Origin of the sequence: Butyrivibrio sp. WCD2001 (genome assembly GCF_000424485.1) — a bacterium.
In the GTDB taxonomy this organism is placed as follows: domain Bacteria; phylum Bacillota; class Clostridia; order Lachnospirales; family Lachnospiraceae; genus Butyrivibrio.
In genome coordinates this window covers 346,028-403,698 of the sequence record NZ_AUJZ01000001.1, presented here as the reverse complement: position 1 = coordinate 403,698, position 57,671 = coordinate 346,028, and the positions used below count along the sequence as shown (strand labels likewise).

48 protein-coding genes, 1 tRNA gene and 1 pseudogene (2 of these 50 running past the window's edge) are annotated in these 57,671 nt (G+C 39.3%); 49 read left to right on the top strand and 1 reads right to left on the bottom strand.

The features are described from left to right. On the top strand, positions 1-699 hold the 3' portion of the coding sequence (locus G630_RS20295; protein WP_081667754.1) for a mechanosensitive ion channel family protein. 210 nt of this gene lie to the left of the window's left edge; only the last 699 of its 909 coding nucleotides appear in the window; its start codon lies off the left edge, out of view; the stop codon is at positions 697-699. Between the two features lie 47 nt (positions 700-746). Here G630_RS20295 and G630_RS0101780 read toward each other — a convergent pair. Next, positions 747-819, bottom strand: a tRNA-Thr gene (locus tag G630_RS0101780). A gap of 145 nt (positions 820-964) precedes the next feature. On the opposite strand from G630_RS0101780, the gene argH reads away from it, so the two are divergent. The 48 genes and pseudogenes from argH to G630_RS0101540 all read left to right on the top strand — a co-directional run. Then, positions 965-2,380, top strand: coding sequence for an argininosuccinate lyase (gene argH, locus G630_RS0101775; protein ID WP_026497544.1), 1,416 nt, complete (start codon positions 965-967; stop codon positions 2,378-2,380). A gap of 47 nt (positions 2,381-2,427) precedes the next feature. After that, positions 2,428-3,513, top strand: a complete 1,086-nt coding sequence (gene asd / locus G630_RS0101770) for an aspartate-semialdehyde dehydrogenase (RefSeq protein WP_026497543.1) — start codon at positions 2,428-2,430, stop codon at positions 3,511-3,513. 40 nt (positions 3,514-3,553) lie between these two features. Continuing rightward, entirely contained in the window at positions 3,554-4,933 is a 1,380-nt protein-coding gene (locus tag G630_RS0101765; RefSeq protein WP_026497542.1) for an ATP-binding protein, read from the top strand. Continuing rightward, a complete protein-coding gene (locus tag G630_RS0101760) occupies positions 4,926-6,986 on the top strand; it encodes a DNA topoisomerase (RefSeq protein ID WP_026497541.1) in 2,061 nt (686 codons plus the stop codon). The genes G630_RS0101765 and G630_RS0101760 overlap by 8 nt, the downstream gene beginning before the upstream one ends. Before the next feature lie 66 nt (positions 6,987-7,052). Next, positions 7,053-7,730 (top strand): UDP-N-acetylglucosamine pyrophosphorylase, encoded by a 678-nt coding sequence (locus tag G630_RS0101755; protein ID WP_026497540.1) that lies wholly within the window; start codon positions 7,053-7,055, stop codon positions 7,728-7,730. A 72-nt stretch (positions 7,731-7,802) separates the two neighbouring features. Beyond that, positions 7,803-8,006 (top strand): DUF6465 family protein, encoded by a 204-nt coding sequence (locus tag G630_RS20290; RefSeq protein WP_049944826.1) that lies wholly within the window; start codon positions 7,803-7,805, stop codon positions 8,004-8,006. A gap of 76 nt (positions 8,007-8,082) precedes the next feature. Then, a complete protein-coding gene (locus tag G630_RS0101745) occupies positions 8,083-8,937 on the top strand; it encodes an HAD-IIA family hydrolase (protein ID WP_044958399.1) in 855 nt (284 codons plus the stop codon). 77 nt (positions 8,938-9,014) lie between these two features. Further along, a complete protein-coding gene (locus tag G630_RS0101740) occupies positions 9,015-9,698 on the top strand; it encodes a F0F1 ATP synthase subunit A (protein WP_026497538.1) in 684 nt (227 codons plus the stop codon). Positions 9,699-9,758: 60 nt separating this feature from the next. After that, positions 9,759-9,980: an ATP synthase F0 subunit C gene (atpE, locus tag G630_RS0101735; RefSeq protein ID WP_442855837.1), complete on the top strand. Its 222-nt coding sequence runs from the start codon at positions 9,759-9,761 to the stop codon at positions 9,978-9,980. A gap of 41 nt (positions 9,981-10,021) precedes the next feature. Beyond that, positions 10,022-10,495 carry an ATP synthase F0 subunit B gene (locus G630_RS0101730; protein WP_022759908.1) on the top strand — a complete coding sequence of 158 codons (474 nt, stop codon included), beginning with the start codon at positions 10,022-10,024 and terminating at the stop codon, positions 10,493-10,495. A 39-nt stretch (positions 10,496-10,534) separates the two neighbouring features. Then, positions 10,535-12,334: pseudogene (atpA, locus tag G630_RS20285) on the top strand (F0F1 ATP synthase subunit alpha). An 11-nt stretch (positions 12,335-12,345) separates the two neighbouring features. Beyond that, a complete protein-coding gene (gene atpG, locus G630_RS0101720) occupies positions 12,346-13,290 on the top strand; it encodes an ATP synthase F1 subunit gamma (protein ID WP_026497537.1) in 945 nt (314 codons plus the stop codon). A gap of 15 nt (positions 13,291-13,305) precedes the next feature. Further along, positions 13,306-14,712, top strand: coding sequence for a F0F1 ATP synthase subunit beta (gene atpD, locus G630_RS0101715; protein WP_026497536.1), 1,407 nt, complete (start codon positions 13,306-13,308; stop codon positions 14,710-14,712). 19 nt (positions 14,713-14,731) lie between these two features. After that, positions 14,732-15,157, top strand: coding sequence for an ATP synthase F1 subunit epsilon (gene atpC / locus G630_RS0101710; RefSeq protein ID WP_022759912.1), 426 nt, complete (start codon positions 14,732-14,734; stop codon positions 15,155-15,157). 12 nt (positions 15,158-15,169) lie between these two features. Beyond that, a complete protein-coding gene (locus G630_RS0101705; RefSeq protein ID WP_026497535.1) occupies positions 15,170-16,270 on the top strand; it encodes an acyltransferase family protein in 1,101 nt (366 codons plus the stop codon). Positions 16,271-16,311: 41 nt separating this feature from the next. After that, positions 16,312-18,849, top strand: coding sequence for a homocysteine S-methyltransferase family protein (locus G630_RS0101700; RefSeq protein WP_026497534.1), 2,538 nt, complete (start codon positions 16,312-16,314; stop codon positions 18,847-18,849). 65 nt (positions 18,850-18,914) lie between these two features. Continuing rightward, positions 18,915-20,549 carry a biosynthetic-type acetolactate synthase large subunit gene (gene ilvB, locus G630_RS0101695; RefSeq protein WP_022759915.1) on the top strand — a complete coding sequence of 545 codons (1,635 nt, stop codon included), beginning with the start codon at positions 18,915-18,917 and terminating at the stop codon, positions 20,547-20,549. Between the two features lie 161 nt (positions 20,550-20,710). Next, positions 20,711-21,199, top strand: coding sequence for an acetolactate synthase small subunit (gene ilvN / locus G630_RS0101690; protein ID WP_022759916.1), 489 nt, complete (start codon positions 20,711-20,713; stop codon positions 21,197-21,199). A gap of 189 nt (positions 21,200-21,388) precedes the next feature. Next, positions 21,389-21,904 (top strand): acetolactate synthase small subunit, encoded by a 516-nt coding sequence (ilvN, locus tag G630_RS0101685; protein ID WP_022759917.1) that lies wholly within the window; start codon positions 21,389-21,391, stop codon positions 21,902-21,904. A gap of 75 nt (positions 21,905-21,979) precedes the next feature. Further along, positions 21,980-23,008, top strand: coding sequence for a ketol-acid reductoisomerase (gene ilvC, locus G630_RS0101680; RefSeq protein ID WP_022759918.1), 1,029 nt, complete (start codon positions 21,980-21,982; stop codon positions 23,006-23,008). A gap of 47 nt (positions 23,009-23,055) precedes the next feature. Continuing rightward, positions 23,056-25,497 (top strand): YfhO family protein, encoded by a 2,442-nt coding sequence (locus G630_RS0101675; protein WP_155831909.1) that lies wholly within the window; start codon positions 23,056-23,058, stop codon positions 25,495-25,497. Between the two features lie 84 nt (positions 25,498-25,581). Continuing rightward, positions 25,582-26,847, top strand: coding sequence for a 3-isopropylmalate dehydratase large subunit (leuC, locus tag G630_RS0101670; protein WP_022759920.1), 1,266 nt, complete (start codon positions 25,582-25,584; stop codon positions 26,845-26,847). A gap of 36 nt (positions 26,848-26,883) precedes the next feature. Then, on the top strand, positions 26,884-27,372 hold the full coding sequence (leuD, locus tag G630_RS0101665) for a 3-isopropylmalate dehydratase small subunit (RefSeq protein WP_022759921.1): 489 nt from the start codon (positions 26,884-26,886) through the stop codon (positions 27,370-27,372). Further along, the gene (locus G630_RS0101660; RefSeq protein ID WP_026497532.1) at positions 27,362-28,357 is read left to right on the top strand and encodes a glycosyltransferase family 2 protein; all 996 of its coding nucleotides are present in this window, start codon (positions 27,362-27,364) and stop codon (positions 28,355-28,357) included. Before leuD ends, G630_RS0101660 begins: the two co-directional genes overlap by 11 nt. Before the next feature lie 27 nt (positions 28,358-28,384). Continuing rightward, entirely contained in the window at positions 28,385-29,203 is an 819-nt protein-coding gene (locus tag G630_RS0101655) for an Mrp/NBP35 family ATP-binding protein (RefSeq protein WP_022759923.1), read from the top strand. A 48-nt stretch (positions 29,204-29,251) separates the two neighbouring features. Further along, entirely contained in the window at positions 29,252-30,664 is a 1,413-nt protein-coding gene (locus tag G630_RS20280) for an AI-2E family transporter (protein WP_022759924.1), read from the top strand. Positions 30,665-30,857: 193 nt separating this feature from the next. Beyond that, entirely contained in the window at positions 30,858-31,889 is a 1,032-nt protein-coding gene (locus tag G630_RS0101645; RefSeq protein ID WP_022759925.1) for a branched-chain amino acid aminotransferase, read from the top strand. Between the two features lie 238 nt (positions 31,890-32,127). Next, on the top strand, positions 32,128-32,511 hold the full coding sequence (locus G630_RS0101640; protein ID WP_049946034.1) for a NusG domain II-containing protein: 384 nt from the start codon (positions 32,128-32,130) through the stop codon (positions 32,509-32,511). Between the two features lie 26 nt (positions 32,512-32,537). Then, positions 32,538-33,026 (top strand): Gx transporter family protein, encoded by a 489-nt coding sequence (locus G630_RS0101635; protein ID WP_022759927.1) that lies wholly within the window; start codon positions 32,538-32,540, stop codon positions 33,024-33,026. Positions 33,027-33,134: 108 nt separating this feature from the next. Beyond that, positions 33,135-36,911, top strand: coding sequence for a response regulator (locus G630_RS20275; RefSeq protein ID WP_044958393.1), 3,777 nt, complete (start codon positions 33,135-33,137; stop codon positions 36,909-36,911). 26 nt (positions 36,912-36,937) lie between these two features. After that, positions 36,938-38,326: a GGDEF domain-containing response regulator gene (locus G630_RS0101625; protein WP_026497530.1), complete on the top strand. Its 1,389-nt coding sequence runs from the start codon at positions 36,938-36,940 to the stop codon at positions 38,324-38,326. A 40-nt stretch (positions 38,327-38,366) separates the two neighbouring features. After that, the gene (gene ruvA, locus G630_RS0101620) at positions 38,367-38,984 is read left to right on the top strand and encodes a Holliday junction branch migration protein RuvA (RefSeq protein WP_026497529.1); all 618 of its coding nucleotides are present in this window, start codon (positions 38,367-38,369) and stop codon (positions 38,982-38,984) included. Between the two features lie 16 nt (positions 38,985-39,000). After that, entirely contained in the window at positions 39,001-40,038 is a 1,038-nt protein-coding gene (gene ruvB / locus G630_RS0101615) for a Holliday junction branch migration DNA helicase RuvB (protein WP_044958392.1), read from the top strand. A gap of 106 nt (positions 40,039-40,144) precedes the next feature. Beyond that, entirely contained in the window at positions 40,145-40,552 is a 408-nt protein-coding gene (gene zapA, locus G630_RS0101610) for a cell division protein ZapA (protein WP_022759932.1), read from the top strand. 50 nt (positions 40,553-40,602) lie between these two features. Continuing rightward, a complete protein-coding gene (locus tag G630_RS0101605) occupies positions 40,603-42,939 on the top strand; it encodes a peptidase U32 family protein (RefSeq protein WP_026497527.1) in 2,337 nt (778 codons plus the stop codon). Positions 42,940-42,957: 18 nt separating this feature from the next. Continuing rightward, a complete protein-coding gene (locus G630_RS0101600; protein WP_026497526.1) occupies positions 42,958-44,313 on the top strand; it encodes an FtsW/RodA/SpoVE family cell cycle protein in 1,356 nt (451 codons plus the stop codon). Beyond that, entirely contained in the window at positions 44,297-45,715 is a 1,419-nt protein-coding gene (locus tag G630_RS0101595; protein ID WP_026497525.1) for a peptidoglycan D,D-transpeptidase FtsI family protein, read from the top strand. Before G630_RS0101600 ends, G630_RS0101595 begins: the two co-directional genes overlap by 17 nt. A gap of 30 nt (positions 45,716-45,745) precedes the next feature. After that, the gene (locus G630_RS0101590; RefSeq protein ID WP_022759936.1) at positions 45,746-46,084 is read left to right on the top strand and encodes a hypothetical protein; all 339 of its coding nucleotides are present in this window, start codon (positions 45,746-45,748) and stop codon (positions 46,082-46,084) included. Next, positions 46,084-47,082 carry a DUF2953 domain-containing protein gene (locus G630_RS0101585; RefSeq protein WP_026497524.1) on the top strand — a complete coding sequence of 333 codons (999 nt, stop codon included), beginning with the start codon at positions 46,084-46,086 and terminating at the stop codon, positions 47,080-47,082. Before G630_RS0101590 ends, G630_RS0101585 begins: the two co-directional genes overlap by 1 nt. A gap of 16 nt (positions 47,083-47,098) precedes the next feature. After that, positions 47,099-47,497, top strand: a complete 399-nt coding sequence (locus G630_RS0101580; RefSeq protein WP_026497523.1) for a GerW family sporulation protein — start codon at positions 47,099-47,101, stop codon at positions 47,495-47,497. A gap of 24 nt (positions 47,498-47,521) precedes the next feature. Then, positions 47,522-48,055, top strand: coding sequence for a hypothetical protein (locus tag G630_RS0101575; protein ID WP_026497522.1), 534 nt, complete (start codon positions 47,522-47,524; stop codon positions 48,053-48,055). Between the two features lie 146 nt (positions 48,056-48,201). Further along, positions 48,202-48,387: a 50S ribosomal protein L28 gene (rpmB, locus tag G630_RS0101570; RefSeq protein ID WP_022759940.1), complete on the top strand. Its 186-nt coding sequence runs from the start codon at positions 48,202-48,204 to the stop codon at positions 48,385-48,387. A 149-nt stretch (positions 48,388-48,536) separates the two neighbouring features. Next, on the top strand, positions 48,537-48,899 hold the full coding sequence (locus G630_RS0101565) for an Asp23/Gls24 family envelope stress response protein (RefSeq protein WP_022759941.1): 363 nt from the start codon (positions 48,537-48,539) through the stop codon (positions 48,897-48,899). Positions 48,900-48,915: 16 nt separating this feature from the next. Beyond that, positions 48,916-50,697, top strand: coding sequence for a DAK2 domain-containing protein (locus G630_RS0101560; RefSeq protein ID WP_155831918.1), 1,782 nt, complete (start codon positions 48,916-48,918; stop codon positions 50,695-50,697). Between the two features lie 4 nt (positions 50,698-50,701). After that, the gene (gene recG / locus G630_RS0101555) at positions 50,702-52,765 is read left to right on the top strand and encodes an ATP-dependent DNA helicase RecG (protein ID WP_022759943.1); all 2,064 of its coding nucleotides are present in this window, start codon (positions 50,702-50,704) and stop codon (positions 52,763-52,765) included. 66 nt (positions 52,766-52,831) lie between these two features. Next, positions 52,832-53,701 carry a DegV family protein gene (locus G630_RS0101550; RefSeq protein ID WP_022759944.1) on the top strand — a complete coding sequence of 290 codons (870 nt, stop codon included), beginning with the start codon at positions 52,832-52,834 and terminating at the stop codon, positions 53,699-53,701. Between the two features lie 37 nt (positions 53,702-53,738). Continuing rightward, positions 53,739-55,661 carry a DNA gyrase/topoisomerase IV subunit B gene (locus tag G630_RS0101545; protein ID WP_022759945.1) on the top strand — a complete coding sequence of 641 codons (1,923 nt, stop codon included), beginning with the start codon at positions 53,739-53,741 and terminating at the stop codon, positions 55,659-55,661. A 64-nt stretch (positions 55,662-55,725) separates the two neighbouring features. Then, positions 55,726-57,671, top strand: the 5' portion of a protein-coding gene (locus tag G630_RS0101540) for a DNA gyrase/topoisomerase IV subunit A (RefSeq protein ID WP_022759946.1). It continues 292 nt past the right edge of the window; 1,946 of the gene's 2,238 nt are visible here — the first part of the coding sequence; its start codon is at positions 55,726-55,728; its stop codon lies off the right edge, out of view.

The window sequence follows — 57,671 nt, the reverse complement described above, 5'->3', positions numbered from 1 at the left end:
TCAAATGTTGTTGATAAATCCTTGAGAAAGACAAAGATAGAGGATGCTACCGCAAAGTTTCTTGCAAAGGTAGTAAAGGTATCGCTCGAAATAGTTCTGCTGTTTTCACTGGCTTCCTATTTCGGCATGGATACAGCGAGCCTTGTTGCTCTGCTTGGTTCGGCTGGCGTTGCTATAGGTCTTGCTATTCAGGGCACTTTGTCCGATTTTGCAAGTGGAATTCTTATTCTGCTGGCAAAACCTTTCAGAGTCGGTGATTACATCGTTGTCGGCGGCACAGGAATTGAGGGCAGTGTTACAGAGATATCACTTATAAACACAAGGATGCTTACAGCAGATTACAGACGTGTTGTGATGCCAAATAAGACATTGGCATCATCTACCATAACCAATAATAACGGTAACACAATGCGTATTCTTGATACTATGGTTGGAATCTCTTACAACGCGGACATTGACAAAGCAAGGGCTGTTGCGATGCGAACAATGGATGCCAATGAGTTTATTTCAGATAAACTCGAAAAGAATGTATTTGTTGATGAACTTGCTGACAGCAGTGTAAACCTTCGTATAAGAGGTTGGGTTAAGCCTACAGATTATCTGAAGGCTAAATGGTCTATGAACGAGGCTATAAAAAAAGCTTTTGATAAAGAAGGGGTAGAGATTCCTTTTCCTCAAATGGATGTACATATGAGATAAAAGAAAAAGAGAACCGGCCTATGCCGATTCTCTTTCTGAATATAAAGAGCTGGAAAAGGGACTTGAACCCTCGACCTACTGATTACGAATCAGTTGCGCTACCGACTGCGCTATTCCAGCAACTTTGTGCCATCAGAAGCACAAATATGATTATAAAGGTGCATGCATTATTTGACAAGAGATTTTTACATCTTGTTTTCACTTTATTACTGTGATATGGTAAAGAGAAAATTGCGATTGTATACATGTATAAAAGGAGAAATTTATGGCTCAGCTTTGGGGAGGAAGATTTGAAGGCGAAATAAATGAACTGGCATGGAAGTTTAATGCATCGATCTATTTTGACAAACGCCTTATAAAGCAGGATATTCAGGGAAGTAAAGCACATGTAACGATGCTTGCTAAGCAGGGAATCATATCAGATGAAGAACGTGATCAAATAGTTAACGGTCTCGATGCTATTTTTACGGATGTAGAAGCCGGAAAACTCGACATTACCGACAAATATGAAGATATACACAGCTTTCTTGAGGCAAATCTTATAGACAGAATCGGTGACGCAGGAAAGAAAATGCATACCGGAAGATCAAGAAACGATCAGGTCGCTCTTGATATGAGATTGTATATAAGAGAAGAAGTAAGAAATACCGCCAATGTCATTTATGACATGCTGGATACTCTTAATGGAATCATGAAGGATAATCTTCATACATATATGCCCGGATTTACACACCTTCAAAAAGCGCAGCCGGTTACACTGGCCCATCATCTAGGAGCATATTTTGAGATGTTTTATCGTGACTCACAGCGCCTTATGGATGTTTTTACGAGGCTGAATTTTTGTCCTTTGGGAAGCGGCGCTCTTGCAGGAACAACTTATCCTTTAGACAGAGAGTTTACCGCGGAGCTTTTAAAGTTTACAGGACCTACCAATAACAGTATGGATTCCGTGTCGGACAGAGATTATCTGATTGAGTTTTTATCTGCGCTTTCTATGATAATGATGCATCTTTCCAGATTTTCAGAGGAAGTTATTATCTGGAACTCAAATGAGTATGGTTTTGTTACTATAGATGATGCTTATTCAACAGGAAGCAGCATCATGCCACAGAAAAAAAATCCTGATATTGCAGAGCTTGTAAGAGGCAAAACCGGAAGAGTATATGGAGCATTAAATTCGCTTCTTGTTACCATGAAAGGCATTCCACTTGCATACGATAAGGACATGCAGGAGGATAAGGAAGTAAGCTTCGATGCTATAGATACCACAAAGAGCTGCCTGATTCTTTTTACGGATATGCTTAGAACCATGAAATTCAATAAAGAGAAGATGGAAAAGAGTGCAATAAGAGGGTTTACCGATGCGACCGATGCTGCCGATTATCTTGTAAATAAGGGTGTACCTTTTAGGGATGCACATGGTATTATAGGAAGAATAGTTTTACATTGTATTGATAAAAATTGCGGAATCTCAGATCTTAAGATAGAAGAACTTAAAGGCTTTGCAATGGAATTTGATGAAGATGTCTATGAAGCAATCAGTCTTAAGACCTGTGTTGAAAAAAGACTTACTGCCGGTGCTCCCGGTCCGGAAGTTATGAAGAAGTCAATTGCCAGAAACGATAAGAGACTTAATGCATATTGGACCAAAGTTAAGAGCTTTGAAACTCTTGACGCCTAATAGTTGTTAGTTATTTTTTTATTTATTTATAAGAGGAGAGTGAAAAAATGAGCGAGAAATTGAAAGTAGCAGTTCTTGGTGCAACAGGTATGGTTGGTCAGAGGTTTATTACAATCCTTGATAATCACCCTTGGTTTGAGGTTGCTGTTGTAGCAGCAAGCCCCAGAAGTGCCGGAAAAACCTATGAAGAGTCTGTTGGCGACAGATGGAAGATGGAAGTTCCCATGCCTGAGGCTGTTAAAAAGCTTGTAATTAAGGATGTTACAAATGTTCAGGAAGTTACAAAGGATGTTGATTTTGTTCTTTCTGCCGTTAATATGTCTAAAGATGAAATCAAGGCTATTGAGGAAGAGTACGCAAAGACTGAGACTCCGGTAGTTTCAAATAACAGTGCTCACAGATGGACGCCCGATGTTCCTATGATTATTCCGGAGGTTAACCCCGGTCATGCAGAGGTTATCGAGTTCCAGAAGAAGAGACTCGGTACAACAAAGGGATTTATCGCTGTAAAACCCAATTGCTCGATTCAGAGTTATGCTCCCGCACTTTCAGCATGGAGAGATTTTGAGCCCTACGAAGTAGTTGCTACAACATATCAGGCAATTTCGGGTGCAGGTAAGAATTTCAAGGAATGGCCTGAAATGGAGGGCAATATCATTCCGTTTATCTCAGGCGAGGAAGAAAAGAGCGAAAAAGAGCCTTTAAGAATTTGGGGTAAGATTGAAAATGGCGTGATTGTTCCTGCAGAAAGCCCGATTATTACATGTCAGTGTATAAGAGTTCCAGTTTTGTATGGACATACGGCCGCAGCTTTTGTAAAATTTAAGAAGAAAGCTACAAAAGATGAACTTATTAATTGTCTTGTGAATTTTAAGGGTAAGCCTCAGGAGCTTGGTCTTCCCAGTGCGCCTAAGCAGTTTGTCCAGTATCTTGAGGAGGATAATCGTCCCCAGATAGCTCTTGATGTAAATTACGAGGGTGGCATGGGTGTAAGCATCGGCAGACTCCGCGAGGATACAGTTTACGACTGGAAGTTCGTCGGCCTTTCACATAATACACTTAGAGGAGCTGCTGGCGGCGCTGTAGAATGTGCAGAACTCCTTAAGGCACTTGGATACATCAGCAAGAAGTAACTTAACATTATAGTCGTCTATCTAAGATAAGGAAAATTGTATGGAAAAAACAAAGAGTCTGGAATTGCAGGAACTAAATGGTTATTACAACAGTGGGGCCAATCAGATAGTTATTGTTTATGGACATGTTAGTACAGGCAGTGAAACTGTTATCACAGAGTTTGCGAAGGACAAAGACGCCATCTATTATTGCGCAGCTCCTGCTTCAGAGAGACTTCAGCAGAACATAATAGGTCAGCGTATACGCAATAAGGGATATGACATTTCTGAGTATCCATCTTACAAGGAAATATTTGAAGTGGCTAAAAAGATGGCTAATGATAGGGAAAAGCCTTTTGTTCTTATTATTGACCGCTTTGAGGACATCATAAAAGCATCTCCTGATTTCATTGAAGAGATAAGTACGATTGTCTACGGAGAAGGGCATCCTCAGATGATGGTTGTTCTTCTGGGATTCAATGCTGCATGGATTGAGAATTCAATGGTTAATAAAATCGGTGCTCAGGCTGCCAATATTTCAGGCTTCCTCAAGATAAAACCCTATTCCTTCCAGGAAATGAAAAAGAGAATGCCCAATATGACTAATCAGGATATCATTTCCACGTATGCTATTTTCGGAGGAAAGGGTCAACTGTGGCAATACTTTGACCAAAATAAGACCTTTAAAGAGAATGTATGCGAGAAATTCCTTGATGTTAAAAATAGTGTGCTACTTAAAGCAACAATAAATCAGCTTGAAGAAAACCTTCGTGAAACTGCTGTATATAATACTATTCTTTACGGACTGGCCAATGGCAAGAATAAGCTTAATGATATACATCATGCAACGGGATTTTCCAGAGCTAAGATAATGGTATATTTAAAGAGTCTTATTGAGCTTGGCATGGTTGAAAAGGTATATTCCTTTGCAACTACGGGGCATGAGAATGTGCAGAAGGGTGTATATAGAATTTGTGATCCGCTTCCACACTTTTTCTACAGATTCTTTTATTCTCATTTAAGTGAAATAGTTGGATTAAATGCAGAAGATTTTTATGATACATACATAGCTCCCGGTTTAGGAGAGTTCGTTTCTACAGCTTATAAACTCATATGCAGAGAGTATGTTTGTAAACTCTCAGAGTATCATAAGCTTCCCTTTGAGATTGAAGATGAGGGTGAATGGGTTGGCAAGATCGATTCGCTTGATATCGTAGCTCAAAGTGAATCAGGTGATACACTTGTTGGAATCTGCAAATGGGATGCCGAGATGGATGCTTCTTCGATAGACGATATACGAAGCTGCTGCAAGAGAGCAAGGCTTAATCCTGATTACTATTATTTGTTCTCAGCTGTTGGTTTTGATGAAGGTCTGGTCAACCTTGCAAAAGAAGAGCCTTCCATCAAACTTATTGGATTGGAAGAAATGATGAATGACTAAAAGCGTTTTTATTGCCGAAAAGCCCAGTGTTGCAAGGGCTTTCGGCGCTGCTCTAAAATATAATTTTTCTAATAAAGACGGATATATGGAATCCGAAGAAGCCATCGTCACCTGGTGTGTAGGACACCTGGTGACGATGAGTTATCCTGAGGTGTATGATGAGAAAATGGCTAAGTGGTCTCTCAATACTATTCCATTTATTCCGTCTCAATTTAAGTACGAAATTATTCCTCAGAGTGCGAAGCAGTTTAATATAGTCAAGGGACTGCTAAACCGAGAGGATGTGGATAAAATATATATATGTACCGACTCCGGACGTGAGGGTGAATATATCTACAGACTGGTTGATCAGGAAGCTCATGTTACAGGAAAGATCAAAAAACGTGTCTGGATCGATTCACAGACTGAAGAAGAAATTCTTAGAGGGATACGAGAAGCAAAGGATGACAGCGAGTATGACAACATTGGTGCTGCTGCCTATCTTCGTGCAAAAGAGGATTACCTCATGGGAATCAATTTCTCCAGGGCGTTAACTCTCAGATACGGTTATTCCATAAGACAATTCCTCGGACTTGATAAATGTGTTGTTGCCGTAGGACGTGTTATGACCTGCGTACTAGGGATTGTTGTTGACAGAGAGCGTGAGATAAGAAACTTTGTAAAAACACCGTTTTACAGAGTTATTGGTGACTTTTCTGTTGATGATAATGTTATATCCGCAGAATGGAGAGTTACTGAGAAAAGTAAATATAACGGATCCTTTGATCTCTACAGTGAAAAAGGCTTTAAGGAAGAAAAGGGCGCTAAGGCTCTGATTGAATCCCTTGGGCAGCTTCCGGTGAATGCAAAGCTCACCAAAATGGAAAAGAAGAAGGAAACTAAGAACGCTCCTCTTTTATATAACCTTGCCGAGCTGCAAAATGACTGTTCAAAGTTTTTCAAGATTGATCCTAATCAGACTCTTGCAATAGCGCAGGAACTTTACGAGAAAAAACTTACAACCTATCCCAGAACCGATGCCAGAGTTTTGAGCACTGCTATAGCTAAGGAAATTGATAAGAATATAAGAGGGCTTACTTCTTATGAACCTGCCGCAATTTTTGCTAAAGCAATTCTCCAACATGAATCCTATAAGGGCATTGCAAAAACAAGATATGTGAATGATAAGGCTATTACCGATCACTATGCAATCATTCCTACAGGGCAGGGACTTTCAGCAATCAGTTCACTTAGTCCCACTGCGGCAAAGGTCTATGAGATAATTGTCAGAAGGTTTCTTGCTGTATTTTATCCCGCTGCCCAGTACTCGAAGATAAAGCTTGAGCTTGCGGTAGATACAAGCGAAAACTATACTGAAACCTTTTTTGCAGGTTTCAAATTACTTGCATCCAAAGGTTATTTACATGTTATGGATTACTCATTTTTCAAGAAGAAGGATGAGAAGGAATCAGAGGATAAGACTGATAACGATGCTGAGGATTCTGCAGCGGATGAGGGACTTTTCGAAGCTCTTTCCAAGCTGAAAAAAGGTGATACGCTTGAACTAAAACAGGCATCGATAAAAGAGGGTGAAACCACGCCGCCCAAGAGATATAATTCAGGTACGCTTATTCTTACGATGGAAAATGCCGGTCAGTTTATTGAAGATGAGGAACTGAGATCCCAGATAAAGGGATCCGGAATCGGAACAAGTGCTACAAGAGCCGGAATTCTTGAAAAGCTTGTTAAGAATAAGTATCTTGAACTTAATAAAAAGACTCAGATAATCACACCAACTCAAATGGGTGAGATGATATATGATACGGTTTATGTATCAATGAAGCCTATGCTCAATCCTTCACTTACAGCAAGCTGGGAGAAGGGGCTCACACAGGTCGAGCAGGGTGAGATATCAGAAGATGAATACATGAAGAAGCTTTCAGATTTCATAACAAGACGCACTAACTACGTCAAAGAAAACGATATGAGATCGCATATGCAGCAATTCTTTGTGAACTCAGCACAGTACTATAAAAAGGTACAGAAAAAGAAAAATACAAGTAAAAAGAAATAAATAATAAGCCTTCCCCTAGGGGGGAAGGTGGCACGAAGTGCCGGATGAGGGGAAGGAAAGGAAAAAATGAAAGAATACTCAATCGAAAACTTATATGATTTAAACGAGACTATAGCGGCAGACATATTTAAGAATGTCACATACCCTTGGGAGGTACTTCCGAAGATAAAAGATTTTATTATCGAACTTGGAAATACACTTCCTTCAGAGAAATTTGAAAAAAGAGGAGATAATGTATGGGTTGCAAAAAACGCAAAGTTTTTATCCGATAATGTCTATATTGCAGGCCCCTGCATTATTGACGAGGAGGCTGAGATTCGTCCCGGTGCTTTCATAAGAGGAAACGCCATTGTAGGGAAAGGAGCTGTAGTAGGTAATTCCACAGAACTAAAAAATGTAATCCTTTTCAACAAGGTTCAGGTTCCTCATTATAACTACGTTGGCGATTCTATACTTGGATATAAATCGCATATGGGTGCAGGCTCAATAACATCAAATGTTAAATCCGATAAGAAACTGGTTTTAATCAAGAACGGTAAGGATGATACGGTGGAGACCGGTCTTAAAAAGGTAGGAGCAATGCTTGGTGATAATGTTGAGGTCGGCTGCGGAAGTATTCTTAATCCCGGCACAGTAGTAGGAAGAGAAAGTAATATTTATCCGCTTTCTTCCGTTCGTGGTTGTGTTCCCGCAAAACATATCTATAAAGATAAGGATAATGTTGTATTAAAGACTAACGAATAATTGACTACAAACCGTTTACGGTATTATAATCAAGAAAGTTTATGATAAATTTTTGCGAGGAGGGAAATGAAAATGGCACAGATTAAGACTAAGATCGAGCTTCAGTATGCTGACAAGAGTATCTCTTCAGAGGATCTTATCGAGAGAGCTAAGGCTGCATATGAGGCAGAATATGGTGTGAAGGGTGCTAAGAATCTTGAGCTTTACGTTAAGCCTGAAGAAAATAAGGCTTATTATGTAGTAAATAACAAGATGACAGGTAGCATCGATCTTTAATTTTATGGTAGCAAAGGCCTCAGGTTTAACCTGGGGCTTTTTGTATGCTGCTTGGTACAAAAAGGAATAAGAACTTATGAACAAAGAACTATCATTAGAACAAGACTTTGAAAAATTATGCAATTGTCAATTGTTTCTTCTTGATATGGACGGAACTTTATACCTTGGTGATGAAGTGTTTGATGGAGCGATTGACTTTATTCTTACGCTTGAAAAGCTTGGGAAGAAATATATATATCTTACAAATAATTCATCACGCGCCGGAATAGATTATGTAGATCGTCTGAAAAAACTTGGTTTTCCCTGTGAGATGGAAAATGTTTATACTTCGGGTATGGCTACGGCAGAGTACCTTAAAAAGAATTACGGCAACAGAGATATCTATGTTGTAGGAACCCGTACATTTTACAATGAGCTTAAAAATGCCGGATTAAATGTTTTTAATGCCACGGATTACGACAGCTCCGATTATGGAGATGTTTCTCCTGTGGTGTGTGTCGGCTTTGATACTGAACTCGTATATAGAGATCTGGATCTGGCAGTTCATTTTTTGCGAAAAGGATCTGAATTTATAGCTGCGAATCCTGATTGGGTATGTCCTATGCCTGCCGGAGAGGTACTTCCTGACTGTGGAAGTATATGTGCACTGCTCACAGCTTCCAGTGGCTCTGAACCTACATATATTGGGAAACCAAACCGTAATATGGTAGATATCATTTCGACTATGACAAATATTGACAATGCAAAAATCTGCTGCGTTGGAGACAGACTTTATACCGATATTGCCGTTGCTCAAAATGCCGGTTCTGCTTCGGTTTGTGTGCTATCGGGTGAATGTAATGAGGCAGAAATAGCCGATATGGATAAAAAGCCTGATTACGTGCTTGATAATGTAGCAGAACTTACGGATATACTTTTTTCTCATTGTTAAAAATGCTGCCTGGAAGTATAATAATAATTGTGCATGAAATTTGCTAAATTGTTTTTTGGAGATGATTTTTTATGGATATTGGTGGACTTTTAAATGAGCTGTTACTAGAGGACAAGGTGATGATTCACTTTGACTTTATGAACGGCTTTTTTGATATCAATAAGTCTGTAGTTGTCACGTGGGGAGTGATGGCAGTTCTGACTTTATTCCTTCTATGGCTTACCAGTGGTATGAAGGTTCATAATATTAGTACGAAGCAGCTTGTTGCTGAGGCTATAGTTGACGGCCTTCGTGGTATAACCGGAGGAATGCTTGGTGAAGAGGGCATCGCATACAGAGATTATATGGCGGTGGTTCTGGTTTTTATAGGAGCATCCAACCTGGTCGGACTATTTGGGCTGACTCCCGCGACAATGGATTTGAATGTAACCGTGGCACTGGCGCTAATGAGTATAGTACTGGTCGAAGGAGCCGGAATACACCACAAAGGTGTAAGGGGATGGCTTAAATCATTTACAGCTCCTTTGTGGCTGATAACTCCAATAAATATTCTTGAGATTGCGATTAAACCGTTGTCATTATGTATGCGACTTTTCGGAAATATTATCGGAGCAACCGTTATTATGGAGCTTCTTAAGATGGCAGTTCCGATAATTGTGCCTGCAGCTTTCAGTATTTATTTTGATATCTTTGACGGACTTATTCAGGCATATGTATTTGTTTTCCTTTCGTCTCTATATATCAAAGAGGCTATTGAATAAAGAAATTATATCTTTTAATGGATAAAATGCATTTAAAAAGAAAAATAAAAAACGGAGGTTATGATTATGGATTTAACAGCACTTGGCGCAGCTATTGCAGCATTTACGGGAATTGGAGCAGGTATCGGTATCGGTATAGCAACAGCAAAGGCAGTTGATGCGGTTGCTCGTCAGCCCGAGGCAGATGGTAAGATCATGAAACTTTTAATCCTTGGATGTGCGCTTGCAGAGGCTACTGCTATTTATGGCTTCGTAGTAGCTATCATGATTAAGTTTGCCTGATTGTTTTGGGAGGATATTAAGCAGTGTTAAATATCAGCATAATGGGTATTGTTTATACGGTGGTAAATTTATTACTCCTATATATAATATTCAGATTATTTTTATTTAAAAGAGTTGATGCTGTTTTGCAGAAGAGACGTGAAGAAATTGAACATGCAAAGGATTCCGCATCAAAAATGGAACAAGAGGCAGAAGAGCTTAAGGAAAGCTATGCCAAAAAGCTGCAGGAAGCCGGCAAAGAATGCGAGGAGCTTGTCGCTCAGTCCAAGAAAGATGGATATGATGAGTATGATCGCATTATTAATGATGCCAAAGCAAAGGCTGAACAGATTATAGTTGAGGCTAAGCACAACGCTCAGATCGAAGCACAGCGCGAGAAAGATGCTTATGTATCAGAGCTGACCGATCTGGTTGTTCATGCAGCAAATAAGATTGCTGTTTCCAAGCATGACGAAGAGTCAGATAAAGAGCTTTACAACAAATTTATTTTTGAGGCTATTGAGAAAAGCGAATAATATACCTCGTTCATTAAATAATAGAAGAGGATCATTTATATGATAAATGAAAACAAAGCAAGGCTTCGTTATTCTTCAGTTCCGCCCTTGGATCATCAGGCGGAGCAGATAAAGATGGCTCTTGCAAAAAAGTTTAACAGACCTGATCTTGAGCTTGAGATAATTCATGATCCAAAGGTTAACGGTGGATTTATCGTTAATTATGGAAATTTTGAGTATGACTGGAGTGACGAAGGTCGTACAAGACAGCTCAAAGAACTTATAGAGCTAACAAAAAAACGCCAGAATACCAGTGCTGAGAACCTTGTTTCAATTATAAGAGACAGGGTTAACAGTTTTGATCTTAAGGCAGAAGGAAAAGAAGTCGGTAGAACCATCTGGGTTGGAGATGGTATTGCCAATGTTGTTGGCATTGATCATGCTTTTTACGGAGAAATTGTCCGCTTTGAGGATGGAACCAAGGGTATGGTTCAGGATATAAGAGATGACCATATCGGAGTTATTCTGTTTGGAGGAGACGAAGGAATCCGTCAGGGAAGCAGATGTGTCAGAACCTATAAGCAGGCAGGTATTCCCGTAGGCGAGGCTTTTATAGGAAGAGTTATCGATGCTCTGGGCAATCCTATCGATGGCGGAGAAGAGATAAAGACAGAAATTTACAGGCCTGTCGAAGAGCCTGCTCCCGGTATTGTTGAGAGACGTTCTGTTAATGAACCTATGGAAACCGGAATCCTTTCAATTGATACTATGTTCCCCATCGGAAGAGGACAGCGTGAGCTTATTATTGGTGACAGACAAACCGGTAAGACATCTATTGCTATGGATGCAATCCTCAATCAGAAAGGAAAGGATGTAATCTGCGTTTACGTTGCTATCGGACAGAAGGCAAGTACCATTGCTAAGCTGATAAACACATTAAAAGAAGCAGGTGCAATGGAGTATTCAATTATTGTAGCTTCAACGGCTGCAGACAGTGCACCGCTTCAGTATATTGCTCCTTATGCCGGAACTGCTATGGCAGAGTATTTCATGCTTATGGGTAAGGATGTACTTATCGTATATGATGACCTGTCTAAGCATGCGGTAGCTTACAGAGCGTTGTCACTGCTTCTTGAAAGATCCCCCGGACGAGAAGCCTATCCCGGAGATGTATTCTATCTTCATTCAAGACTTCTTGAGAGATCGAGCAAGCTTTCCAGCGAACTTGGCGGCGGCTCGATTACAGCACTTCCGATTATAGAAACACAGGCAGGCGATGTTTCTGCTTATATTCCTACAAACGTTATATCCATCACTGATGGTCAGATTTTCCTTGAATCGGATCTATTCTTCGAGGGCATGAGACCTGCGGTAAATGTCTGACTTTCCGTTTCCCGTGTAGGTAGTGCTGCGCAGACCAAAGCTATGAAGAAGGCTGCGGGTAGTATACGTATTGACCTTGCTCAGTACAGAGAGATGGCTGTATTTACGCAGTTTGCTTCGGATCTTGATGAGACTACAAAGGATCAGCTCAGACATGGAAGCGTACTGATGGAGCTGTTAAAACAGCCCCTCGGAAGACCGTATTCAATGCATGAACAGGTAATCCTTCTTGTATGCGCAAATGGCAAAAAGATGGATTTTGTTCCGGTTAATCAGGTAAGAGAATATAAAGATAAGCTTTTGAAATTCTTCGAAGAAAACAGAAAGGACATTATCGAGGATATTGATAAGTCTCAGGATCTTTCTGATCTTACGAAGAAGGAAATACTTGAAGCAGCTGATGAATTTGAAAAGCAAAACAACGAGAAATTGAAAGAAGAACTTAAAAAGAAGAGAAAGAAATTTACTCTTGATTAAGGTGATTTTCAGTGGCAAACATAAAAGAAATTCGCGATAGAATCGGTAGTATTCGCGACACAATGAAAATTACAAATGCGATGTATATGATATCCTCAAATAAGCTGAGAAAAGCAAAGAAACAGCTTACGGATACAGAGCCTTATTTCTATGCGCTGCAGGCTATGATAGCGAGAGTTTCAAGGCATATTCCGGATGATGTTGAGGATATTTTCTTAAAGACCACAGATGATATTCCCTTTGAAGCAAGAGCTAAAGGGTATCTGGTGCTTACCTCCGATAAAGGTCTTGCAGGTGCTTTTAACCACAATGTTGTTAAAGCGGCAGAGGAGCATATAAGAAATAACAATAAGCTTTTGAACTATAAACTATATGTTGTTGGTGAGTTTGGAAGGCATTATTTTACAAGTCTTGGTCTTAAGATAGAGGAGAATTTCCGATATACTGCGCAAAATCCCAATATGGACAGATCCAGGGATATTACATCCATAATTCTTGATGATTATGCAAATGGCACTATTGATGAGGTATACGTAGTTTTTACTTCAATGAAGAATTCTATAACCAGTGAGGTTAAACTTGAAAAAATTCTTCCGTTGGATATCATCGAAAACGCCCGCAATCGCTACAGAATTATCGATGCCTACAATGAGGAATTCATTTTCGATCCGAGTCCGAAAGCTATTATTGATAATATTGTTCCAAACTTTATAAACGGATTTATTTATGGTGCTTTGGTTGAAACTTTTTGTTCGGAGCAAAACGCCAGAATGATGGCAATGGATAATGCAAATAAAAATGCTACTTCCATGATAGGAGAATTGACAAAGCAGTACAACAGGCAGCGACAGGCTGCGATAACTCAGGAAATAACGGAAGTTGCAAGTGGTGCCAAAGCGTTAAAGAGAGCCAAAGCAGCTAAAGAAGCTAAACTAAGAAAACAATCTTCAAGATAATAAGAGGACAGATTAGTGAGTAGTGAAGGGAAAATCCTGCAGGTTATGGGACCTGTAGTGGATGTATTATTTGAAAACGGAAGTCTTCCGTACATAAGTGATGCTCTTAAAGTTAAGGTTGGTGATAAAAAGGGTGTCATGGAGGTTGCACAGCACATCGGTGATAATGTTGTAAGGTGCATCATGCTTACTGCCAGTGAGGGGCTTGCAAAAGACATGCCTGTATATCAGACAGGTGGTTCCATCAGTGTTCCTGTCGGAAGAAAGAACCTTGGAAGATTATTCAATGTTCTTGGCGATACAATTGACGGCGGTCCTACTCTTGAAAGTGAAAAACACTGGTCAATTCACAGAGAGCCTCCAAAGCTTGAGGATATGAGCCCTGTAGCAGAAATACTTGAAACAGGTATCAAGGTAATAGATCTTCTTGCACCATACGCAAAGGGCGGTAAAATCGGTCTTTTCGGAGGTGCCGGTGTAGGAAAAACAGTTCTTATTCAGGAACTTATCCAGAACATTGCCACCGAGCATGGAGGATATTCCATATTTACAGGTGTAGGAGAGCGTTCCCGTGAGGGTAACGACCTTTGGACTGAAATGAAGGAGTCCGGTGTTATTGAAAAAACGGCACTTGTTTTCGGACAGATGAACGAGCCTCCGGGAGCACGTATGCGTGTTGCCGAGACAGGACTTACAATGGCTGAATATTTCAGAGACAGAGAAAGACAGGACGTTCTTCTTTTCATAGATAATATTTTCAGATTTGTCCAGGCGGGATCAGAGGTTTCTTCACTTCTCGGCCGTATGCCTTCAGCGGTTGGTTATCAGCCCACGCTAGCAACTGACCTTGGACAATTGCAGGAGAGAATCGCATCCACTAAAAGCGGTTCCGTTACTTCAGTTCAGGCTGTCTATGTTCCTGCTGATGACTTGACGGATCCTGCTCCCGCAACTACCTTTGCGCATCTTGATGCAACAACAGTTTTATCAAGAAAGATTGTTGAGCAGGGTATTTATCCCGCCGTAGATCCGCTTGAATCCAGCAGCCGTATCCTTGAAGAGGATGTTGTCGGAAAAGAACACTATATGGTTGCTACCAAAGTTCAGGAGATGCTTCAGAAATATAAGGAACTTCAGGATATTATCGCAATTCTCGGTATGGATGAGCTTGGAGAAGAGGATAAGCTCACTGTTTATCGTGCACGTAAGATCCAGCGATTTTTATCACAGCCTTTCCATGTTGCCGAGACTTTCACCGGTGTAAAGGGTGTTTATGTTCCTCTTAAAGAGACCATTAAAGGCTTCAAGATGATTATTGAAGGAAAGATGGACCAGTATCCAGAGGTTGCATTCTTCAATGTGGGTACAATTGATGAAGTAATTGCCAAAGCAAAGAAGCTTGAAGGTAACAGCGCCGAATAAACCGGAGGAATGATTTGATTTGAAAGCTGATAGAAAGACCTTTCGTTTACAGGTCATGTCAATAAACGGAATATTTTTTGATGACAGAGCCAGCGAAATTATTCTTCCCTGCATAGATGGAGAATATGCCATTTTACCTGAACATGAGGAACTTGTTTTGGCCATATATAACGGTAAGATGACCATCAGGGATGCAATCGGGGATAAGATTGAGGCAATAGTAGGCGTTGGTTCTGCGCAGATTGCAAATAACAGAGTTATTGTTCTTGTCGATACTGTAGAAAAGCCGGAGGATATCGACAGAGTAAGAGCTCAAAGGGCTCTTGAGAGAGCAGAGGAAGAGATGCGACAGAAAAACTCTATCAAAGAGTATTACACTGCCCAGGCCGCTATGGCAAGAGCTCTCAGCAGACTGAAGCATTCTTCTGATTACGGAATTGATTAAAGGAGATACGATTTGTATAAAGCTGACAGAAATGCAGAAAATTATACATTTGACAATATAAAAGCTGCAGCTTGTATTTTTGTAATTCTTATACATTGTAAGTTCCCCGGCGTTGCCGGAGACTTATTTGAAGCATTGGCTCGTTTTGGCGTGCCAATGTTTTTTGCTATTTCCGGGTATTACCTTCTTAAAGATGATGACAGTACCGGTGGTATTCGCAAAAATATGGCACGAAAATTAAAGAAGACCTCCATAGTTACTTTAAAGATATGGCTCATTTATACAGTTTATTCTTTTCTTTATGCCATTACTGTAAATTACGGAATAAAGGAGTGGGTCAACGAGAAATTTAACCTGTTTGAATTTTCAAGATTATTACTTTTTAACTCAGGCAAATTTATCTATGACTTCACCTATGCTTTTGACCATTTATGGTATTTATTTGCTCTTATATATGTATATCTGCTTGTTTTTATTTTTGCGCCGATTTTAAAAAAGGGGGCAAAACCGATTTCGATTTTACTTTTAGGATTACTGTTTTTTGGTGAACTTTTGAAGATATATTATCCGATCAGACCGTTCGGAATCAGTGTATCGGTTTGGTATGTGATAAGGAATTGGCTTTTTGTAGGTGTTCCCTTCACATTACTCGGATATTGGATGCATGAGGATAAAGCTGCATCTCTTATTAAAAGGCCGCATACGCTCGGAATGCTTCTTGTTATTACCGGTGTGTTTTTTACTTTCTTTGAATATAAAAAGTGGGGCCAGACAGAAGTATACTTTGGGTCTCTTTTGATTGTTGTTGGCCTTTTATTATTCGGAGACAGCGATAATGAGGATGCGGAATTAATAACGGAGCAGCAAAGTATATTATCGAAACAACTTTTTTTTATCGGTAAAAATCTCTCAGCTAATATATATTTTTTCCATGTTATGGTGATTTCTTTTTTGGGCTGGTGTGTAGACAGGATAAATCCTGATTTCTACGGTAGTCTGGTATTTATGACTTTAAGGCCTATAATAGTAATAACCATTACAATATTAATCTCGTACTGTTTTTATGTGGTTAAATTAATCACTACTAAAAACAATAATAATTTGAGAAAATAACATCTATGTGCGCAAAGCACAAGTAAAAATGCGGAGTAAGTATGAAAAGAGACGAATTTATTTCATTTATTCAAAATAAAAAGATTGCATTCCTTGACGGAGCTACAGGAACGAATCTCATGAAGGAAGGACTTCCTGCAGGAGCATGTACCGAGGAATGGATTCTCGAAAATCCCGAAGTTATAAAAAAATTGCAAAAAAGCTATGTTGAAGCCGGAAGCGATATTATTTATGCACCGACATTTACCGGCAACAGAATAAAGCTTAAAAATTTTGGCCTTGAAGACAGAATTGAAGAAATTAATACAAGGCTTGTAGAACTTGCAAAAGAAAGTGCCGAGGGGAAAGCGCTTATTGCAGGCGATATAACTATGACAGGTCGCCAGCTTAAACCCATGGGCGATCTCGATTTTGAAGAACTAATTGAAGTTTATAAGGAACAGATAACAATTCTTTGCAAGGCCGGAATAGATGTTCTTGTAGTGGAAACCATGATGAGCCTTCAGGAATGCAGAGCTGCCCTTATAGCCGCAAAGGAAGTATCGGATATTGCTGTTATGGTTACGCTTACCTTTGAGGGTGATGGAAGGACTCTTTTTGGCACAGATGCTAAAACTGCCGCAATAGTAATGGAATCACTTGGCGCCGCTGCTGTTGGAGCAAATTGCGGTACAGGCCCCGATAATATGGTTGAGCTTATTGCAGATATGGCATCGGTTACGACAATTCCGATAATAGCAAAGCCCAATGCAGGACTTCCGGTCGTAACAGAAGATGGCACTACTGAATATGATATGGAATGCAGTGTATTTGTGCCTGAAATGGAAAAGCTAATAAAAGCCGGAGCAACTATTATTGGTGGATGCTGTGGAACTAGCCCCGAATATATCAAAGGTATTCATGAGAAATACCATAATTATGAACTCTCAGATAAGGTTATCAGAAAAACTGCCGGTGTGAGATATCTTACAAGTGAACGTTCATCCATAGCTTTCGGCATGGATGATCCTTTCATGATCGTCGGTGAGAGAATTAATCCGACAGGTAAAAAGAAACTGCAGGCCGAACTTCGCGAAGGAAATCTCAATATGGTCTGTGATTTTGTCTCACAGCAGGAAGAAGATGGTGCTTCAATCCTTGATGTTAATGTGGGCATGAGCGGTATAGATGAGAAGCAGATGATGAGTGATGTTCTTGAAGAGATTATTCCGCTTACATCACTTCCTCTTTGCATTGATACCAGCGATGAAGCCACTATGGAGATGGCACTCAGGAAGTATCCAGGCAGAGCTCTTATAAATTCTATATCTTTGGAAAAAGATAAAGCTGAAAGATTTTTACCTCTTGCTAAAAAATACGGAGCAATGTTTATAGCACTTCCGGTAGGCCCTAAAGGTCTTCCGAAAGATTTGGAAGAAAAGCATGAATTTATTGAGGCGCTTTGTGATAAAGCCTATAATGCCGGCTTATCTAAGGAAGATATTGTTGTTGACGGACTTGTAGCAACTATCGGAGCCAATCCAAATGCAGCTCTTGAGACACTTGCTACCATAAGCTACTGTAAGGAAAGAAATCTCGCAACAATATGCGGCCTTTCAAATATTTCCTTCGGCCTTCCGCAGAGAGCTTTCATCAATACTGCATTTTTAACTATGGCTATAGCTAATGGCCTTACAATGGCTATTTGCAACCCTTCACAGGAACTTCTTGTAAACAGCGCTTTTGCTTCCGATCTGTTAAGACATAAGGAAGAAGCAGATATTCGCTATATTGAGAGGATGAATCGCTACGACGGAATGAATGTTGCCGTGACCTGTGTTCCGAAGGGACAGGCTGTGCAGACAGGTGCAGCGCAGAGTACCGGTAAGGATTCTGCATCTGCAACAAATGCCGGATCAAACAATAATGAAAGCGCAGATGATCCTGTAACATCATTTAAAAAACTCATTAAAAATGATGTTATGAAGGGCAGTAAGAGGACAATAGAAAAGGACACCAAGGAAGCTGTAAATGCAGGCTGTAATCCCAAAGAACTATTAAACGAAGTTCTTATGCCTGCAATAAATGAAGTTGGTGAGCTTTTCGATAAAGGAAAATACTTCCTTCCACAGCTGATTGCCAGTGCGGAAGCAATGAAGCTTAGCATAGGCGTTCTGGAACCTCTTCTTAAAGAAGCAGAGGGTGAAGATTCAAAGGCTAAGGAAACAATAGTTATTGCAACCGTGCATGGTGATATCCACGATATCGGAAAAAATCTTGTTGCTCTGATGCTTAAGAATCATGGTTTTAATGTTATCGATCTTGGAAAGGACGTTCCAAGCGAAAAGATAGTGGATACTGCAATTACTGAAAAAGCAGGTATTATTGCGCTTTCTGCTCTAATGACAACAACCATGCAGGAAATGAAGAATGTTGTTAAGCTTGCCGGTGAGAAAAATTGTAAAGCAAAGATAATCATAGGCGGGGCAGTGGTTACAGAGGATTACGCTTGGGAAATAGGAGCTGACGGTTATTCCTCCGATGCTGCCAGCGCAGTCAAAGTGGTTAAGAATATACTCAGCGAAGCCGAAAAGAAATAAACGCTTATTACATTTTGACGTTTATCAGTATTTGTTATTAAATATATTCATGGAGGCAATATTTTATGAACGGTGCGCAGGCCATAGTAAAATGTTTATTGGAAGAAAAAGTTGATGTTGTTTTTGGATATTCGGGCGTTGCAATTGCTCCTTTTTATGATGCGCTCGGAGAAACAAACATAAAACAAATCCTAATAAGAACCGAACAGAATTCAGCACACTGTGCTAGTGGATATGCAAGAATCAGCGGAAAGGTGGGCGTCTGTGCTGTTACCAGTGGTCCCGGTGCTACAAATCTAATTACCGGTATCGCTACTGCATATGCTGACAGTATTCCTCTTGTGTGCATTACAGGACAGGTCAATTCCGAACTTATAGGTAGTGATGTTTTCCAGGAAGCTGATATTACAGGTGCTGCAGAATCTTTCGTCAAATACAGCTACCTTATCCGTGATGTAAATGATATACCCAGGATATTTAAAGAGGCTTTCCATATAGCCAATACAGGAAGAAAAGGCCCGGTACTTATTGATATACCGATTGATATACAGCAGGCTACAATCAATAAATTCTCATATCCCGAAAAGGTCAATATGAGAACTTATAAGCCAACCGTTGAGGGTAATGCTGCCCAGATTAAAAAGGTTGTTAAAGAGGTGGCACAGGCAAAGCGTCCGATTATCTGTGTTGGAGGCGGTGTGCACCTTTCAGGAGCAGTTTCTGAAATCAGAAAGTTTGTTAAGGACAACTGCATACCAGTAGTATCAACCATGATGGGAATAGGCGTCATGGCTTCCGAAGATCCTTATTATTTCGGAATGGTCGGAAATAACGGAAGACCTTGTGCCAACAGAGCTCTAAATGAGTCGGATCTTCTTTTAATGGTTGGTGCAAGAGTTGCAGACAGAGCTGTAAACAGGCCTGATCTTATCACAGAAAATAAAGTACTTATTCATATAGATGTGGATCCTGCTGAAATCGGTAAAAATGTCGGACCTACAATTCCGCTTGTAGGTGATATCAAACATATTTTCAAGAGAATCAATGAATTTGAAGACAAAGAGGATCTGATACATGAGAGAACTGAGTGGATTAATACACTCAAAAAATACAAGCAGGAAATGATTGAGAAGAGACCTGTTATTGATACAACAAAATTCGTTGATCCTATGCCGTTCCTGCAAAATCTTTCAAGGAAGCTTCCTTCAGATGCTATTTATATTGCTGACGTTGGACAAAATCAGATATGGTCCTGCAGGTGGCACCTGGTCAGAGAAGGAAGATTTCTTACTTCGGGCGGAATGGGTACGATGGGCTATTCAATTCCCGCTGCATTCGGTGCAAAGTATGCAGCTAAAGGCAAGAAAGTTGTAGCCGTTATGGGTGATGGAGCCTTCCAAATGTCTATGATGGAACTCTCAACACTACGTCAGTACGGAATGAATGTAGGAATAATTGTCTTCAACAATGGCTATCTTGGCATGGTTCGTGAGTATCAGCATTACAGCTACGATGACCGCTACAATATGGTCGAACTTCACAACACACCAAAGCTGGATAAAATTGCTGAAGCTTACGATATGAAATACCTTCGCGCATCATCACAAGCCGAAGCCGAAGTCCTTATCGATGAGCTCGTCAAAAATGACGAATGCGTCCTCTGCGAAGTAGTCGTCGATCCCATGGACCTTGCCAAATAAAGACAACTATAATTTTCCATTGATAATTGATAAGGTGATTTTTTGTATATTTATCCAATGCACAGCCGGAATAAATATATGTTTCAAATGCGCCGATTATACGCGAAGCGTAACGAGGCGCAGATGAAATATATATTTATGACGGCGTACTCGGAGGAACTATGAAAAGAATTTATTCAGTTTTAGTTGAGAATCATGCCGGTGTGCTTAGTAAAGTTGCGGGCCTTTTCTCACGAAGAAATTTTAATATTGACTCGCTTGTTGTGGGTGAAACTAATTCAAAGGATGTCTCATGCATGACAATTGTATCAAGCGGTGATGAAAGGACAATTGAGCAGATTGAGAAACAGCTCAATAAAAAGCTTGATGTAATAAAGGTTAAGACTTTTAAGGAAAGCATGAGCATCTGCCGCGAGCTCACCCTCATCAAGGTTCGTTACAATCGCGAAAACAGAAGAGATATCATGGAAAACTGTGACATCATGAAAGCGCAGATTGTCGATATGAGCAAAAACATGATGATTATACAGATTTGTGATACTCCTGAGCGAGTAGAAGTTTTTATAGAAATGCTTAGAACAGTTTCTATTGTTGAAATTGCTCGAACAGGAACAGTTGCTCTCACAAAATGCAGTGAGGGTGAGAAGTAAGGGGATTAGATTAAAAAACATCAATAAAGTATTTGTTAAAATAAATCAATAATTTAGCCCTTTAAAGTTTTAATTTTGTAAAGTATTTCGTTGACTTTGTGCATAAAAGCGCATATAATCCTTTGTTAAAGGTGCAAACAAGAAAATAAATGCACCCAAAATCTGATTATCAGTTTTTTTCGGAGGGACATGAAGAGAAAAGTTTTTCAATTGCTGGTAGATAATACATCCGGCGTTCTTACAAGAATCTCAGGTCTTTTTGCAAGAAGAGGATACAATATCGAGAGTATAACGGCCGGAACTACAGCAGATCCCAATTATACCAGAATAACAATTGTAACATCCGGAGATGATGTGATCCTTGATCAGATTGAGAAACAGTTAAGCAAACTGATCGATGTCAGGGATATTCATGAACTCGAACCTGAAGAGAGTGTATACAGAGAACTTGCTCTTATAAAGGTTAGAGCTGATGAGAAGGAGCGAGATAGTCTTATTTCGATAGTTAATATTTTCAGAGCAAATATTATCGATGTGACTCCCGAATCGCTCATCATTGAGATAACCGGTAACCAATCCAAGGTTGATGCACTTCTTAAGATGCTTGAGGGAAAAGAAATTCTCGAGCTTGCAAGAACAGGAATTGCCGGTCTCGGAAGAGGTGTTGATAAGGTTATTTCTATCGAGGAATTACAGAATATGTAACAGTTAACTTCGAAAAATGCTTATAAGCTGTTTTCGTTGGTATATAAAATTTTATTTTTTACGGAGGTAAGAAACATGTCACAGGATGCACGTATTTTCTATCAGGAAGATTGTAATCTTTCACTTTTAGAGGGCAAGACAATTGCCATTATAGGTTATGGTTCCCAGGGACACGCTCATGCACTTAACCTTAAGGAGTCCGGATGCAAGGTCATCGTTGGTCTTTATGAGGGTTCTAAGAGCAAGGCTAAGGCTGAGGCACAGGGACTTGAAGTTTACACAACAGCAGAAGCTGCTAAGAAGGCTGACGTGATTATGATTCTTATCAACGATGAGAAGCAGGCTAAGATGTATAAGGAAGACATCGAGCCCAATCTTGAAGCAGGCAATATGCTGATGTTTGCTCATGGTTTCAATATTCATTTTGGTCTTATCCAGCCTCCGAAGGATGTCGATGTTACAATGATCGCACCCAAGGCTCCCGGCCATACAGTAAGAAGTGAGTATCAGGCTGGAAAGGGTACACCTTGTCTTGTAGCTGTATATCAGGATGCTACAGGTAAGGCACTTGATAAGGCACTTGCTTATGGTGCAGGAATCGGCGGAGCAAGAGCTGGTATTCTTGAAACAACATTCAGAACAGAGACTGAGACAGACCTCTTTGGTGAGCAGGCAGTTCTTTGCGGCGGTGTTTGCGCACTTATGCAGGCTGGTTTCGAAACACTTGTTGAAGCCGGCTATGATCCGAGAAATGCTTACTTCGAGTGTGTACATGAGATGAAGCTCATCGTAGACCTTATCTATCAGTCAGGTTTTGCAGGAATGAGATATTCAATTTCAAATACAGCTGAGTATGGTGATTATGTAACAGGTCCCAAGATTGTTACAGAGGATACTAAGAAGGCTATGAAGAAGATCCTTTCAGATATTCAGGATGGTACTTTCGCAAAAGAATTCCTTCTTGATATGAGTGACGCAGGCGGACAGGTTCACTTCCAGGCTATGAGAAAGCTTGCTGCAGAGCATCCCGCAGAGCAGGTTGGTGCTGAGATCAGAAAGCTTTACAGCTGGAACAATGAGAGCGACAAGCTCATCAATAACTAAGATTTAAGGAGAGCTGCCGCTGATGCGGCAGCTCATTTTAGGTGATTATGGAATATTATAGGGAAAAGCCTTTAAAAGTCAGACTGGTTCAGATTTACTTTCTTTCATTTATCATGTATATGGTAGCGGTTTTGCCTTTTTTTATTGAAAGAGGCATGCCGTTTTTCTATTACGGAGACTACAATGTACAGCAAATCCCGTTTTACACTGTGGCACACAGAGCAATTCGAAGCGGTAATTTGTTTTATTTGTGGAATGTGGATTTCGGAAGCTCTCTTGTAGGTAGTTTTTCTTTTTATCTTCTAGGGAGTCCATTTTTCTGGCTGACGATTCCTTTTCCCGAAAAGTTTATTCCATATATGATGCCATATCTTATGGCACTAAAATATAGTGTTTGCGCGGTTACTGCTTATGTATATATCAGACGCAAAGTAATTCGCGATGATTCCGCATTTATAGGTGCTCTTTTGTATGCATTTTCCGGTTTTAATGCCTGTAACATTGTCTTTAACCATTTTACTGATGCGGTGGCTTTTTTTCCGTTATTTCTTCTGAGTTTTGACAGGCTTATGGAGCTGGATCACCATAAAGATCTTTGGTTTTTCAGACCGGCAGGAAAGAGGTTTATTTTCTTTGTACTAATGACATCTCTTATGGCTGTGATAAATTACTATTTCTTTTTCGGTGAAGTCTTATTTCTGATACTGTATTTTGTAATATGCTATATTCCCGGGAATAATATCAGAACTGTTTTAAGAATGTTTATGCGTGCTCTTTTAGGTGGACTTCTTGGCGTTCTTATTCCTGCATTCTATGTACTGCAGGCAGTTCTTGGTGTCAGCGGAAACAGCCGTATTTCAAACATACTTCTTGGCTACGACCTTGTTTCATATGAGAGTATGAATATGCTCTGGGATATTTTAAAGAGCATGGTGATGATTCCTGACATCATTGGGAAAGGAACCGTTTTTTATACAGCCAGCGTAAAAAATGCGTCACTTGCTGTATTTTTGCCGCTTTTTGGTCTTTCCGGTGTAATAGCATATTTTTACATGAAGAAAAAGAGCGTTTATAAAAGACTAATTCTTGTCTGTCTGATATTTGCGCTTATTCCGGGACTGAATGCATTATTTTCTCTTTTAAACGAGAACTATTATGCGAGATGGTTTTATATGCCTATTCTCATTATGTCACTTATGACTGCAAAGGTGGTTGAGAGAGGCGCATCAAAGGAACTGAAAAAAGGATGCCTGATAACCTGTGGATTATTTTTACTGGTTCTCGGCATTTCGATTCTTCCGTCTTACAATGATTATCATAAGATAAAATATATGGCGCTTATCGAAAACGATAAGATATTCTGGAGAGATGTCATCGGAACTTCCATAATTTTGCTGATGCTCATTGTATCGATTTTCCTGGTTCCCAAATGTATAAGGAAAATACCTAATCCTTTTGGGAAAACCATAGAATTAAAGCATCCGATCATGCGGCTTGAAATCTTACTTATAATGACTGCGATTTCTTCTGTTGTATCTTTGCATATAGTGCTTAAGAACGGCAGTGGACTTATTACAGATTTCGGAAAAGAGCAATGGGAAAAGCAGATGCTTAATTCCAGTCCTACATTGGACGATGAAGAGGATTATTTCAGGACTGAAACCGATAACACTGCAACAAATTATGATATGTACTGGGGATATGGATCACTTCATAGTTTTATCAGTACAATTCCGGCTCAAACCTTTGATTTTCTGAAAGGTACGCTTGATATCGAAAGAACAGTCGAAACAAGAATACCTGAATTTTGTCTTGGTATAAGAGCTATATTGTCCAATAAGTATTATCTTGAAAATTCGCTTATAAACGATGATGCAATGTTTAAAAGCGGTAATGGCATACCGGGCTTTATGTTTACAAGTTCACAAAACGGAATAGATGTATATCGAAATATGAACTATATTCCGATGGGCTTTACCTATGATTACTACATCAAGGAGTCAGTTTGGGAAAGCATTGAAGATATTGAGATTAAGGACAGACTTCTCAGTGTAGCCCTGATTCTTCCGGATAAAGAAGCTTTAAAATATGACGGAATTATAAATGAACTGCCCGAGTCATATTATAAAGAGGCAATGCCGATCGAGGTTTTCGAGAAAAACTGTGATGATCGAAGGCAGAGCGCATGTCAGAAGTTTGATACGAATACAAGAGGCTTCTATGCAATGACCTCAAATTTGAGTTCCGATAAGATAATGTTTTTCTCGGTTCCCAATATGAAGGGATTAAAATTGGAAATAGAAGATAAAAGCGCTGAGATAATAAATGCTGACTACGGGATGATTGCTATTAAAGTTCCGGCCGGTGTCCATTTCATTAGAGCTCTGTATTTACCGGCAGGATTCATGCCCGGAATTGTTTTAAGTGTAATTGGTTTAGTGTTATTTGCGGCATACATTATGTTTTGTCGTTTTTACAAAAACCGTTAAATATGGTATCTTTATTCAAGATGATTTGTAGCGGTTTTATAAGATTTTATCTGAGTTTTTTGGAAAGGTGAGGAGTAAAAGTACATGGCTTCAATGACTATGAGCCAGAAGATTCTGGCAGCACATGCGGGACTTTCTGAAGTTAAACCCGGACAGCTGATCGAAGCTGATCTTGATCTGGTTTTAGGTAATGATATTACCAGCCCCGTAGCAATTAAGGAAATGGAAAAATTCAAGACGAATTCTGTCTTTGATAAGGACAAGATTGCACTTGTTCCCGATCATTTTGTTCCCAATAAGGATATTAAATCCGCTGAAAACTGCAAATGTGTAAGAGAATTTGCAAAAAGAAATTCCATCACCAATTATTTTGAGGTTGGTCAGATGGGTATCGAGCATGCACTTTTGCCGGAAAAAGGACTCACGGTTCCCGGCGATCTGATAATCGGTGCCGACTCACACACATGTACATATGGCGCGCTTGGTGCTTTCAGTACAGGCGTTGGTTCTACCGATATGGCTGCCGGTATGGCTACGGGTAAGGCATGGTTTAAAGTTCCTTCAGCTATTAAGTTTAATCTTATCGGAGAGCTCCCTGAATATGTAAGTGGAAAAGACGTAATTCTCCATATCATCGGTATGATCGGCGTAGACGGAGCGCTTTATAAATCAATGGAGTTTACCGGAGAAGGTGTTAAAGCACTTTCTATGGATGATCGTTTTACTATTGCTAACATGGCCATCGAAGCAGGAGGTAAGAACGGAATATTCCCGGTAGATGAGAAAACTATAGAGTATCTTAAGGAGCATGCTCCCGGAAAAGAATTTAAAACTTTTGAAGCTGATGAGGATGCTGAATATGATGAGGAGTACACTATTGATTTATCTACTCTTAAGTCAACAGTTGCATTTCCTCATTTACCGGAAAACACACATACTTTTGATGATATAGCTGATATAAAGATTGATCAGGTTGTCATCGGATCCTGCACAAACGGACGTATAGATGATATCAGAATGGCTGCGAAAATTCTTAAGGGAAGAAAAGTAGCTGATGGAATCAGATGCATCATAATTCCCGCAACTCAGGCTATTTATATGCAGGCTATGGAAGAGGGACTTCTAAAGATCTTTATTGAAGCCGGAGCAGTAGTTTCAACACCTACCTGCGGACCTTGCCTTGGCGGATACATGGGAATTCTTGCTTCAGGTGAGAGATGTGTATCAACAACCAACAGAAACTTTGTCGGCAGAATGGGAGCTACGGATTCTGAGATTTATCTTGCTTCACCTGCGGTTGCTGCTGCAAGTGCGGTAACAGGGAAGCTTTCATCGCCCACAGAACTGTAAATTTGGGCATAACCAGACTTTGAAAGGAAAATAACTATGAAAGAAGCAAGAGGAAATGTTTTTAAGTTCGGGGATAATGTTGATACGGATGTAATCATCCCCGCAAGATATCTTAATACTACCGACCATGCAGAGCTTGCTGCTCATTGTATGGAAGATATTGATAAGACATTTATTCAGAATGTAAAAAAAGGTGACATCATTGTTGCCAATAAGAACTTTGGTTGCGGCTCTTCAAGAGAACATGCGCCCATTGCCATAAAGGCTGCTGGTGTTTCCTGTGTTATAGCAGAAACCTTTGCCAGGATTTTTTATAGAAACAGCATCAATATCGGTCTTCCCATTGTTGAATGCAAAGAGGCAGCCGATGAAATCGAAGCCGGTGATATCGTAAGTATCAATTTTGATACGGGTGTAATTACCGACGAGACAACAGGTAAGACCTATCAGGGACAGGCATTCCCTCCTTTTATGCAAAAAATAATCGACAGCGAAGGACTGGTAAATTATATCAATGCAAAATGATATCAGATTATTCATGGTAATCCCCTGCTACAATGAGCAGGAGGTATTACCGGAAACCTCCAGGAGGCTTGAGGAAAAACTGAACAGTCTTATAGAAAGTAAAACCATATCAGCTAATAGCAGAGTGGTTTTTGTTGATGACGGATCAAAAGATAATACCTGGAACATGATAGATGAATTGCATAAGAAAAATGAACTTTTTCAGGGTGTAAAGTTGTCAAGGAACAGAGGCCATCAGAATGCACTTCTTGCCGGTCTTATGACTGTCAGAAATGTCTGCGATATTTCAATTTCAATGGATGCCGATCTTCAGGATGATATTGGTGCCATTGATGAGATGATTGAAAAATATAAGCAGGGAGCTGAGATTGTTTTTGGCGTAAGAAGCAGCAGACAGACTGATACAGCTTTTAAAAGGGGTACAGCCCAAAGCTATTACAAGCTTATGAATAATTTGGGTGCTGATATCGTTTATAATCATGCTGATTTCAGACTTATGAGCAGTACTGCGCTGGAGATGCTTTCCGAATTCACTGAGGTAAATCTGTTCCTTCGCGGAATTGTTCCGATGGTCGGACTTAAGACGGATATTGTCTATTATGAGAGATCTGAGAGATTTGCGGGAGAAAGTAAATATCCGCTGATGAAGATGCTTTCATTTGCATTCGAGGGGATAACATCACTTAGTGTTAAGCCAATAAGGATTATATCCGGTCTAGGCGTATTAATATTTTCCGTAAGTATAATTATACTTATTTATTCTCTTGTGCGACATTTTTCAGGAAATACGATACCGGGGTGGACCACAACTGTTTTATCAATTTGGGCTATCGGCGGTCTCACAATGATTTCACTTGGTGTGATAGGAGAATATGTTGGTAAGATTTATCTTGAGACAAAAAATAGGCCAAGATACATAATAAGTGAATATCTTGGTGATAAAGAAGATAAGGTTAATCTTACGGATGTTAAAATAATTAGATAAAAAATATATAGATTTGAGGTTTTAGTAATGTCAGAAGAAAAGAAAAAGAAGACTCCTGCGGATTTTAAAAAGGAGAGTGAACAGAGCTTTCGCGTAGACCTTGCAAAAGGTTCAACTGTAAAAAAAGTAATCGGAGTAGTAAGTGGTAAGGGCGGTGTTGGAAAAAGCCTTGTTACCGGACTTTCTGCTTGTGCCATGAATAAGAAAGGATATAAAACAGCAATTCTTGATGCTGATATTACAGGTCCCTCGATTCCCAAAATGTTTGGCGCTTCACAGATCAGATACGCAGATGATGATGGCAATATGATTCCGTCTGAATCCGAAAACGGAATAAAAATGGTATCAATCAATCTTTTGATGGAAAATGATACAGATCCCGTTATCTGGAGAGGCCCTGTTATAGCAGGTGTTGTTAAACAGTTCTGGGGTGAAGCCTGCTGGGGAGATGTGGACTACATGTTTGTAGATATGCCGCCCGGAACCGGTGATGTTCCGCTCACTGTTTTCCAGTCACTTCCCATCGATGGAATACTTGTTGTCTCAACTCCTCAGGAACTTGTTTCCATGATAGTTGAGAAGGCTGTAAATATGGCTAAAATGATGAATGTACCTGTCATCGGCCTTATTGAAAATATGAGCTATATGAATTGCCCTCACTGCAATAAGCCTATTTATGTATTTGGCGAAAGTAAGATTGATTCTTACGCTGCAGCAAACGGACTTGACGTTCTTGCAAGAATTCCGCTTGATCCTGAATTTGCCACAAAATGTGACGCAGGTAAGATAGAAGAATATGATGCAGACTTTATGGACAGTCTTGTATATAAGCTTGAAAATCTATAATATATTATTAAAATGACGTTTTAAGTTTATCGTTGGGGGATGGACCTTATGAAATGGAAACCGGGGAAGAAACAGCTTAGTATAATGGCATGCGTAGTTATTTGTGCACTGATCATTATGCTGATCTACTATGTACTTTTTAACGGGAAGGCACTCACTAAAAGCATAAACCGGCTTCTTTCCATTCTCACGCCAATTATCTTAGGATGTGTTATAGGCTATATTCTTACGCCTATTCTAAATACCATTGAACACAGATGGATTTATCCGCTTTATAATCTTAAGGGGATTGATCTCAAAAAACCTCAGTATTTTAAAAGAAAAAAGAAAGTAAGAAAAATCAGCGTTACAATAACGATGGCGTTCTTCTTTTTAATTCTTTATGCAATGCTGATGGTTCTTATTCCTCAACTTATTAGAAGCATAAGGGACATTATTCGCAATTTCCCTTTCTATGCTTCAAATTTTCAAAGATTTATGGATAAATATCTCAATGATAATCCTTCCGTCAGGAGAGTGGTGGATTCTCTTTTGCAGGAATATTCTACGACTCTGACAAAGCTTTTCAGAGATAATTTTGTTCCTAATCTTTCCACAATGATTTCTACAATATCCAAGAGTATGATGAACATAGTTCAGATATTTTTATATCTGATAGTAGGAACTGTCGTAGCTGTCTATGTTCTTAACTCCAAAGAAGTATTTATCGGGCAGGGCAAAAAGCTTTGCTATGCATATCTAAAAAAAGAGTTTGCAAATGAAGTTATTGGCGCCTTTAGATATGCGCATCATACCTTTACCGGATTCATCATGGGTAAAATTGTAGATTCGCTTATTGTCGGAATAATTTGCTTTATCGTTATCAAGTTATTAAAGGTTCCATATCCGATAGTTCTTGCTTTCTGTGTGGGACTTACTAACCTGATTCCCTTCTTTGGCCCGTATATAGGCGGAGGCTTTGGGCTTATCCTGCTTATCATGATCAATCCAATAAAGGCATTGGCATTCCTTATAACAATTGTTGTGCTTCAGCAGATAGACGGTAATATCATCGGGCCTTTAATTCTTGGCAATTCAACAGGCTTATCGAGCTTTTGGGTTATTTTTGCCATTATGTTTTTTGGCGGCATATGGGGGCCTATAGGATGGCTTATAGGTGTTCCTGTTTTTGCATGTATTTATGCACTCTTCAGTCATATTACATTAAAGAGACTTCGGGAAAAGAAATTGCCGAGAGACACTTCAACATATATAGATACCGCTTATATGGATGATGAAGGTATTGTGACTCTCGAAGATGCTGATAATACAAAATATTATGTTCATAATGAGGCATCAACCTGGAGGAGAATATTCAAGTTTTACAAGAAAGCAAAGAAAAACATAGAAAATGTTGTACCTACTCCGCCATCACCTCTCAGTATTTCTGATGATTCAGAGAAAGATGATGAGAAAGATTGAGCAAAATTAATGAAACATTAATTTTGTAATGTATACCTTAAATTATTAATGCTTAAATTTGCGCCTTGACACTTGATTTTATGTAACTATAATATTCTTTAAACATTGGCGCGTTAAAGCGTTAAAACTAATCGGCTTAGAGATATTTTCATCCCTGAACTGATCTATAAAATATCAAAGGAGCATAGTTATTATGGGGAAAAAGAATTTAGACTGGTCAAGTATTGGATTTAATTATCACGTAACGGATTACCGCTATGTGTCAAATTTTAAAGATGGTAAATGGGATGACGGCGCCATTACAACAGATTCTAAGATTGTTCTGAGTGAGGATGCCGGAGTGCTTCATTATGCACAGGAGGTATTCGAGGGACTTAAGGCTTATACAACAGAGGATGGTCATATCGTTTGTTTCAGACCGGATCTCAACGCAAAGAGAATGGTTGATTCAGCTCAAAGACTTGAAATGCCTGCATTTCCTGAGGATAGATTCATAAAAGCTGTCGAGGAAGTTGTTAAGGCTAACGAAGATTGGGTTCCTCCTTTCGGAAGCGGAGCTACTCTCTATATCAGACCTGTAATGTTTGCAACAGGCAATGTAATAGGTGTTAAGCCTGCTGATGAGTATCAGTTCAGAATTTTTGTTACACCTGTAGGCCCTTACTTCAAGGGTGGCGCTAAGCCAATCGTAGTAAAAATCAGTGATTTTGACAGAGCCGCACCGCATGGCACAGGTAACATCAAGGCAGGTCTCAACTATGCGATGAGTCTTCATGCAATTGTAACCGCTCATGATGAAGGCTTCGCTGAGAACGTTTATCTTGATGCTCAGAACAGAACTTACATTGAAGAGACAGGTGGAGCAAATATCCTGTTTGTAGATGAAAACGGTAATCTTGTTGTTCCAAAGTCCTTTACCGATTCAATTCTTCCTTCAATCACAAGAAGATCAATTGTTCAGGTAGCTAAGGATTATCTTGGACTTACAGTAGATGAGCGTCCTGTACGTCTTGACGAGGTACACAACTTCAAGGAGATGGGTCTTTGCGGAACCGCTGCGGTAATCAGTCCCGTAGGTAAGATCAACGATCACGGCAATGAGATTTGCTTCGAGTCCGGCATGGAGAAGATGGGTCCCGTTATCCAGAAGCTCTACGATACTCTCACTGGAATCCAGATGGGCGAAATCGAAGCTCCCGAAGGCTGGGTTCATGTTATAAAATAATAAATAAGGTCGAACACTGCTTATTGCTTGTTATTAGGCGAATATATGTGATATTTGTTTGCGTGGAACTATACATTCCAAAGCTAACAAAGTATCACATATATCCGCCTTATCCAATCAATCTGCAGCGTTCGACCTTTTCTATTATGTAAACTTTCTATATAATTATTTTATGTCCCTGTTTCCTTGAGGAGATAGGGCGTTTTTTGTTAATTACATTATAAGTTGGGCAATGATTATGAATGAAAATAATAAGAAAGTAAAAAGTTATGTGTTATTAGGCGGTGTGATTGGATTTGCTCTTTTGATTATGTTGTTTAACAGGGTTAATTCGAGGAATGGCGAACTTGTGGTGATTTCGGTTGATGGGGAAGTGGTAAAGGAATTGGCCCTTGATGTTGATAATGAGTTGGAAGTCATCGGGTTTGATGGAGGTAAAAATAAGGTTGTTGTCAGGGATGGAGTTTGTTATGTAAATGAGGCTGATTGCCCTGATAAACTGTGTATTAAGCAGGGGGGGATTTCAAAGATCGGGGAGTCGATAATATGTCTCCCGCACAGAGTTGTTGTTACTATAAAGGGTAGTGAAGAAAAGGGTGAACTCGACAGTATGTCGAAATAATCTGATTAAATGCCAGAAGGATTGTTATGAAAACAAAAAAGCTTGCACTGCTTGGGCTTCTTTTGGCCTACGCGATGATTTTATCATATATAGAGAGTTTAATTCCGTTTTTCGGAGGTGTTCCTGGGATGAAGCTTGGACTTCCGAATATGGCAATCGTATATTTGATCTACAGTTATGGGAATAAGGAAGGGGCAGTTGTAAACCTGTTAAGGATTGTGCTTACTGGTTTCTTGTTCGGAAATATGTTTGGCATACTTTTTTCTATTGCAGGAGCTGTGATTAGCTTTATTGTCATGTGTGTTGTTAAGAAGACAGATATTTTCGATGTGAGAGGAGTAAGTATTTGCGGCGGTGTTGCGCATAACATCGGTCAGCTTCTTATTGCTGCATTTGTGGTTAAAACCTCCGGAATAATCTACTATTTACCGCTTCTTTTGATCTCAGGTGCTCTGTGCGGCTTTTTAAATGGTTTAATAGCCGGTTATATGCTTAAATACAGCAAGATTTTATGAACGTTTTAAGAAAACTTTATAATGTGCTTACCTAAAAACACTTATAATTTATTTGTGTAATTATGATGTAATCTATTGATTTTTCTGTTAACTTATGAGGGTTTTTCGGTGAGGAAAAGTAAAAGTACAGCCGGAATAATTATAATTGTATTAATAGCTCTGATATTCGTTACCCTGATAAATACTTTTCTTGTATTTAATATGACAGCTGAAGAAACAAGAAATTCCGGTGCTTATCAGCTGGAGAGTATTGTTGCAGAGCTTGATAAAGGAATAAATACCGCAAAAAATCATGCATCAGAAATAGCCATTGAAGTTTTGCCTATATTAAATGATAAAGATGCTTTGGAAACCTACATTTATACAAAAAAAGATGCGATTTTCAAAGATTCTGACGGCGTTGATTTTAATGTATACATTGCGGGAAAAGACTATGAAATTATTCCGGATCTTGATGAAACAGATGGTTATAATGCCAATGACAGAATTTGGTATCTGGGTGCCGTTAACAATGATAAAAAGGTTTATGTAAGCGATCCCTATGTTGATGTTGTAACAGGTCAATTTTGTTATACGGTTTCAAAAGAGACTTTGGAAGATGGAACCGTAATTGCCATAGATTGTTCTTTAAATAAAATCCAGAAAGAAATCGAACAGATTGCGATTGCAAACAATAATACCGCAGTAATGGTTTCAGGAGATGGTGTTATTGCAGGTTGCAGCAATAAGGACGATGTAGGTTTTAAGCTCCAGGATACATATCCTGAACTTGCCGGGGTTTTTGATCATGCAAAAACGTCGGATAATACAGTTTCTTCGAGGATAAAAAACGGGCTTTTTAACGATAATCTTTTTGCCACCGGTACTGATTTTGGGTGGTATCTTATAGTATGTATCAATGATTGGGAATTATATCATGACTCTTATTTGTGGCTTTTAGCTGCGATTATTCTTAATGCTATTCTTTTTATAATTATTTTTGTCCTTTACTATGTAAGTAAGAAAAATGAGCAAAAAGCTCAGGATGCACTTGAATCAAAAGATAAATTCCTTAGGGCTGTTTCAGGCGACTTAAAATCGCCGTTAAATACAATCATTAACAATTCAACCTCAAAGGCTTTTGATGAAGATAAAAATTATGAAGCCAGATTTGAGGCTATTCAGGATGCAACAAAGCAGCTTTCTGAAAGCATTCAGCAAATCATCAGTTATTCCAATTTTGTAAAAGAAGAAAAACAGAAACGTAATACTCAAAGTGTAAAACGATACACAAAAGTCAGCAGCAGGTTCAGAAATCTCATCATATCACTGATGGCTCTTACAATGTTAATCAGTGTCCTTTCAATCAGCTGGATGACCTCAAGATGGTGTAAGGCACGCATGCGTGAAATGGTTGGTCAATATAACAACCAGGTTTCGGAATGGGTTGTTACACAAGAGAGTATTCTTGATATGTTCTGTACAGATATATCAACAAAGCCCGATATCCTTAATAATTATGATAATACTGTAGATTATCTTGAAAGAATAACCGCGCAATACGAGCAGATATCAGCAACTTATATTGCTAATAAAGAATTCACTCCTACGGTATATATGAATAACGGTTGGAAGCCCGACAGTAATTTTAAGGTTGAAGACAGACAGTGGTACATGGATAGTATTAATTCTGATCAAGAGACATGTATTTCAAGTCCTTATATAGATGCCAAAACAGGATATTACTGTGTAACAATTTCAAGGGCTGTATATGACAGCAAAACAGGAAAATTCCTAGGGGTATTTGGTATAGATTTTTACATGGATAAGCTTATAGATATCCTCGGAAAATCCTATGATGACAAAAACTATGCATTCCTTACCGATACAAGAGGCATGATTATCAATCATCCGAACGGATCTTATCAAATGCGGGAAGGAAAAACTACTAATATTGCAAAGCTGCCTTATGCAAAAGCCCAGACAAACGGCGAAAGTATAATGATATTTAAGGATTATGATAATGATCTTAAAGTTTTACTTGCAGTTGAGAATGAGTATTCCGGCTTTAAGGTTTATATTGTGTTCTATTTCCTTAGCATTTACGGAAGGACCATACTATACGGTACAATTGCATTCTTGTCATCACTTATATGTGTGATAGCTGTGTACAGGCTGCTTGGAGGACTGCTTACGTGGCAGGAGGAGATGAACAGCCAGTTGCAGGAGGCCGCTGACAGTGCGATTGCAGCAGGAAAAGCAAAGAGTGACTTCCTTGCAATGATGTCACATGAAATTCGAACTCCTATCAATGCCATTATCGGAATGAACGAAATGATTCTCCGAGAAAATCCGGGATCAGAGATAAAGGGTTATGCAAGCAAGATAAGAAGCGCTTCTAAGACACTTCTTAGTTTAATTAACAGTATTCTTGATTTTTCAAAGATCGAGGAAGGAAAACTCGAGATTATCTGTGTTAATTATGAAACAAGGACACTTTTAAATGATGTCATAAACATGATAAGTCCCAGATTTAAAAATAAAGATATTGAACTTAAGCTTGAGATTGATCCGGATATACCGAGAGGGATGTATGGTGATGACGTCAGAATAAAGCAGATTATCCTGAACATTCTTACCAATGCCGTAAAATATACGGAGAAGGGTTCTGTTACCCTGTCTGTTTCTGCGGAAAATTACGATAAAGAGCACACTATTTTGAAAGTAAAGGTTACTGATACCGGTATAGGTATTAAGGATGTTGATCTGGATAAGCTGAATGCTCTTTTCCAGAGACTTGATGAAAAGAGAAACCGAAATATTGAGGGCACGGGGCTTGGTATTGCTATTGTTACAAGTCTTCTTAAAATGATGGGCAGTCATCTTGAGGTTAAGAGCGTATACGGCGAAGGTTCGGAATTTTCATTTGACCTCAATCAGAAGGTAACCGATTGGGGTTATCTCGGAGATTTCGATATTTCCACTGTTGTTACTGATGAGCAGGATACTACCGAGAAGTATCTTGTTGCTGAGCATGCTGATATCCTTGTTGTTGATGATAACGAAATGAACCTTGCGGTTATAAAAGGTCTCCTTAAAAGAAATAAGATTTCTCCCGACTTTGCAACATCAGGAGCCCAGTGTATAAGTGAGGTCAGAAAAAAGCATTATGATATCATCCTTCTCGATCATATGATGCCAGAAATGGATGGTATTGAGACTTTACAAGAATTAAAGAAAGAGAATTTATTACGGAAAGATACCACAGTTATTGCACTTACTGCCAATGCTGTTGTCGGAGCAAGAGAAGAATATATTGCAGCAGGTTTTCATGATTATCTGTCAAAACCCGTCGACCCGGCAGCTCTTGAAAAAATGCTTGGTAAATATCTTCCAGATTTCAAAATGTCTTATGAAGAAGTTATTTCTGAAAAAGAGGCTGAACCTGAAAAAATACCGTCATCTGATGAGATTATTGTAGACGATGATATTATTGAGTTTATACCGGGACAATCTATATTTGAATCAAAAGCCGATCAGGACAATGCTTCCGATAATATGAAAAAGCTCAGAAAGCTTTCATATCTGAATATCGATGAGGCTATTTCATTATGTGGTTCTGAGGATGCCTATATCACCATTCTTCAGATGTTTATACGAACTGCAGATGTAAAAAAGAAGAGAATAAAAGAACTCTATGAGAAAAAAGATATTAAGAATTATATAATTGAGCTGCATGCGCTTAAGAGTTCAACTAAACTTCTTGGAGCTGAGGAATTCAGCGAACTCGCCAAAGAACTGGAATTTGCAGGAAAAGATAATAATTTATCGATAATTGATGAAAAAACAGAAAAAATCTTTGAATGGTATGATAAAATTGAAGATGAAATTAGTTCAATTATTTAATGGTACTTTTTTCGGAGGAGTTGAAAATGGCCGGTTGGGTTTTTGTGGTCGATGATGACATGACCAATCTGCTCGCAGCAGGTAATATTCTTAGCCAGAATAATATACGTGTCACTGCGATCAAATCAGGAAAAAAGCTTCTTGCTCATTTAAAGAACAATAAACCTGATCTGATTCTTCTGGATATTCTTATGCCTGAAATGGATGGCTTTGAGACCTATGAGAAACTTCGCGAACAGGAAAAGGACAGGGACGAAGAGGAAACTCCCGTGATTTTCTTAACTGCCGACGAAGATAAAAACTCAGAGAACAGAGCCCTCCAGCTTGGTGCGGTCGATTATATTCACAAACCTCTTAATGAAGAGGTACTGCTAAAAAGAATTTCCAATGTTCTTGAAAACACTTCAAAAATTAAGGAACTTATTAATGATGCTACAATAGATGGCCTTACCGGATTTTTAAATAAATCTGCCGTAAATGAAAAATTATTATCAGTGTGCAAGGACACAGATGGAGCGTTAATGATTCTTGATATTGATAATTTCAAGAAGGTTAACGATCTTTACGGGCACGACAAGGGAGACCTTGTCCTTAAAGCATTTTCAGATATTATTAAAACCAATACTCGTGAGCAGGATATCATCGGCAGAATAGGCGGCGACGAATTTGTCATCTTCCTAAAAAACTTTAAGGGAGAGAATGGTATCAGCTCTTTAAACGATAGAATAAATCAGCAGCTTGCAGTCAAAATGCATGAGTTGGTAGGAGATACGCTGCCGTTTAATACCGGTGTATCCATAGGTGTATCTTTTATACCGAATGATGGAAGAGACTATGACCTTCTGTTCAGAAAGGCTGATACCGCGCTTTATCAGGTTAAACAACATGGTAAGCATGGCTACAATATTTTCTCGGATTCCATGGAACAGGTTATTGAATATGATGTTGCTTCCAAAGACGAGATAGAAAGAATCAGTAATTTGCTCAAGGAAAACGAAACTTATAACAGTGCAATGTGGATAGGCCAGGATGCATTCAGCCACATCTACAGATATATGCTGCGATATATCAGAAGCTATAACGGCACTGCATATAAAGTACTCTTTAATGCAACGCCAGTTTCATCAGATATGACCAAAGTCGAATTTACAGAATGCATGAAGAAATTCGGTACATTTTTATCTAATTCACTCAGAAAGAGTGACGTTATGATGCAAAACGGTATAAATGAGTTTTTTCTGTTTTTGCCTGATATCGATGAACAATATATAGATAGCGTTATAGGAAGATTAATTACGTCCTGGCAAAAACTTGATTTTTCTTCAAAAATAAATGTCTCCTACGAGACAGAGATCATCTCTTCCAACAGTGAAAATGATGGTAAGAGAAGATCCGGGGATTTTTCAAAAAAATAAATATTTCCCAAAAAAATAATTAAATTGGAGCTCTTTGATAATGATTGCTTTTGTTAACGGAATACTGGATGAAAAAAGAGATCTGCAGGCAATTATAGATGTCGGAGGTATTGGCTATAATGTCAATATCTCTGCTTATACTGCAGACAGACTTCCTTCTAAGGGAGAACCGATAAAACTTTATACATATATGAGTGTTCGTGAGGATGCCATGAATTTGTACGGATTTCTTACAAGAGATGAGCTTGAATTTTTCAAGCTTCTTATTAGTGTTAGCGGCATTGGCCCCAAAGGAGGGCAGGCAATTTTATCCGTAATGACACCGGATGACCTGAGATTTGCAATTGTTTCAGGTGATTCCAAAGCAATAAGCAAGGCTCCCGGAGTTGGTAAAAAAACAGCGGAACGACTTGTCCTCGAACTAAAGGATAAAATTTCCGATGATGATATTTTGTCCGGAAAAGCCGGTGGAAACGGTGAGAATATATCGGTTCCCGGAGCTGATGAACCTTCGAATGAGGCAGTTGAAGCACTTGTAAGTCTTGGCTATGGTCTGTCTGAAGCTTCTCGTGCTGTAAGGAAAGTCATTGGAGATGGCGGTGCAGCTGCAGAAGATACTGAGGGTATTCTTAAGCTTGCATTAAAAGAGCTAATTTAAGAGGATATAAAAAGGTATGGAAAAAAGAACAATAAGAACCTCTGCAGAGCGTGGAAACGGTGCCGTTAATGCAGAGGTAATTGATGAAGATAAAAAAATAGAGGGGTCTCTTCGACCAAAGAGGCTTGCGGATTATATTGGTCAGTCAAAAATTAAGGAAAATCTTGTTGTATCTATTGAGGCTGCCAAAAAGAGAAATCAGAGTCTTGATCACATTCTTCTCTATGGACCTCCCGGACTTGGTAAAACGACTCTTGCCGAGATTATTGCAAATGAAATGGGTGTTCATTGCAAGGTAACCAGTGGTCCGGCTATTGAGAAGCCCGGTGAAATTGCTGCAATCCTTAATAATCTCAAAGAGGGTGATGTTCTTTTCATCGATGAGATTCACCGACTAAACAGGCAGGTGGAAGAGGTTCTTTATCCTGCAATGGAAGATTTCAAAATAGATATTATGATCGGAAAAGGACCGACTGCAAGGTCTATAAGACTAGATCTTCCTCATTTTACTCTTATAGGAGCCACTACAAGAGCAGGTATGCTTACAGCTCCGCTTCGCGACAGATTTGGAATGCTCTATAAAATGGAATTCTATGAGACACCTGAGCTAATGCAGATAATCATGCAGTCGGCAAAGGTTCTTGGGGTTGAAACCATGGAAGACGGTGCACGTGAAATGGCAAGAAGAAGTCGCGGTACACCTAGAATCGCCAATAGAATTCTGAAGAGAGTACGTGACTATGCCCAGGTTCGGTATGATGGTGTAATCACAGAAGAAGTTGCAAAGACTGCTCTCGATCTGATGGATGTAGATAAACTGGGGCTTGACCATAACGATAGGACACTTCTTCTTACACTTATAGAAAAATTTGGCGGAGGTCCTGCCGGTCTTGATACATTGGCGGCTTCAATAGGAGAGGACCCCGGTACTATTGAGGATGTATACGAGCCTTATCTTTTGAAAAACGGTCTTATAAACAGAACCCCGAGAGGAAGAGTTGTTACAGACCTTGCATATGCACATCTTGGGCTTGCAGGGATGACAAATACATGATGTTGTGGTATATTTATTATTAAATAACATCTAATATTATTGCTAATCCTTACTTCTAAGTTATATAATTTAATACATATTTAGTTTTAAGGTGGGGAGGAAAACTATGGCTTCTAAGACAGATACAGAGGTAATTATAGGCGGTAAGGTCTTTACACTTAGCGGATACGAGAGTGAAGAATATCTGCAGAAGGTTGCTTCTTATATCAACAATAAGATAGCTGATTACAACAAGATGGACGGCTTTAAGAGACAACCCGTGGATACACAGAATGTTCTGCTTCAGCTCAATATCGCAGATGACTATTTCAAAGCAAAGAAACAGGTAGAAATGCTTGAAGGTCAACTCAGTGATAAGGAAAAAGAACTTTACGATATAAAACATGAGCTGATTGCTACTCAAATAAAGCTTGAAAACACAGAGAAAAATGTTAAGAATCTTCAGTCTGACATTTCAGAGGATTCAAGAAAGATAATCCAGATGGAGACAGAGCTTAAAACTCTGAAAAAGTAATATGAGGCTGCCGATTGGCAGCCTTTTTCATCTTAAGGAAAGGTTTATCTATGGATAAAGTAGAATTGCTTGCTCCCGCCGGCAATTATGAGACCATGATTGGTGCCTTTAACGCTGGTGCTGATGCTGTATATCTTGGTGGTCGGGGCTTTGGCGCAAGAGCTTTTGCAGACAATTTCACAGATGAGGAAGTGATTAAGGCTATTCGCTATGCCCACTTGATTGGAAAAAAGATTTACCTCACTGTAAATACTCTTCTAAAGGAAAAAGAAATTCCTGCTTTTATAGATTTTTTTGCACAATTTGCTTATGCCGGCCTCGATGGTGCAATAATTCAGGATCTTGGTATATTCCGGATTATAAGGGAGACTTTCCCCTGGGTAGAATTGCATGTCAGTACGCAGATGACAATTACGGGCAATGCCGGAGCATCGCTTCTTATGGAACTTGGAGCTTCAAGAGTAGTACCCGCGAGAGAGCTTTCCCTTGATGAAATCAGACAAATACATGATAATTGCAAATTTCCTGACGGACATAGCATAGAAATTGAAGCTTTTATACATGGTGCAATGTGTTACTGTTACTCCGGAGCATGCCTGTTCTCCAGCATGGTTGGAGAGAGGAGCGGTAACAGAGGACGTTGCGCACAGCCCTGCAGACTTCCTTACAGGACTTCTAAGAATACTGAATGTTATGCACTCAGTCTTAAAGACATGTGCATGTTTGATCGTATTCCCGAGCTTATAGAAGCCGGCATCGATTCATTCAAGATAGAAGGAAGAATGAAAAAGCCCGAATATGCTGCTGGTGTTACTTCAATTTACAGGAAGCTTATAGATAATTATTATGAGCAGAAAAGTTCTGCCAAGCTTTTTGAACCCGGTAAAATTCGGATAAAGGCTACCTCCGAGGATAAAAGAATCCTTGCTTCTTTATATCTTCGTTCAGAGACAGGGGAAGGATATTACTTTAAACATAACGGAGCCGATATGGTTACGCTTGACAGTCCTGCCTACAATGGCTCTGATGATGCTGTTCTTGGTGATATACGAAATAAATATCTTACCGGAGAGAAGAAACTACCGGTTTTTCTAAAATGTAAACTAATGGCCGGGAAAGAGGCTGAACTTAGTTTATGCCTGGAAAAATGTGCAGAAATAGATGAAAATTTATCTATAACAGCCATTGGAGAAATTGTGCAGACAGCTCAAAAAAGACCTATGTCTGCAACCGATATAGAAAAACAGCTCTCAAAGTTTGGAAATACTCATTTCGAACTTGTTGATAAAAAAATAGAAATAGACACAGATAATATCTTTATACCAAACAAGGCTTTAAATGAGCTGCGAAGAAATGCCGTATGTTTGCTTGAAGATGAAATATGCAAATTCAGAGGGTATTCAAATGAATATCAGAAGAAAGAATCTAAGTCGGATAAATCAGGATCTTTGACGCCGAAGAAAAATGAAGGATTTTTGATCTCTGTATTAACAAAAGCGCAATTAGAAGAAGCTGTGAGATATTCGGAAGAATCTGAAAACGTTAATGCAATCTATATAGATAGCAGAATTGTCCTTTTAAACGATGAATTGCATTTATCACCTAAATGCAGAAATTATATTAGTCTTCCTTACATTACAAGAGATGAAAACTTCATTGATTGCAGGAAGGAGATAAAAAGCCTTCTTGATATTGCCGAAAGCAAAGATTATGACGGCGTGCTTGTCAGAAACCTTGAACAACTGAGTATTATTAAAGAATACAAGTTCAAGAAAGAAATAATAACTGATTACGGACTCTATATCTGGAATCATGAAGCTCTTTCTTCATATTGTGAAATCCTTAAGGACTTATCGTTCGCTGGATTTAATCTTCCACTGGAGCTTAATCATCATGAGGCGGAAGACCTTTTGTCTTGTTTGTGTGAAGAAAAAACGATATCCATTGACGCTGATCAAAAAATCAGCGTAGGGACTATGATTTACGGAAGAGTTCCCATGATGCTAACTGCCAATTGCATAAAAAATACGCTAAAAGGTTGTACCGGTGACAGAGGAAAAGCTATCAACTATGAAAATGACAAGTTGATTGACAGAACCGGAAGAATACTACCTGTTACATGTGATTGCTTTCACTGTTATAATATTATTTGGAACAGTGTTCCTGTTTCACTCTTTAAGAAAATACATAAATTAAAGAGCATTGCTTCCAAGTATTATGTTTCTTATCGTCTTGATTTTACAACCGAAAAACCGGAAGAAGTAAGAGATGTGCTGTATGCTTATAACAGCCTGTTTTTCGCCACAGAATCAGACAAAAACAAATATGAAAATATATTATCCGCAAAAGACTACACTACAGGCCACTTTGAACGCAGTGCGGATTAATGGAAAATCAGACAGCTTATGGAATTATACCTGACAGAAATATCTAAATATGTGATTGCAGGAAGCATGGGAGCATATACATTTTTCAGCTTCCTTGTTTTCATGTACAGAGGTGAAAAGAGAAGAAGCTGGATTTACTTACTCCAGATCATATCCCTATTTGCTACCCAGTTTGCATGCTTTATTCAGATCATTGCACAGACCGGAAGTAAACGTTATTTCTTTCTTCTGATGATACAGGCGCTTGTGCTTGCAAGCACAATATCGATGTTTCATATGGTTTATCCCGACGGAAACAGGCTGATTATCAACAACATGTGCATGATGCTTATGGTCGGGATGATAATGATCACGCGAATATCTTATGGAAAAGGGATACGACAATTCATTATCTCAAGTGCATCATTAGTACTTGCCTTTGTCATACCGGAGCTGTTGTTCAGATTGGAGTTTTTGGAAAGAAGAGGCTATGTCTTTGCAGCAATCGGAATTTTAATTCTGGGGATTATTTTAATTTATGGCTCTGTTGTTAACGGCTCCAGAATAAGCTTTAGAATTGCCGGCTTATCATTCCAGCCGCAGGAGCTCGTAAAGATTATTTACGTCTTTTTTATAGCTTCCGTACTATCTTTAAATAAGGATTTTAAGACTGTTGCAATAACTTCAGCGCTGGCCGCTGTTCATGTCATCATACTTGTTCTGCTTAAGGATCTTGGCAGTGCACTGATTTTTTTTGTTGTGTATTTATGTGTACTTTTTGTAGCTACCGACAGCTATTTCTATCTGATGTCAGGAATTCTTGCAGGATCTGTTGCAAGTGTTCTGGCATACAAGCTTTTTCCGCATGTTCAGCAAAGAGTGCAGGCCTGGAGTGACCCGTGGACCACTATAGATTCAACCGGATATCAGATAACTCAGTCTCTTTTTGCGATAAGCGGCGGCGGACTATGGGGGCTTGGCCTTTACGGAGGAACTCCTTCCTCTATTCCTTATGTTGAAGAGGATTTTATGTTTGCCGCAATTGCCGAGGAAATGGGAATTATTTTTGCATCATGCCTTCTTGCGATTTGTGTGTCAACTTTTGTCATGATACTTCTGGAAGCATATAAAATAAAAAATTCCTTTGGCAGACTATTATGTACAGGTCTTGGGATAACATATATTTTTCAGGTATTTCTTACTGTTGGCGGAGATTCCAAATTCATTCCGCTTACAGGAGTAACGCTTCCTCTCGTAAGCTATGGCGGTACCTCAGTAATGGTTACAATCATTATGTTTTCTCTAATTGAGGGGGAATGTCTTGTAAGAAGCGATGAGAGATATCAGGAATATTTGAAAAGAAAAAGGGAGAAGATAAATGCAGGAAAAAAATAAATCTTATCCCATAATTATAATCGGTGTTTTTACAGTGATCCTTTTTATATCCATGATTTCCTATATATCAATTTATGCTATTACCAATCACAGGGAGATGATGGATAACAGTTATAATGCGCATCAGCAGCTTCTGAAAAAGCAAAATACCAGAGGCACAATCTACTCTGCTGACGGTCAGGCACTGGCAATTACATCAACAGATGAAGAGGGGAATGAAACGAGGGAGTATCCTTTTGGTAAAACTTTTTCTCATGTTGTGGGCTTTTCCGTAAATGGAAGGAGCGGAATAGAAGATCTTGCCAACTATTACCTTATCAATTCCAATGCAGCACTAAAAAGTAAAGCAGAAGCTAAGGAAAATGACAAAAAATTTCCCGGAGATGATGTATACACAACTCTTGATGTTGATTTGCAACAGACTGCCTATGAAGCTCTTTCTGCAAGAGATGGTGCAATAATAGTCACAGAAGTAAAAACAGGTAAGGTACTTGCTCTTGTTTCCAAACCGGATTTTGATCCTGCAACCATCTTAAAAGACTGGGATTCTATTACGAATGATAAAAGTAACACCCAGTTACTTAACAGGGCAACGCAGGGGCTCTATCCTCCGGGATCAACTTTTAAGATTGTTACCTCTTTAGAATACTATCGCGAAATTGGCGAAGATTATAAAAATTATAAATTTAACTGTAATGGCAAATTTGCTTCAGGTGATGATGTTATAAGATGTTTTCATGGAGAGAATCATGGAAGCCTTGATTTTTCCATGTCATTTGCCAAATCATGCAATTCATCTTTTGCAAATATTTCTTTGCAGCTGAACAGAGATGCTTTCGGGAAAACCTTAGATAAGCTTATGTTTAATAACGAACTTCCCTGGGATATGAATTACTCTGTATCTTCTGCAGTATGCAATAACAACCTGGGAGATGCCGATACTATGCAGCTTGGCATAGGTCAGGGTAAAACTCTTGTCACTCCGCTTCATATGAATCTGATTACTGCAGCCATTGCCAATAACGGTACCCTGATGAAACCATATCTCATCGATAGTGTTGTCAGCGCAGATGGAAAAAAGATTGAAACCTTTTCACCCAAAGCCTATAAAACACTTGTTTCTGAAGAAGAATCGGATTTTTTAAAGGAAATGATGCTTGGAGTTGTGGAAAAAGGTACCGCATCAAAACTAAAAGGTCTTTCATATAATGCTGCGGGTAAGACAGGCTCTGCGGAATTTAAAGATTCTACATCAGATTCGCATGCATGGTTCACCGGCTTTGCACCTTATGAGGATCCTGAGATTGCGGTCACTATAATTGTTGAAAATGCAGGATCGGGCGGAGAATTTGCTGTACCTATCGCAAAAAGATTGTTTGATTGCTATTTTAACGAAAAGTAAAATGTTATTTTTGATTGTTGGGAGGCTTTTTTGAGATTAAGGGGATGTTGTAATTTTTTCTCAAAATTGTATATAGGCGATTCGATTAAGGATGCTCGCCTTGTAAAGTGGAAGCTAAAGCATGGTGCAGGACAGCTTTTCATATATGTTATTACCGCATCTGATATTCCGACAGGGCAGCTTGAAATAAAGCATTGTGCTTTCCTTAAACAGAAGTATTATTTGAGACATCCTGAATTTATATATGGAATCGCAGGAAGCTATAATGAAGCTTTGGATATTGTTGTAAAGATTTCCGAAGAAGCTTCAAAAAAGGGTATGGAAGGAGATATAAAAGGCTATCTTATCAGCCTTTTGGGGAATAACTGATGTCACTTTTTCTTACTATTCTTAAAATAATAGGAATAGTTTTGCTTATAATACTTGGAGTATTGCTTCTGCTTTTACTCCTTGTTCTTTTTGTACCCGTTAGGTACAAACTGGATGCTTCTGTTAAAGAGACTGATCTGCAAACGGAAAAAGATAAGTTAAAAGAAAATGTCTCTGCCGATGTAAGATTCAGCTGGCTCCTGCATCTAGTGAGAGGAGGGATATCCTATCCCGATGATTTGGAGTTCAAGGTAAAGGTGTTATGTTTCACGGTATTTCCGCCGAAAAAGAAATTATCTGAAGAGAATGCAGACAATGACGACTCATTGGCGACGGAAAAAGAAAGTGGTTTTGAAGATACCGAATTAATTAACGAGGAGACGAAAGAAGAAGCATCCGACGATTCATCTGCCGAAGAACAATCCTTAGGTAATTCCGAAAGGGATTTTGATGATCAGGATAGTAATAATGAAAATTCAAAAACGGATGATTTTGATGCGGATGATTTTGATAATGAGGATAAAGGATTCCTGAATTTTCTGAAAAAAATATTGGATACTGTAATAAAAATAGTAAAAGTACCACAAGATGTATTTTTAAAAATCCAATATACAACATCTAGAATATGTGATAAGATAAACATGGTCAAAAATACGTTATCCAACGATATTTTCAAGCGCGCTTTCGAAGTCACAAAAAAGCAGCTTATCAAAGTCCTGAAGATGATTATTCCGAAACGCTTTAAGGCGGAATTTCTTATCGGACTTGAGGATCCGACAGTCACAGCTGATATCCTTTCGGCATATGGTGTGCTTTATCCGCTGCTTGTTAACAAAGTATATGTTGTGCCGGATTTTGAGAGACAGATATTGAAGGGTGATATCCATATTAAAGGAAGGATAACAGTATTCAGAATCGTCTGGGCTGCTGCAATTCTTTATTTTAATAAGGATGTAAAAAAGACATATAGAAGATTTAAACGAATTATAAATTCTTAATTGGGGAGAGTTTTTTATGGGAGATTCAAATTTTAATTCCGTTGTAGATTCTCTAATGAATGGCATGAATACAATTATGGGAGCCAAGACCGTAGTAGGTGAAGCCACTAAGGTCGGCGATACAATAATTGTCCCTCTCGTGGATGTATCCTTCGGAGTGGGTGCGGGTGCAAGTAATGCAGACAAGAAGAATTCAGGGGCCGGCGGTTTTGCGGCAAAAATGTCTCCAAGCGCGGTTCTTGTTATAAAAAATGGTCAGACAAAGCTTGTTAATATAAAGAACCAGGATGCGGTAACCAAGGTCCTTGATCTTGTTCCCGATATAGCTGACCGCTTCATGAATCGCGGCAATGACATGATGGATGATGACAGCGCGGTTGATATTGCCTTTCCTGAAGAAGAGAACCTGGAGTAGTTTTACGGTTTTAGGGGGTTCCGTATGGAAAAGTTTATTAGTGAAGAAAGAATCGACAAAGCAACCGAGGAAGAGCTCTTTGAGATGAGACTCTGGATTTATAAAGAAAGTCAGAGACTTGAAGCAGAGCAGAAGACTGTTGACTCAAAAGTTGCTGAAATTGAAGCAAAAATGGAAAGATTCCGCGCAAAATTTCAGTCTGAAAGAAGTCAGTTTGAGCATGACAAGCAAAAATTTAAGGATGATCAGGCTCTATTTGATCAGCAGATAGAGATCCTTAAGGACGGATTTGATAAGCTCAATGCAGACAAGAAGAAGCTGGAGCGGGAATGGAAGAAACTCGAACAGGAGAAGGGGTACCTGAGAGAGGATGAGTATAGCAGAGCGGAATTTTTCTTCCAGGGTGTCAATTCGCTTCTTGCTCTAAAGAAGAGATATCGTGATCTTATGAAGATATATCATCCGGATAATCTATGCGGTGATCATAAGCTCTGCGATATGATCAATGAAGAATATAATATTCTTCTTCGCCAATTTGATACTTATATGAAGGCTTAAATAAAAGATTATTAATTAAATAATTATTTTTTGCTTGCATTTGCTTACCATTTCTGATATCATGTGTGATGTTGCGAATATATTTATGTAGTTATTTATTCGCTTGATGCATTTGATTAAAATATGGCTTATAAGGAGGTGTCAAAGTGGCTAAGTGTGAAGTATGCGGCAAGAGCGTTCATTTCGGTAACAACGTAAGCCATTCCCATAGAAAGAGCAATAGAATCTGGAATGCTAACGTACATAAGGTTGCAGTTAAGGTTAACGGCGGTACTAAGAGAATGAACGTTTGCACAAGCTGTCTCAGATCCAAAAAGGTTGAGCGTGCTTAATTATTGCAGATGAGTATTAAAAGGATTCACGAAAGTGAGTCCTTTTTTTATCTTAGCAGATGGGTTTTGGTAGCAAAACTCTTTTTGACTTCTATTTTTTGCTTAATTAGTTTATAATCTGTTATATGCGATTTTAATGGAGGTGCAGTATGAAGTCTACTTCAATGAACACTCATATGGGAAGTATTGCAATTGATAATGAAGTAATTGCTCAGTACGCAGGCGCTGTTGCCAATGAATGCTTTGGTATTGTCGGCATGGCTAATGTAAATGTGGCTGAGGGACTTGTCAGTCTTCTGAAGAAAGATAACATCAAGAGAGGAATTAATGTTACTGTCGGAGCCAACAGAAAGCTTACACTTGATTTTCATGTAATCATAGCTTATGGCGTAAGCATTTCCGCTGTAACCGATAACCTTATAGATAATGTTAAGTACAAGGTTGAGGAATTCACCGGCCTTGAAATTGAGAAGATAAACATCTTCGTCGAAGGCGTTCGTGTCATCGATTAAGGTCAAGGAGGGTAGAATTTTGGCTAACACTATTAAAGCGTCTGATGTAAAGAAAATGTTTCTTGCAGGCGCAAGTAATTTGAATGCAAAAAAAGAGTGGATAAACGAGCTTAACGTTTTCCCTGTTCCTGATGGAGATACAGGAACAAATATGACAATGACTATCATGTCTGCTGCAAAGGATGTAAAGAACCTTCCAGAAGATGTTGATATGGGAAGCCTTTGCAAAAGTATTTATTCCGGCGCTATGCGCGGAGCCAGAGGTAACTCCGGCGTTATCCTTTCACAGCTTCTTCGTGGTTTTACAAAGGGTGTCCGTGATTATGATGAACTGGATGCTTCAATAATTGCAACCGCTTTTGATAAAGCAGTTGAGACTGCATATAAAGCAGTAATGAAGCCTAAAGAAGGAACAATTCTTACCGTTGCAAAGGGTGCTGCGGAAAAGGCTATGGAGTTATCAAAGGAAGGCGCTGAAGATCTTGAGCCTTTCTTTGAAGAAATCATAAAGTACGGCGACGAAGTATTAAATAAAACTCCTGAGATGCTTCCTGTTCTTAAGCAGGCCGGCGTAGTTGATTCCGGCGGACAGGGTCTTATGCAGGTTCTTAAGGGAGCTCTTGATGCATATCTCGGAAAAGAGATTGATTACACAATAGATGAAGCAGCAGCAACACCGGTAGCATCAAAAGCTCAGGCAACAGCCGAAGTAGATATTAAATTTGGATATTGTACAGAATTTATAGTCCTTTTAAGTAAACCTTTAAATGTTAAGCAGGAAATAGATTTTAAGGCATTTCTGGAATCAATTGGCGATAGTATTGTTATGGTTGCCGATGATGAAATCTGCAAAGTTCATGTTCACAGTAATGATCCCGGACTTGCTATTCAGCGTGCTCTTATGTATGGCCAGTTATCAAACATGAAAATTGATAACATGAGAATGGAGCACCGTGAAAAGCTTTTCCACGAGACACAGAACGGAGTATATGCGGAAATAGATACTGAGATTAATGGAGCCGCTGAGTCAACTCCAACTTATAACAGAGATGATGATATTCCGCTGAAAGACCAGACTCCTGTTTCTGAAAAGAAAGCTGAGCTTGAGTTTGTTAATTCAGAGCACAAGGATATCGGATTTGTTGCAGTATGTGCAGGCGATGGTCTTGCAGAGATATTCAGAGGTCTTGGCGTTGATTATGTAATTGAAGGCGGACAGACTATGAATCCCAGTACAGAGGACATTCTCGATGCTGCATCCAGAGTCAATGCCGATACTGTATTTGTATTACCCAACAATAAGAACATAATACTCGCCGCTAATCAGGCAAAGATTATGATGGAAGATAAGGGTGACAATAAGAAAATTGTTGTTATTCCCACTAAGACTGTACCCCAGGGTATCACTGCTGCTATCAACTTCATGCCCGGAACATCTGTAGAAGAGAATGAAGAGGGCATGAAAGAAGCTATTTCAACAGTAAAAACCGGTGAGGTTACATATGCTGTTCGCGATACGATGATAGATGATGTCACAATCAAACAGGGTGACTACATGGGAATCGGCGACAACGGAATTCTTGGAGTCGGTTCTGATATTGAAGATGTTACAGCGATGATGATCGATAAGATTGTAGATGACTCTACCGAACTTATCAGCCTGTATTATGGTTCTGACATCAAGGAAGAAGAAGCATCTGCTCTAAGCGATAGAATCAGTGCTAAATTCTCAGGCTGTGATGTTGAAGTTCAGTATGGTGGTCAGCCTATTTACTATTACATTGTGAGTGCGGAGTAATAAGATGGTAAATAAAAATCCATCCTTAATTGAACATGTATCTTCTTTAAAGGGCGTTGGCGATAAAAGCAGCGCCCTTTTTGAAAAGTGCGGAATAAAGACTGTAGAAGACCTTCTTTCATATTTTCCGAGAGATTACGATATCTGCGAAGAAATAAAAAATGTTTCAGACTTAGCTTCAGGAGAGATTAGTGCAGTCAGACTTACCGCTGTAGGTAATATTGCTGTTAAGAAAGTCCGAAATTTAAGCATTCTTACATTCAAAGCAGGGGATGTTACAGGCACATTACAAATCACGTATTTTAATATGCCTTTTATGAGGAACAATATCAAACCGGGAAAATATTATGTTTTCCGAGGTCTTGTTCAAAAAAAAGGTAATTCATTTGTTATGGAACAGCCCAAAATGTTCAAAACAGAGGACTATCTTGAAATTATGGGTTCTATGCAACCCAGATATCCGCTTGTCAAAGGGCTTTCCAATCAGCTTGTAATAAAAGCCGTAAAGCAGGCAATTCCTTCAACTCCGTATTTGGAAGAGATGCTACCTTCATATATAAGAAGACAATTAGGGCTTATGGACTACTCAGAGGCAGTAAGGAAAATACATTTTCCTGCAAATATGGAAGAATTTTCTACTGCAAGAAGACGTATAGCATTTAATGAAATACTGGAATTTATTCTCAGACTGCGTTTTCTCAAAAGATATGAAGAACAGTCAATAAATGATTATGATTATAAATTAAGTATACAGTCAGATTCATTAATTGACAGGCTTCCTTACAAGCTTACCGGAAAGCAGCTCGAAATATGGGCTGATATAAAAAGTGATCTGACCGGCAAAAATGTTATGAACAGACTGATACAGGGCGACGTTGGATCCGGAAAGACCATTCTTGCATTTTTATCGCTTCTTTTTACTGCCGAAAATGGCTATCAGGGTGCAATTATGGCACCCACAGAAGTTCTTGCCAGGCAACATTATGAAGGTTTCATAGAGATGAAAGAGCGGTATAATCTTCCCATTACACCTATTCTGCTTGTAGGTTCACTTTCTGTAAAGGAAAAAAGGATAGCACAGGAAGGTATCGAGAACGGTGATTATAATCTGATTATCGGTACCAATGCGCTTATACAGGAGAAGGTAAATTATAATAATCTTTCTCTTGTTATTACTGATGAACAGCATAGATTTGGCGTCCAGCAAAGAGAAAGACTCTCTGAAAAAGGAAAAAATGTGCATATTCTTGCGATGAGTGCAACGCCTATTCCCAGAACGCTTGCAATTATTCTTTACGGAGACCTTCATATTTCTATACTGGATGAAATGCCAAAAGGAAGAATTCCTATTAAGAATTGTGTCGTTGGCACTGAGTATAGACCCACTGCTTATAAATTTATTGCGGATCAGGTCAAAAAGGGACATCAGGCATATGTAATATGTCCGATGATTGAAGAGGGCGAAACGGATGGGCTTGAAAATGTATCTGATTATACAGAAAAGCTTAGAGATTCCATGCCGTCTGATATTAGAATACGTACGCTTCACGGTAAACAAAAACCGTCCGAAAAAGAAAGCATTATGGAAGAGTTTGCAAGAGGTGAAATAGATATTCTTGTATCCACAACAGTCATTGAAGTCGGCATTAATGTTCCGAATGCAACTGTGATGATGATAGAAAACTCTGAACGTTTCGGTCTTGCACAGCTACATCAGCTTCGCGGAAGAGTTGGAAGAGGAAAGGACCAGTCATACTGTATTTTTATAAATACTTCCGGTCGCGAAGAAGCTAAACAAAGGCTTGATATAATGAATCATTCCAACGATGGTTTTGTCATAGCTGAAGAGGATTTAAAACAAAGAGGCCCGGGTGACTTATTCGGAATAAGACAAAGCGGAGAAATGTCATTTCACGTTGCTGATATTTATCAGGATGCTGCACTTATTAGGGAAGCAGCAGCACTTGCCGACAGGCTGCTTTCAGAAGATCCGGATTTTATCATGGAAGAAAACAGCCCATTAAAGCAGTGGCTTATATCGAATTCATTTGACTTTACGGCATTATAAAAGTAAAATTTAGTAGAGTATGTGTTCGAATAATACAATATATTGTATATTTTCTCGGAGGATAACATGTCAAAAGTAGCAATCATAACAGATACAAATAGCGGAATTATGCCTGCAGATGGTGAAGCACTTGGAATAAAAGTAATTCCTACTCCTTTTATGATTGATGGTGTTGAGTATTTAGAAGGAATTAATCTTACTCAGGAGGATTTCTTCAAAAAGCTTGCAGATGGAGCCGATGTATCAACCAGTCAGCCCAGCCCCGGCGCTCTTCTTGAGCTATGGGATGCAATGCTTAAAGAATATGATGAGATTGTATATATACCTCTCAGCAGCGGCCTGAGCAGTTCATGTCAGACAGCAATTATGCTTGCATCCGATGATTATGAGGGCAAAGTATTTGTTGTCAATAATCAGAGAATCTCAGTAACAATGAGGCAGTCTGTTCTCGATGCAATAGAGCTTAGAGATAAAGGAATGAACGGCAAGGAAATAAAGGACAAGCTCGAAGAGGTTAAATTTGAGTCAAGTATTTATATTATGCTTGATACATTGTACTACCTTAAAAAGGGCGGAAGAATAACACCTGCCGCAGCAGCTCTTGGTACTTTGTTAAAACTCAAACCGGTTTTGCAGATCCAGGGCGAAAAACTTGATGCCTTTGCTAAAGCAAGAACCGCAACTCAAGGTAAGAATATTATGATTAATGCCATGCTCTCGGATTTTGAGAACAGATTTGGTGGAATTGATGCGCATGATGTTCACTTAAGCGGCGCCTACTCATATGATCTTGAAAAGGCAAACGAATTTAAAGGTGAGGTTGAAGCTGCTTTCCCAGGATATGAGATGCATATGGATCCGCTATCACTCGTGGTTTCCTGTCATATCGGGCCCGGAGCCTTGGCAATTGCTGCATCAAGAAAAATACATGTATAAAAAGTAAGAAAAAAGTTTTGTAAGGTTGGGAAGTTTTATGTCAGTAAATAATAACTATGATGCTTCAAGCATTACAGTTTTGGAGGGTCTCGAAGCCGTTAGAATGAGACCCGGTATGTATATAGGAAGTGTTTCAACAAGGGGACTCAATCATCTTGTCTACGAAATAGTGGATAATGCTGTGGATGAGCATCTTGCAGGATATTGCTCACAGATAACAGTGACACTCAATCCTGACGGAAGTGCTACGGTAGAAGATAATGGTCGTGGAATCCCTGTTGGTATGCATGCCAAGGGAATTACTGCAGAACGTGTTGTACTGACTATGCTCCATGCAGGTGGTAAGTTTGATAACGCTGCATACAAGACCAGTGGTGGACTTCACGGTGTAGGTTCTTCTGTTGTTAACGCTTTATCTACCTGGCTAAAGGTTCAGGTTAAAACCGATGGTCAGATATATGAAGACGCTTATGAGAGAGGCGTTCCCACTGTCAAACTTAAGGATGGACTTCTTGAGCCTGTCGGTAAAACAAGAGAACATGGTACAACCATATCATTTTTACCCGATCCTACAATTTTCGAAAAAACCAGATTCAGAGAAGAAGATATAAAATCCAGACTTCATGAGACCGCTTATCTTAATCCGAATCTAACTATTATTTATATTGATGACAGACCGGGTACAGAGGAGTATATAGAATTCCATGAGCCTGAAGGCATTACCGGTTTTATCAGAGATATGAATAAGTCCAAGGAAGCAGTTACAGATGTAATCTTCTATAGCGGAGAGAGCGACGGAGTCTCAGTTGATGTGGCTTTTCAGTATGTCAACGAATTCCATGAAAACATTCTTGGCTTTTGTAATAACATTTATAATGCCGAAGGTGGAACACACCTCACCGGCTTTAAAACCATGTTTACAAATATTATCAATCAATACGCCAGAGAGATTGGTTCTCTTAAAGAAAAAGATGCCAACTTTAACGGTACTGATGTGCGAAACGGTATGACTGCTGTTGTCAGTATCAAGCATCCGGACCCAAGATTTGAGGGCCAGACAAAGACCAAGCTTGATAATCAGGATGCGGCCAAGATTGTTTCGCAGATTACCGGTGATGAAGTTACAAGATTTTTTGACAGAAATATTGAAGTATTAAAATCTATTATCGGTTGTGCCGAAAAGGCAGCAAAGATCAGAAAAACCGAAGAAAAAGCCAAGACGAATCTTTTAACAAAACAGAAATATTCATTTGATTCCAACGGAAAGCTGGCTAACTGCATTAGTAAGGATGCTTCAAAGTGTGAGATTTTCATCGTCGAGGGAGATTCTGCGGGCGGCAGCGCCAAGATGGCAAGAAACCGTGAATTTCAGGCTATCCTTCCTATCAGAGGTAAGATTCTTAATGTTGAAAAGGCAAGTATTGATAAGGTGCTCGCCAATGCTGAGATCAAGACTATGATCAATGCGTTCGGATGTGGTTTTTCAGAAGGCTACGGCAATGACTTTGATATTTCAAAGCTTCGCTATGACAAGATAGTTATCATGGCCGATGCCGATGTCGATGGTTCTCATATTGCGACGCTTTTGCTTACTCTGTTCTACAGATTCATGCCTGAGCTTATTTTCGAGGGGCATGTTTATATTGCTATGCCGCCTCTTTACAAGGCTATCCCGAGCAGAGGAAAAGAGGAATACCTCTATGATGATTCTGCTCTTGAAAAATACAGAAAAAATCACAAGGGGTCTTTTACACTTCAGAGATATAAGGGTCTTGGAGAGATGGATCCCGAACAGCTTTGGGAGACAACACTCGATCCCGAGAATCGTATGATGAGACTCGTTGAGATTGAGGATGCCAAGATGGCATCACATATGACAGAGCTTCTTATGGGTAATGAAGTTCCGCCAAGAAGAGATTTTATTCATCAGCACGCAACCGATGCTGAGCTTGATATTTAAATAATTGCCTTCTGCGTTAAAAAGCACAGATAAGGTGTCAGCTAAGCTGACGGATGAGGTATAAATGGAAGAAAGATTAATTCGCTCCGAATACTCGGAGATAATGCAAAAATCTTATATTGATTATGCTATGAGTGTTATCGTGGCAAGAGCGCTTCCTGATATCAGGGATGGTCTTAAGCCTGTTCAGAGAAGAACTCTTTACGATATGTATGAGCTTGGAATCAGATATGACAGACCATATCGTAAGAGCGCACGTATTGTCGGCGATACCATGGGTAAATATCATCCTCACGGTGACAGTTCTATTTACGATTCGCTCGTTGTGATGACTCAGGATTTCAAGAAGGCTGTTCCGCTTGTTGACGGTCATGGTAACTTTGGCAATATCGAGGGAGACGGTGCCGCTGCCATGCGTTATACAGAGGCGAGACTTGCCCAGATTACTCAGGAAAATTTCCTGGCTGATCTTGATAAGGATGTTGTTGACTTTGTCCCCAACTTTGACGAGACCGAGAGAGAACCTTCGGTTTTGCCTGTAAAAATACCGAATTTCCTTATTAACGGATCTGAAGGTATAGCTGTTGGTATGGCTACAAGCACACCTCCTCATAATATCGGAGAGGTTATTGATGCTGAGATTGCTTATATGCAAAATCCGGAGTTATCCGCCAAGCAGCTCATGAAATATATAAAAGGACCCGATTTCCCTACAGGCGGCATTGTCACAAACAAGGACGAACTTCGCGCTATTTATGAGACCGGTCAGGGCAAGATAAGAGTAAGAGGTAAGGTCGAAGTTGAAAAAGGAAAAGCAGGACATATAAATCTTGTAGTTACTGAGATTCCTTACACCATGATTGGTGCCGGAATAGGTAAATTTCTTTCTGACGTGGCTGAGCTTGCTGAGAAGAAAATAACCAATGACATTATCGATATATCCAACCAGTCTTCTAAGGAAGGTATCAGAATTGTAATTGAGCTTAAGAAAGATACAGATGTTGAGAACTTCAAGAATCTTCTCTATAAGAAGACAAAACTTGAGGATACATTCGGCGTAAATATGCTTGCTATCTGTGATGGAAGACCCGAGACTATGAGTCTTTCATCAATAATGAGATCAGTTGTCGATTTTCAGTTTGAGACAGCAAGAAGAAAATATACAACACTTCTTAAGAAGGAACAGGATAAGAAAGAGATCCAGGAAGGTCTCATCAAAGCCTGCAACGTAATTGATATTGTAATTGAAATTTTAAGAGGTTCCAAGGACAGACCTATGGCTAAGGACTGTCTTGTAAACGGTAATACCGAGGGAATCAGATTTAAGAGTGAGGCTTCAAGAGCTATGGCTGCACAGCTTCTTTTCACAGAGAGACAGGCTGATGCCATTCTTGAGATGAGGCTATATAAATTAATCGGTCTCGAACTTGAAGCTCTTGTTAAGGAGCACGAAGACACAATCGCCAAGATATATCGCTATGAGGATATTCTTGAAGATCACGAGTCCATGTCACTTGTAATTCAGAATGAACTCTCAGAAATCAAGAAGAAATACAATGTGAAGAGACGCACTGTTGTTGATAACGTTGAAGATGCTGTTTACGAAGAGAAGCCCATTGAGGAGATTGATGTTGCATTCCTTATGGACCGTTTCGGATATGCCAAGACAATTGATGTAACAACTTATGAGAAGAATCTTGAGACTATCAAGAATGACTTTAAATATTCGTTTGTAATGAAGAACACCGGAAAGGTCTGCGTCTTTACTGCAAACGGAACGCTTCATACCATAAAGGCAATGGATCTTCCTGCGGGAAGGATGCGTGACAAGGGTGTTCCTATTGATAATGTCAGTGATTTCGACACGACAAGTGATCAGATTATATATGTAGCAAGCCAAAGCAGCCTTAACCTTTACAGGATAATGTTTGTTACAAAGCAGGCTAATATGAAGATTGTCGACGGCGGAGAATTTGATGTATCCAGAAGATCCGTTGCAGCCACAAAGCT

Excerpts from the sequence above, each read along its gene's own strand:
- argH (WP_026497544.1), top strand. The coding sequence starts at position 965 with ATGGCTCAGCTTTGGGGAGGAAGATTTGAAGGCGAAATAAATGAACTG.
- asd (WP_026497543.1), top strand. The coding sequence starts at position 2,428 with ATGAGCGAGAAATTGAAAGTAGCAGTTCTTGGTGCAACAGGTATGGTT.
- G630_RS0101765 (WP_026497542.1), top strand. The coding sequence starts at position 3,554 with ATGGAAAAAACAAAGAGTCTGGAATTGCAGGAACTAAATGGTTATTAC.
- G630_RS0101760 (WP_026497541.1), top strand. The coding sequence starts at position 4,926 with ATGACTAAAAGCGTTTTTATTGCCGAAAAGCCCAGTGTTGCAAGGGCT.
- G630_RS0101755 (WP_026497540.1), top strand. The coding sequence starts at position 7,053 with ATGAAAGAATACTCAATCGAAAACTTATATGATTTAAACGAGACTATA.
- G630_RS20290 (WP_049944826.1), top strand. The coding sequence starts at position 7,803 with ATGGCACAGATTAAGACTAAGATCGAGCTTCAGTATGCTGACAAGAGT.
- G630_RS0101745 (WP_044958399.1), top strand. The coding sequence starts at position 8,083 with ATGAACAAAGAACTATCATTAGAACAAGACTTTGAAAAATTATGCAAT.
- atpE (WP_442855837.1), top strand. The coding sequence starts at position 9,759 with ATGATTATGGATTTAACAGCACTTGGCGCAGCTATTGCAGCATTTACG.
- G630_RS0101730 (WP_022759908.1), top strand. The coding sequence starts at position 10,022 with ATGGGTATTGTTTATACGGTGGTAAATTTATTACTCCTATATATAATA.
- G630_RS0101700 (WP_026497534.1), top strand. The coding sequence starts at position 16,312 with ATGAAAAGAGACGAATTTATTTCATTTATTCAAAATAAAAAGATTGCA.
- ilvB (WP_022759915.1), top strand. The coding sequence starts at position 18,915 with ATGAACGGTGCGCAGGCCATAGTAAAATGTTTATTGGAAGAAAAAGTT.
- ilvN (WP_022759916.1), top strand. The coding sequence starts at position 20,711 with ATGAAAAGAATTTATTCAGTTTTAGTTGAGAATCATGCCGGTGTGCTT.
- ilvN (WP_022759917.1), top strand. The coding sequence starts at position 21,389 with ATGAAGAGAAAAGTTTTTCAATTGCTGGTAGATAATACATCCGGCGTT.
- ilvC (WP_022759918.1), top strand. The coding sequence starts at position 21,980 with ATGTCACAGGATGCACGTATTTTCTATCAGGAAGATTGTAATCTTTCA.
- G630_RS0101675 (WP_155831909.1), top strand. The coding sequence starts at position 23,056 with ATGGAATATTATAGGGAAAAGCCTTTAAAAGTCAGACTGGTTCAGATT.
- leuC (WP_022759920.1), top strand. The coding sequence starts at position 25,582 with ATGGCTTCAATGACTATGAGCCAGAAGATTCTGGCAGCACATGCGGGA.
- leuD (WP_022759921.1), top strand. The coding sequence starts at position 26,884 with ATGAAAGAAGCAAGAGGAAATGTTTTTAAGTTCGGGGATAATGTTGAT.
- G630_RS0101660 (WP_026497532.1), top strand. The coding sequence starts at position 27,362 with ATGCAAAATGATATCAGATTATTCATGGTAATCCCCTGCTACAATGAG.
- G630_RS0101655 (WP_022759923.1), top strand. The coding sequence starts at position 28,385 with ATGTCAGAAGAAAAGAAAAAGAAGACTCCTGCGGATTTTAAAAAGGAG.
- G630_RS20280 (WP_022759924.1), top strand. The coding sequence starts at position 29,252 with ATGAAATGGAAACCGGGGAAGAAACAGCTTAGTATAATGGCATGCGTA.
- G630_RS0101645 (WP_022759925.1), top strand. The coding sequence starts at position 30,858 with ATGGGGAAAAAGAATTTAGACTGGTCAAGTATTGGATTTAATTATCAC.
- G630_RS0101640 (WP_049946034.1), top strand. The coding sequence starts at position 32,128 with ATGAATGAAAATAATAAGAAAGTAAAAAGTTATGTGTTATTAGGCGGT.
- G630_RS0101635 (WP_022759927.1), top strand. The coding sequence starts at position 32,538 with ATGAAAACAAAAAAGCTTGCACTGCTTGGGCTTCTTTTGGCCTACGCG.
- G630_RS0101625 (WP_026497530.1), top strand. The coding sequence starts at position 36,938 with ATGGCCGGTTGGGTTTTTGTGGTCGATGATGACATGACCAATCTGCTC.
- ruvA (WP_026497529.1), top strand. The coding sequence starts at position 38,367 with ATGATTGCTTTTGTTAACGGAATACTGGATGAAAAAAGAGATCTGCAG.
- ruvB (WP_044958392.1), top strand. The coding sequence starts at position 39,001 with ATGGAAAAAAGAACAATAAGAACCTCTGCAGAGCGTGGAAACGGTGCC.
- zapA (WP_022759932.1), top strand. The coding sequence starts at position 40,145 with ATGGCTTCTAAGACAGATACAGAGGTAATTATAGGCGGTAAGGTCTTT.
- G630_RS0101605 (WP_026497527.1), top strand. The coding sequence starts at position 40,603 with ATGGATAAAGTAGAATTGCTTGCTCCCGCCGGCAATTATGAGACCATG.
- G630_RS0101600 (WP_026497526.1), top strand. The coding sequence starts at position 42,958 with ATGGAATTATACCTGACAGAAATATCTAAATATGTGATTGCAGGAAGC.
- G630_RS0101595 (WP_026497525.1), top strand. The coding sequence starts at position 44,297 with ATGCAGGAAAAAAATAAATCTTATCCCATAATTATAATCGGTGTTTTT.
- G630_RS0101585 (WP_026497524.1), top strand. The coding sequence starts at position 46,084 with ATGTCACTTTTTCTTACTATTCTTAAAATAATAGGAATAGTTTTGCTT.
- G630_RS0101580 (WP_026497523.1), top strand. The coding sequence starts at position 47,099 with ATGGGAGATTCAAATTTTAATTCCGTTGTAGATTCTCTAATGAATGGC.
- G630_RS0101575 (WP_026497522.1), top strand. The coding sequence starts at position 47,522 with ATGGAAAAGTTTATTAGTGAAGAAAGAATCGACAAAGCAACCGAGGAA.
- G630_RS0101565 (WP_022759941.1), top strand. The coding sequence starts at position 48,537 with ATGAAGTCTACTTCAATGAACACTCATATGGGAAGTATTGCAATTGAT.
- recG (WP_022759943.1), top strand. The coding sequence starts at position 50,702 with ATGGTAAATAAAAATCCATCCTTAATTGAACATGTATCTTCTTTAAAG.
- G630_RS0101550 (WP_022759944.1), top strand. The coding sequence starts at position 52,832 with ATGTCAAAAGTAGCAATCATAACAGATACAAATAGCGGAATTATGCCT.
- G630_RS0101545 (WP_022759945.1), top strand. The coding sequence starts at position 53,739 with ATGTCAGTAAATAATAACTATGATGCTTCAAGCATTACAGTTTTGGAG.